The following is a 57,671-nucleotide window of genomic DNA, read 5'->3' as shown; positions in this document are numbered from 1 at the left end:
CTGTTAGGAACCTTGGCAACTTAGTTGTCACGGCAACCCTCTCAATGGCCGCATGGAAAGAAAAACTTTCGCACAGCCAGTGGCTCGGGGTCATTCTTTCGCTTATTGCTATTTGGCTAATTTATTAGAAGCCAATGACTAGTAGTTACTCCAGAACCCCTGCTGCGCCTTCCACCCCAGCACCAGAAGCACCTACAATTTGACTGCCATCTATTCGTATGCATGAGGCAAGGCCTGCAAGTGTTTCGCGCTCCTCCAGCATATGCCCACGTGCCTTCATCGCCTCCCTCGCAGTCTCCGGCAGATGCTTCTCAACAAGCATTCCTGCAAGATGAGTGTGTATCCTTGGGCGATTAAGTGTTTCAGCAGGTGTCATGTCAAAGTCAATGATATTTACTGCAAACTGAGCCACCATGTTGGGTATCATGCGGCCCCCTGGAAGCCCAAAAGCTGCAACCGGGTTACCGTTGCTAGTAACGATTAGCGGCGACATGTTATGCATCACGGCCTTCCCTGGGCCAACAGAGTTTGGAAAGCCCGGCCTCGGATCAAAACGCGACATTCCATGGTTTAAAACAATACCAAGGCCAGGAACGCCAACCTTCGCGCCCCATCCACCGCCATGAGTCTGCGTTAGGGCAACCATATTGTGCTCGGAATCACAAGCCACCAGGCTTACCGTGCAGCCCACTGTTTCAGATTTGCGGAGTCGGCGAGCAACCGGCCCTTTTTTAATCCTTCTAGCAAGCTTGCCAGCATGTTTACTGGAAATCAACCATCGAATTTTTCGCTCAATGCCAGGAACATCGCCGATATATTTGAACCGATCTCTCCAAGCTAGGACTAGCGTATCTGCGAGATCTGCCCAATATTTTGAATCGTCCGCCGAGTATGGCTCTGGGCTCAACACATTGAGCACTGACAGAATCTCAAGTGCAGTTGGACTACCTGACAGTGCCGGACAAGCGTGAACTTGTTTTCCTCTGTATTCAAGAACTAATGGCTTGCAGATCTGTGCCTTGTATTCTGCCATATCACTTAAAGTGAGTATACCACCCAATGATTGAACGCGGTTTGCAATTTTTTCTGCAATTTCTCCAACATAGAAAGAACGAGGGTCGGCGGCTAGCGTCTCCAATAGGCGAGCCAAATCCGATTGCACCCAGATTTCGCCCTCCTGTGGTATGCTGCCATCGGGAAACATTGTTGCTATCGAATCTTCATCTGCACCATTCTTCAGCCATTCGAGCTGCGCAGCCAACCCTGGATAAACTGGGAACCCATCAGCCGCAAGGCGGATAATCGGCTCCATAACTTTACCCCACCCAAGGCGGCCAAATTTCTCAGCTGCCAAGGAAAGACCTGCTACAGTTCCGGGAACAGATACGGCAAGAGGACCTACGAAATTAGCATTGTTAACAACGGGGGCAAACTCTCCTAAACCATACTTTTTTGTATTATCCTCAATTTCAAACATACCTTCGGTTGCCGCCTTCGGAGCACGAGTATTGTAGTCAATAGTGACAACTCGTCTTTTACTCGAAAGATAAATAACCATCTGCCCCCCATAACCACCGATTCCATTAGACGCAGGTTTTACCACGCAAAGCGCTAGAGCGGTCGCAACCGCTGCGTCTACGGCATTCCCGCCTGCCTGAAGTATATCGCGCCCAACCTGAGAAGCCAGCGCATTGTCTGAAGCAACCATGCCAAACTTACTAACAACATCAACAGCCTTGCCCATTTCACCCTCCAAAATGCCCTCTGGGAATATTAAAAACGGCGGCTCATGTACTAACCTTAGATAATTGCTCCCTGAGCTAGTAGGTAATCTCTTAGGAGTTTATAGTCCAGCTTCCGAGGAGTCACACCTTCCCTAACACAAAGCGCAGCAGCTATACCAGCCGCCTGGCCAAGTGCCATGCAATTCGGCATTATTCGAACAGCTCCCTGACCCTCGTGGGTTGCAGAAAGACATCGGCCTGCAACGAGAAGATTTTCAATTTCACGCGGCACCAAACACCGATAGGGAACCTCATACCAATCACCAGGAGGAGGAGCATTTGTTGGCTTTCCATCATCCGCACGCGAATAACCAATGCCAGTAGGACGATGGATATCCACTGGATACGCAGACCTCAACACAGGGTCAGGGAATTTTCTTCCAGCTACTACGTCTTCTGCTGTAAAGATATACTCGCCTAAAATACGACGTGTCTCCCTTACGCCAATTTGGGTTGCGGTTTGAACTAAGTAAGCATTCTCAAAACCTGGCACATAATTCCGGAAGAATTTCATCAAAGCCATCGTCTGCCGCCGCCCCTCTATCTCAGCTTGCGTTAAATCTTCCGAACGAGTACCATCCAACCCTCCAATGTGCGTCGTGTTCACCACGACGTGACCAGGCGTTGGTAATGCTATGAAGAAAACCATATCTTGCGGAAGTGGAAACTCGCCTTTACTACGTGCTTCGTCAACTTCCTTATAAAAGCCCGCAACTCCAACGGACGTTTTCAGCAGACGCTCTACATCCGCATCGGTTTGCGGCTTTGGAAAGCGCATTTGATCTGGGTTGTCCTTGGCATACATTAGCGCTTTGCGAATATCAACACCACCGATTGTGAACATAAGAGTCATCGCCTGAGTCATTCCATGTTCCGGGCTTCCCATCTCAAATGGTGCGCCTGCCATTGCCGAAACATCACCATCTCCAGTAGCATCAATTGTAACTGCGCCATCGAGGTTAATCGTCCCGCTTTTTGTTAAAATCTCAACGCCGATGACCCTTCTCCCAACAACGCGAACCCCTGTTATCCAAGAATGGAGAAGGAGGTGCCCGCCCGATTCGAGCAGCATTTCCTGTGCGACAAACTTCATCGCCTCTGGGTCGAATGCTCTTCCAAACATACCGCCCATATCTGCCATTCGGTCGCAAATTTCTTTAAAGAAACCTCCGACAAGCTGTTCACCCTTTGAAGTGCAGGAGCTCATAAAAGGATTAACCAGCCCAGCTGTCCCAAGACCGCCCAAAAATCCATAGCGTTCAATTAGGAGCGTCTTGACTCCAATTCTTGACGAACAAACGGCAGCGGCAATACCTGCAACGCCACCACCTGCCACAATAACATCGAAATTATTGTCAATATTCAATTTTCCACCTCTTGTTAAGCCAATTTTGCAGGGTAAAGAATTGCTATCCGACCGACATTATAACAAAAAAGCCTTTGCTAACATTAATAGGTTTTATTTTTTCTAGATGCCCGTATTAAAAATTAATAGGTTACTGGTAAAAATACCTGTTGACAAAGAAAATTCGCACCGATATACTGAGTGCCGATACATAGCGCACGCTGTACAAGCAATCACGCACCAACGTGCTATGGCTATGTGCTAAACAATTTAAGAGTCAATAATTGCAAAATCTCCACCTACAGATTTTTGTCAAGGTGGAAAAAGTAAGGAGGAACGCGCAAAAGTCTAATGGCTATAGAAATCGGAAGCACCGTCGACGGAGTAGTTGTAAAGGTAACTGAGTATGGTGCTATCGTCAGGATGCAAGGTGGAAAGACCGGCTTAATCCACATTTCCGAGATTGCGGATACGTTTGTCAGGGATGTCAAAGATTATTTCAAAGAGCACGATCGAGTTAGAGTAAGGGTCTTGAGCGTCAACAGCAAAGGGCGCTATGAACTCTCAACCAAGCAAGTTGAGCAGCCTCCTCAGGAGCCTCCGGAACCTCGCGAGCGTGAAAAATCTGTTGAGCGCCCTCCAGAAGAAATCAATCTCGGCCCTGAACCAGAAAGCGAACCTGAAACAACACCAGTAGCCCAAAGCTTCGAGGAAAGGCTATCACGTTTTGTTAAAGAAAGCGAAGAACGGCTGCTTCAGTTGAAACGCAATATCGAAAGCAAGCGTGGCAATAATAGAAGGCGCTAATTTCCACTGTTATCATCAGTGGACTCCTGAGGAGATGGTTTCAATTATTAATTTAATTGCTACTCTAAAAAGGTGAGTCCCTCTTTTAGACTAGCAAACTTAGCTGGGAAGTTCGCCTGATTATTTCCAGAACATATGTTTGAAACTCCGCTTCGATATAATATGAAACTTTTGGCAATAGACTTACGTCTATAATATTAAAAAGAGACTAAAAACTGACCCTATTCGTAAAAGCAAACGAACCTTCCCATGAAAGGGGTGACCGAAATGGTCATAAAAGTTAGACAGCTCCTCGCAATTACCATTCTTGCAGTATTTACTTTCGCACTCCTGGCACTCGCAATGGAAAATGCTTCCTATGCAAAAGGAGTAACCAAGACCGAAAAATCAAGTCCTAATTTTTGGGGCTCGGCGAATTCTCGTGCGAATATTCCACGGCCTACTAGTAATAGGCCTAGTATTAGTACTGGCTGGAATAGTAATAGATTCGAAAACAGCAGGTTGAGCTCATCATACAGGGGCACTGCATCTTGGGGTGGAACATCCTTCAACTCATCTTCAACAAAGCCCTTTTCGCCCGGAAACCCTGTATTCAAAAAGCCTTCCTCATCAACACCAAAAGACAGTGGTTGGTCGCCCCTAAGCATTAGTGGACGGTGGGAATTGCGAAGCTCAACCACACAACGTGATAAGCAAAGTGTTAATTTTAGTTCAAACAATTCTTCCAATGGCTCAACAAGAAAGGAGTATTCGAGCATAGGAAAAATCTGGTCCAGTCGCACGGAAAAACGGGACACGTCACTTGACCGGGAGAGGAAACGGGAGCGCACAGAAACGCACAAATACAAACGAGATGATTATAACCCCTACATTATTTCTTATTCAACTCGGCGCTTCTTTTACCCAAACTACTGTTATACCTATAGGAAAGATTACTGCTGGCCGTCAATATACTTCTACTATGGAACTCTTCCACCATATATCTTCGGGCCACGCATCGTTTTTATCCCAACGTTTGCAAACCGACACATCTGCGTTCAAATCCCAATCGCTATCAACTGGAATGATGACTATTATCTTTGTGACACCTACGGCCGCAGATTGCGCGAAGCACTAAATCGCATACAGCGCGCATGGGAAAGAGGCGATGAATATCTCATAAGAGACTACCTCAGGTTCAACTCACGCATCGCGGTTTATTTGAACGGCAAATACGCTTATTCCATTGACGCCGAAGATTATTATGATATGACGCGCGACGCCATGAGAAATATAAGGACGCGCAGTTTTATATTTGACAGGATTCACAAGCGTTCTTCCGATTGTGTTGTTGCATTTGGAACTCATATTTACGTTGATGAAGATAGCGGCTTTGTGAAAACCGTATACGTCTCTTATACGCTTGAACGATTTGGAAGCGATTGGTATATAACAGAGGTCGGATGTTCAACTTCTTACCCATGGTAATGGCGATAAAACGCAAGAAGAGAGTTTGAAAAATGAGAGCAAAACTCTCCATAAGGTTTTTCTGCGCGGTTCTTCTAATAACATTTGTCATGACCGCTATTTATATCAATGCACCACCCTTCTGCAAACCCGCAGTCGCCAAAGGTGTTACCAAGACTAAGCCAAATACTGATTCGTCTGAAACTTCAAGCGAGGAAAAGGAAAACAAAACCGAACCGCAAGAAAGTCCGAAGCCTTCTCCACCTCCCCCTCCGCCAGTAGAAAAGAAGTCCGAGCGAAGGGATGAATCAAGACCCTCCGAACAACCGAATGACGAGCTTTACCGTAGAAATGAGGAACAGAGAGACATCCCCTATCCTTCACCAGCCCACAGAGGACCTGGAACGCGCAACCTTGGCAGTCAAATTCAAAAACGAAGCGAACAGCGCGACCCTCTTTACGAATTCCGCCGGCATTTTCATGACGATTTTTTCTATCCTTATGATAAGCATTGTTATAGGTTTTACCCCCACTATGACATCGGAGCGATTGTGATAATCAATGACTATTGGGAGCGTAAGCATAAACCTTGGCGACGAATTTACGAATATCGGGAGCCACCCCCAGGGTCACTTGAGGAAGCACTTGTAGATATTCAGGCAACTTGGTGGGAAAAAGACCCCGAGTTCTTAATGTGGCATGTTGACCCCCATGGAGAAATAAGCATTTACTATAAAGGCAGGTACTCCCATACTCTTACCCCACGCCAAATATTTAAGCTTACTGCCGAAGCTTTAGACCAAATAGACACGACTGAGTTCAGGTTCACCACCGTTGAATTTCATGGGGATGAAGCAATTGCAAGGGCTAAGCACGTCTTTGTTGGTCCTGATCATCGAACACGCACCGCCTATTTGGCCTATTATCTCACCAAGACGCGTAATAGATGGGTAATTGAACAAATAGATTTTCGAAAGACGGACTTTGGCGCTCCACAATGCTTTATTGCCACGGCTGCATATGGAACACCAATGGCAAAAGAGGTGGTAATACTCCGAAAGTTCAGGGATGATTATCTCCTCACGAATTTACCAGGAAGAGCTATCATAGCCGTGTATTATAAAATAAGCCCGCCAATTGCAAGGTTTATAGCCAACCACGAGAATGCCCGTACTATAGTGAGGAAATCGCTCAAACCCTTAGTTCAGGCATGCAAATTGGCGGTCTCAGATGCGGCAGATAAATGAACCGATTCTTCGGCTAGTCGAGTATTCCTAAGTCTATCCGCGTATTTGACAATCCTAATAGTAGTACCTTCATCACCACGGATTAGCTCAACATTATCTGCAAGCTCCAAAAGCTTATCCCATTCCAATACCTGCAGATACTCATTTTGGCACCCGTTGTCAGAACATATCGGGTCAATAGCTTTGGAAGGGTCGGTTACCTCCACCGCCATGCATGTGCCATAAACAGCCAATTTGATGAAAAGGTTTTCCTCACATTTTCCATCTGCTCTGTCTATGGATATTGAGCATATTTCGCTTACCGCATCCTCGGTATCTGCAATATCTTTCCAACTCATCCCCAGCTTTGCGGCAAGACAGGCAACTATTTTGCGTAGTTGCGGCAGGTAGCGACGGCTTTTTCTTATTTGAACTTCCGTGGTCATGCTTCTTACTCTCCATCCATGTGCATTGTCAGAAATTGCAAAGATCTTGTCGTGAGGAAAACAAGCCTGTCATTGCCGATTCCGCCACTAGACAATGCTAAAATCGGCATTGGTTTATAGGTACAGCAGAAAATTTACCATGGGGCTACCAGGGCGTCAATGAAATTTGAAGGGTCAGAAATGTTATTTTTCGGCCATAAATTTGGCATGCAGAAAAGCTAAAAGTACACGTTAAATCTAGGAAAATCAAGAGTTTTCTCAATGCGGTTTGTTACGACATAGTCATATAATTCAGAGAGATTTCCCCGCGGTGCTCAAAAATTGGACATAATTGCGAAATGCATAATCCTACTAAACTTTAGCCCTAGAGTTCTTTATTTTAGTTCTTGCCCTGCCTTTACAACAAGCAACGCTAGGTCATCGTGGAGAACGCCCTTTGCATATTCACGGATGCGTAAATCCAGCTGGTCTACTATATACAGGGCATCCTCATGAGCGAACTGGCAGAACATTTCCTCAAGCCCTTCTATGCCCAAGAATTGGCCATTACGCCGGGCTTCTGTTGCACCATCCGTATATAAGAGAAGGACGTCCCCAGGCTCAAACTTGATGCTTTTTGAAGTAAATGGAAAACTTTCAACAATCCCAAGCGCTGTGCCCGTAGTAGCCAGCGACATACACAGCTTACGTCGGCTGCTATTGAGAAGTGGCAATTCATGACCAGCATTCACATATTCAAGCACGCCAGAAACCGTATCAAGCACACCATAGAAGCAAGTAATGAAAACTTGGCCACCAATAAACTTATATACCGCTTTGTTTAATTTTGTAATAAGGCCTATTGGATCGAGACCCTCAATTGCATATGCACGAACAGTATATTTTATCAGAGCCGTATGAATTGCTGCGCTCAGCCCTTTTCCTGATACATCAGCCATAACCAAAGCTACCTTATCAGGAGAAATTTCTATGACATCATAGAAATCACCGCCGATTTGTGCCTCCGCCAAAGCCGCCTCGTATCTATCAGCAAACTGGAAGCTACCAATTACCTGCGGCACATCAGGCAAGAAGGACCTCTGAAGCGTCTCTGATATCCGACGTTCTCGCTCATAAGCGCGCGCATTTTCTATCGCCACCGCACCTTGTGCAGCTACGGCTTGTGCAAGCCTTACCTGGCGCCGCGTGAATCTTCGCAATTCATCCTGAGTAAAAGTTATTCCATACCCTATCACATTTTCATGGAACACAAGGGGAACCGCAAGAAGCGACCGCAATTTGAGCTTTTCGGCGAATTCGGGCGGCACACGAGGATCATTTGCCGCATCGTGTATAACAATTGGTTTCCGTCTTTCCACAGCCTCCTTTACCATTTGAGCAGCCGCTGAAAGAGGCAAGCTCCAGCTCGCATGAAACTCTTTTTCTTCGGCAGATAAACCATGAGAAATTGCAGGTTTCAAGTATCCGTTCTCTACTAGCCAAAGTGCGGCTTTGCTTGCATCACACACATCAGCAAGGTTTCTGGCTACAACCATCAGCCGGTGTTCAAGGTCCATGGAAAACACCAATGACTGGGATACCCTAAACAATATGTTGGCTTCTCTTGCAGCCTTAACGGCTCGGTCATGCTCTTCCTCAAGTTGGCGTCTAGAGACCTCTAAGTTTTCCGCCATTCGATTCAGAGCGTCTGCAAGGTCTTCTAATTCATCTCTCGTTCGAACATTAATGCGCCAAGAAAGATTTCCAGCGCCTATAGCTTCGGCTCCCTCCTTGAGCTTCGATATGGGGATGGTTACTCGCCGAACCAAATACAACCCAAATAAACCAAAAAGAACGGCAAATAAAAATGCCCAAGCCAATGCTATTGCAAATGTTCCAGCCTGAGATCCAAAAGCTTCGCTTACTGGAACTTGAACAACTACAACCCAGCCAAGATCGGGAATCCGGTGAAAAACTCCTGCAACTTCCCTCCCTGATGGATCTGTAAAAATATCTTCTCGCGTAAGAGCAGTATCAGTTTTTCCTTCAAGAGCTTGTCGCACAGGGCCAAGCCGCGAGAAATCGGCACCTATTAAGTGCATGCGTTCTAGAGGATGGGCAATAACTCGCCCCTTTTTATCGACAACGAAAACATATCCCCCCCGCCCCATGCGAATTTTGCTTATAATATCTTTCGGGGTCTCAAGGCTGACAACACCAAAAAGCACCTCTGACGGAGGCTCTCCTGGCTGACCAATTGGCACAGCAACAAGAACCAAAGGGTAGTGAGGCATGACAAACTGAACATCACTAGTATAATTTCGCCCTGCCATTGCTTCTTTTATCGCCGCTCTTGTTAGAACTTGTGGGGGTTGCCAAGTGGCGCCCTTTTGTCGGACTATAACTTGGACAATCCCTGAAAAATCATAGATTGCCAATTGTTTAAAAAAGGGAAACTTCTTTTGCAAATCGGTCAGGGCTTGTCGCCTAGAAACCCAGTAAGCATGAGAAAGGCTAGCCGTTACCAAGATCGATTGCACATTGCCCATAAACTCACTAATGTCGTCTGAAACCGCTTCCGCAACCGCCTGCATCTCAGCAAAGATTCGGCGTTGCTCTCTTTCGGCACCCGTGCGCACTAGAATTCCTGCAATCACTACCGAAGGGATAATCACAGCAGCAAGGAGTACAACCAATAGCCTGATTTTTAAACTTATCTTTCTGTCAGTTGAAGGCATAATGCTACCTATTATCTGCAACCAATTATCTCTAAAATTATTATGACACTTTTGCCTTGAATAAAAACTGCAATTGACTGGCCCTTGGGAAGCTATTACTGCGGCAAGTATTTCATTTCCAAACTATTAATTAGGTGAAGCTAGAAGCGAACGCACGTAGGCAATGCTTTTTGAAACAGCAGCGGAAGGATCTTCATCGCCTTCGTATTCAATACTAAGATAGCCTTTGTAGCCTGTTTCTCTTAACACCTTCAAGCACTCCTGGATATCTGCATCGCCCTCACCAAGTACTGTCCCCATATATTTCCTGCCATCTGCGGCAATGCAAGCATTTCCCTGGTAACCAATAGGAACTTCTTTGTAATCCTTCAAATGTACGGAGATAATCCAAGGAGCCAACCTTCTAATTGCGTCTGCAGGGGATTGGTTTACAAGAAGAAAATTGCCTGTATCAACATTTACACGCAGTATAGGTGAGCCCACAGTCTTAATTACATCCTCGATTTGCTCAGCCTTACTAACCAAAAATCCATGGTTTTCAATAGCAAGCACCACCCCATGTGGTGCCGCGTATTTAACTGCTTCCACCAACCCTGTAACTATCCAATCAAGAGCAGTCTGAAACAAAACACCATTGGCAACAGTACCCAATAAAACCCTAACTACACCGCAGTTTAGGTTCACTGCTTCTTCAATGCCATTGTAGATACTATTTAGGGCTTCCTCACGCTGAACAAGATCAGGATTCACAAAGTTATTCCATACAGCCCATGTGCACACAGGCATTTTGGCTTCCTTTAATGCAGATTTGACTTTTCCAATTTCTGCGTTTCGGTCTCGCCAATAAAAACTGCTGAGCTCTACAGCATCTGCACCCAACTCTTTTGCCTTCCATATAAATTTCTCAAGGTCCATTTCACCTCGATAGAAATCCAGAGCAAAACTTCGAACACTCACTGCGACCTTCATTGCTTGCCTCCTCAGACGCGGAACTCATTCTTTCCAAAGCTGAAAAGAAAAACGGCACCCACCGACGGAACCATCCCTGGATGCCGTTCACGCAATTTTAATCTTTTAAAAAACTCAGTCCTCTACAATCGCTCCTGTCGGGCACACAGCCTGGCATGAGCCACAGTCGGTGCAAATATCAGGGTCAATTACGTATTTGGGGTCACCCTCTTTAATTGCTTCAAATGGGCATTCCTCAATGCAGGTTCCGCACATGGTGCATTCATCAGTAATCTTGTAAGCCACTAATGTTTCTCCTTTCTTATTTTAATCGCTATGAGTTGTGGGCTTAGCCCTACTTAAACATTTTCAAAACACAACAATCTAGATTTTAACGCATTTTTCATGTCTTGACTAGCCCCAATTATAAATCAACCTTACACTAAGATGCCCGAAGCATAAGCAAATAACATTTTGTTAGGCTAGATTGTGCACAATTGCAAATCAAGCGCTGGGTATGCTTGTTTCTGCTGAGTTTAGAACTATCGCACCCATGGGTAGGCATTTTGTAGCCGGATATCGTGCTTTTGAAGATATAATACAGGAATCGCAAAACTTCATAAAACGTAGATCTCATTCAACGCACTATAGTTGCTTTATAAGCTACCAAACATCCCAAAAAATAGAAGTAGGAGAGGTTTTGAAAATGACTGTCGCAGATGAAGCTTTATCAAACAGAGTTAGGAATGCACTTGCATCTGACAAACGAATAAGCGGACTGCCAATAGAGGTGCGTGTCTCTGCAGGGAATGTTTTCCTCAAAGGGTATGTGGAAAACCTCGAGCAAAGAGACGTCGCGCAGTTTATTGTTAGCGGGGTACCGGGGGTCAGGCATGTTAACGTTGACGAACTTTTGGTAAGGGGGTTGGATCAATGAGTAAATACGGTGATTTCTCGCTTGATGGGAAAGAGTATATCATGTATAGACCGGATACCCCTCGGCCTTGGATTAACTACCTCTCAAATGAAAAGTATTGTGCTCTTTGCTCACAAACAGGCGGAGGGTATTCATTTTATGAAACTTCAGGTTACAATCGAATCACCAAAGAATACCCTCCGTTTGTTGTGTACCGCGATTGTCCAGGCCGATTTGTATACCTTCGTGACATGGAAACTGGGGAGTACTGGAATATCAATTGGCAGCCGGTCCAAAAGCCATATGTAAATTGGGAATCCAGACATGGCCTAGGATACACAAAACTTAAATCGGAGTATAGCGAAATCGCAGGCGAGATTACATATTTTGTTCCAAGGCGCGATGATTGCGAAATCTGGATGGTAAAGGTTAAAAACGTCGGTGACAAACCTAGGAAGCTTGCGTCATTCTCAGCAATCGAGTGGTCGCTAGCAAACTATGCATTCAATTTAATTGAGGCGTCTTTCGCCCAACTTTTCAATGAGGTATATTTTGAAAATGACACAATCGTTGTTACCACACGGTTCTGGAACGTTGCGCCAATTGGCACCGGCAATCCAAATCTTCGGTGGGATAAGTATGCCTTTTTTACATCAAACATCAAGCCTGCCGGCTTTGATTGCCTGGAGGAAAACTTCCTAGGAGTTTACCGAGGCTGGGAACGTCCTATAGTAGTCGAACAAGGGCAATGCACAAATAGCTTAGGAAATGGAAGAGAAATCGTTGGTGTTCTTCAACATAACTTTGAGCTCCAACCAGGAGAAGAAAAGCGTTTTCTCATAATCTTAGGAGTAGCATCCCGCAAAGAGGATGCCTTTACTATGAAAGAACGATATGATAAGTGGGAAGAAGCAGAACATGCTCTCGAAGAGGTTAAAAAATATTGGGAAGGTTATATATCACACACTTGGTGTTTCACACCCGACCCGGATTTCTGCCTTTCTTTCAATATCTGGAACAAATACCAGTCCTGGATTACTTCACGGTGGTCAAGGATGGATTCCTATTACATCGGCGGCGCCTCAATAGTAGGTTTCCGCGACAGCTGGCAGGATATGCTGGGCGTCTTACCGAATAACCCCGAATGGGCACGCCAGCGAGCTCTTTATATTATTGAGCACCAGTTCCCCGATGGAAGCACACTGCACAATTGGGATCCGCTAACAAACATTGGAGTAAAAACCGGACACAGCGATGACCCCCTATGGCTTGTAATGGGTATCGTTGAATACATAAAAGAAACTGGTGATTTATCATTTCTTGATGAGCTAGCCCCTTACTATGACGGTGGAGCAGAGACTGTTCGCCAGCACCTAATCCATGCATTAGACTATAGTTTATCAAGGCTAAGCCCACGACGCATATCCTTGATGGAGGCTGCCGACTGGAATGATGGCCTCGACCATGTAGGCCGCCAAGGGCGAGGCGAAAGCACAATGGTCTCAGAGCACTTAGTTTGGATGCTGAAAGAATCATCTGTGATTCTCCGAGCTGCAGGTATGGAACAATTGGCTGAAAAATATGAAAAAGCTGCCGATGAAATTGCCGACGCAGTAAACGAACATCTTTGGGATGGTGAATGGTATGTTCGAGGCACGCGCGACGATGGCCAAGTCTTCGGGAGTTCAAAAAATCCTGAAGGCAAAATTTTCTTAAATGCCCAAAGCTGGGCGGTAATGAGCGGCATCGCCAAAGGCGAACGCGCGTTAACATGCATGCAAGCAGTCGAAAAGCATCTCGAAACCCAATACGGCCCAGTGCTATTCCTTCCGGCATACTCCGAGCCGAACCCCAAGATAGGAATAATCACCCGGTTTGCGCCCGGTACTAAGGAAAATGGAACAATTTTCAACCATCCTGTAGCATGGGCGGTCATGGCAGAATGCATACTGGGAAGAGGAGACCGCGCATACGACATTTGGAAAAGGAGTTCATTTATCACAAGGGGCAAGAACCCTGATGTTTACAAAGCTGAGCCATACGTTTATGCTGAGTATGTTCACGGCCCAGATTCGCAAGATTTTGGCCTTGGCGAGTTTACATGGATGACTGGAACAGCGGCGTGGATGTGGAAGGTCTCGCTCGAATGGATAATGGGCGTCAGACCTGAATTGGAAGGACTAAGAATAGATCCATGCATCCCAAGCTCATGGGATAGGTATTCGATAAAACGAACTTTTAGGAACGCTATTTATGAAATACACGTAGAAAATCCAGAGCACGTAAATAAAGGCGTTAAGAAGGTGGTTGTAGACGGAAAAGAGTATCCTTCAAACCTAATTCCAGCGTTCCAGGATGGAGCTGTGCACCAAGTTTATGTGACGATGGGGAAGTAATCTGTGCAAGATTCTTACAAGATTAAAGAATAGCTTAAGTGAGGTACGTCTGTAAATGTTCAAAGACTACGAAGACTTAATCAGACAAATGGAATTGGAAATGCAACGTTGTTCCGCTGAGGCTATGCGCCGACTACTCGAGCTTCCAGCCGAGGAACCCGAGTTTTGGGTTCCAAAAGCCGATACATATGAAACACCAGGCGAGCTAGTCGTGCGAGTCGAAATTGCTGGTGTGCCAAGAGAATCGTTGTCCGTTACATTGTCGGCAGACGGACGCATTCTCAACGTTCAAGGCAACAGGTCCGAAGCCTATGTAGATAACAGGCGCAAAGAACGCTACTATCAATTAGAATGTTATTTCGGGCATTTTGAGCGTGACATACCTCTTCCTCCTGGTATTTCGATTGACCGAAACCGAATTAGCGCCAAATATAAGGAAGGTTTTCTAATCGTAACTCTTCCCAAGCTTGAACACATACCAACTTCGCGCAAAGTACCAATTGAAGGACACACAGAGGAGGAGAAAAAGTCCGATAAGCATTAACTACAAAGACATTAAATCTACGGAGCAATTTGCATATGGAAGACGTATCATCTGAAATAATGGAAAACGTTGTAAACTCTGCAGAAGACCGAACGAAGATGCCAATTCCAGAGGAGCTTCGTTTGCTACCGCTGCGCGACACTGTCCTCTTCCCACTTGTCGTTAGCCCGCTTTCGGTGGGAAGAGAAAGTTCTATAAAGTTAATAGACGACGCTGTAACAAGTGGCGAGCGAATCATTGCTGTAGCCACACTGCGTGATCCCCAAATAGAACACCCAAAGCAGGAAGATATATATCCAGTTGGAACAGCCGTTGTCATACATACAATGATGCGCCTGCCCGATAACATCCGATTAATCGTGCAGGGCATCCAGCGAATAAGAATCCGAGAAGTTACTCAGCTTGAGCCTTACCTTCGCGCGAAGGTTGAGGTCCTTCCAGAGAAAACCGACTACACATCTGAGGAAACAATCGAGATTGAAGCACTTAGGCGAAATGTTGGCAACCTTTTCCAGCGCGTGGTCGCTCTATCGCCGAACATTCCTGACGAACTTCAAGCGTTGCCCAATACTGTAACTAAGCCAGGTTTTTTGGCGGACGCGATAGCCAATAATCTGCCCATCCCAACCCCCCAAAAGCAAGAACTCCTTGAGGCAGTAGATGTTCGCGAACGTCTTTCAAAACTCTTGGCAATTCTCTCTCGTGAAGTAGAAGTTCTTGAAATAGGTAGTCGAATCCAATCGCAAATCCAAAGCGAAATGACAAAAACCCAGCGCGAGTACTATTTGCGCGAGCAACTAAAGGCAATACAAAAGGAGCTCGGCGAAATAGACGAACGCACAATGGAGATTAATGAGCTTAAAGAAAAAATAGCAAAGGCAAAAATGCCTCCCGAAGCTGAGAAGGCAGCTAATCGGGAGCTTGACCGTCTTCAAAGAATGCCGCCTGGAGCTCCTGAGTATTCAATGTCTCGCACTTATTTAGATTGGCTCATTTCGCTACCTTGGAGCATAAGCACAGAAGATAATCTAGACATCCTACACGTTAAAAAGATACTCGACGAGGACCACTATGGCCTCGATAAGATCAAAGAACGAATTCTCGAATACCTTTCGGTAAGAAAATTCAAGGCATCCGGCGAGGTACGGCAACCGATTCTATGCTTTGTCGGGCCACCTGGCGTGGGAAAAACATCGCTTGGGATGTCAATTGCACGCGCTTTGGGTAGAAAGTTCGTGCGCATGTCGCTTGGCGGCATTCGCGATGAAGCCGAAATACGTGGACACCGCCGAACATACATTGGAGCATTGCCAGGCCAGATTATTCAAGGTATCCGGCGCGCAGGTTCAAACAATCCTGTCTTCATGATGGACGAAATTGACAAAGTCGGAGCAGACTTTAGAGGTGATCCCTCTGCGGCTCTTCTCGAGGCGCTTGATCCAGAACAGAATAGGGAATTTCGTGACCACTATATCGAGGTTCCATTTGACTTGTCCCGTACGCTGTTCATTACAACTGCAAATATGCTGGACCCAATCCTACCGCCGCTAAAAGACCGCATGGAGGTTCTTGAAATTGCTGGCTATACCGAAGAAGAAAAGTTGATGATTGCCAAGCATCACCTTATTCCAAAACAACTAGCAGAGCATGGCTTAAAAGAAGAAAACCTCATTTGGACTGACGATGCCATCTACACTCTAATTAGAGGATATACGCGCGAAGCCGGTGTCAGAAACCTCGAACGTGAGATTGCCGCAGTATGTCGCAAGGTAACCAGACAATTCGCCGAGGGCAGAACCGAAAGTGTCCACCTTGATCCTGACAAGCTAGTGGAATATTTGGGTGCACCTAGGTTCCAACATGAAGAAGTCTTGCAAAGAGTGCGAGTACCTGGGGTGGCAACGGCACTCGCATGGACTCCGATTGGCGGCGAGGTAATGTTTGTTGAGGCTGCCAAAATGCCGGGCCAAAGGGAACTTACAATGACAGGCATGTTAGGCGACGTAATGAAGGAATCTGCTCAAGCCGCTCTTTCCTATATTCGCTCTCATGCATCTGAACTAAATATTGACCCAGAGTTCTTTGCAAAAAGCGACATTCACCTGCACGTTCCGGCGGGGGCAATACCAAAAGACGGTCCATCAGCAGGCATAACCATAGCAACTGCGCTGGCATCTCTCCTCACGGGCAGGATTGTCAAGCCTGACGTAGCGATGACTGGCGAGATTACGCTTACTGGCAGAGTGTTGCCCGTTGGAGGAATTAAGGAAAAGGTTTTAGCAGCACGCCGTGCGGGAATTAAAACAGTGATACTACCAGCAGACAACCGAAAGGACGTCGAGGAAAACATCCCCGAAGACGTGCGTAAAGAAATGAACTTTGAGTTCGTTGAGAGCATTGATGAAGTATTCAAAATTGCACTTGATTCTCAAAAACCCTAGAGCAATAGGCTTTCGTAAAAGAAAGCTAAGTGTTCAATAAGATGATGAAAACATGGGCAGAGCAGCAAGTTCTGCCCTTCCCATTTCAATTGCTGACTACTAAAGAAGGAGGACAAGGTGAAGGTTCGTAGTGATGACGAAATTACTGGAGATATAATAGCCGCCTTTGGCGCATCGCCATATGTTAAAGAAACTAACATTATAGTAGAGACCCAGGATGGTAAAGTAATATTGTCAGGCGTGGTAGACACCCTTGAGGAAAAAGAAATTGCTGGAGAGATTGCCAAAAGTATCAAAGGAGTCAAGGCCGTAGAAAATGACATCACTGTTAGCAGCGATGGCGAACATCCCGACATTGAGATTGAAAAAGAATTAAGCGAAAAGTTTGCTAGCGAACCGGACCTAATATCTGTTGGTGCAAGATCCTATCATGGAACTGTCGTGCTAATGGGCAAGGTTCCAAGCCTGGCTGTTAAAAAACATGCCATTGAAATAGCCGAATCTGTAAAAGGAGTTAGGGAGGTTATCTGCGATATCCATATAGCACCGGGTAAACCAATTGATGATGTTACGATAGCCAATGACGTTGCAGAAGCAATTTCTGACGACCCACGGCTTACAGTTCTAAACCTAGACGTACAGTCTCACGATGGGGTAGTGCGCATTTACGGCGAAGTGACAAATGAAAAGCAACGAGACTTGGCAAAAGAAATTGCCTCAGCAGTTCCAGGCGTTCAGCAAGTTGAAAATCATCTGATAGTCAAAAAAGCCGAGGAAGAATATTCTTATGAATAAAAACCAGACTAATAAACTTTATGACATATATCAACCATTATTTAACCAATATGGCCCCAAGGCCGGAATCGAGCGTTCTGACGAAGAAATAAGAGGAGACATAATCCAAGCGTTTGAATCAAGCACCCAACTCGACCCTCGTGAAATCATTGTTGAAGTAAAAAATGGCGTAGTCACGCTTTCCGGCGTCGTGAACTCCGAAGAAGAACGTCTGGTAGCAGAAAATTATGCGCAAAATACAATTGGCGTAGTAGACGTTCATAATGAGCTTCAAACAAGACAAAACAACCAAATCATTTAACCGCATTAAATTCACCAATTCTGGTTTCAAATCCCATCGATTAGGAAAATAAAAATATTGCATCAATGCTACAAAAGGAGGTGTTAGTATTGGCAAACGGTTTCGCAATATGTCCTTGTTGTGGGAACCCACAAACCGGATGGCAAGGTGCTCCAATGTGGCCAGCACCAGCATGGGGAGCTGGCCCTGGATGGTGGGCTCAAGGATGGACAGCGCCAATGCAAAGCCCTGCTTGGAGACATTCTCCTTGGGCAGCTCCTTCATGGGGGTATGCTCCACCTTATACACCTGCCTACTACGGTGGACTGCCCACAGACTCCGAGATTGAAGAGATGATCTATGACGCAATTGACGCAGACCCGCTTATCCCGTTTGACGCCAATATTGACGTCACCGTAGAGGCGGGAACTGTTTACCTCCGTGGTGAGGTTCCAAGCAAGCGAATCAAACATGCTGCAGGAGATGATGCTTGGTGGATACCAGGCGTCGTAGATGTTCACAATGAAATAAAAGTTGTACCAAGACGTGCACGCCGGCCTGCAGAGGAAGAAGCAAAAGCTGAGGAGGCAAAAGTCGCGTAACATCACATTAAAAGCTGGGTGGTAATACCACCCAGCTTTTAACTAAATAGTGGACTCACAATATCTTTCTGCTTCAATTACCTTGTTGCCCCAACAGCAAAGCACTCTAACCGCCAACTCAAAAATACTCCCATCTTACGTTGCAAAATCATTAATATATTTAGTATACTATGAGGTAAGTTGAAGATGCCTGATGGCAAAATTTTGGGCTCTATAATGCAGGAAATTGCATAAAGGCGTTTAACCTTTTATCAGTATTATCATTTGGTTTTCATACTCAGGGACCGGGAAGGGGTTTGACGAAGTGATTGTTGTTCAGAAATATGGAGGAAGTTCGGTAGCTACAACAGAAAAGATTTGCTTAGTAGCCGACCGAATAAAAAAGGTTGCCAACGAATCAAATAAAGTTGTGGTGGTTGTGTCTGCAATGGGTGACACTACAGATGACCTTATTGCAATGGCAAAAGCCATCACCCAACACCCTGATGAACGCGAGCTTGACAAGCTTTTGTCAACCGGCGAACAAGCTAGCAGTGCACTTTTGACGATGGCACTTCACGAAATCGGTGTCCCTGCGGTTTCTCTTACAGGAGGCCAAGCAGGCATCATAACAGAGAAGGTACCGGGGAAAGCTCGAATTGCAAGTATTGATCCTACCCGTGTCCGTCAAGAACTCGAATCAGGAAAGGTTGTTGTAGTCGCAGGATTCCAAGGTATCACAGATAACGCAACTTGGGCTGATATTACTACACTTGGCCGAGGTGGCTCGGACACCACAGCAGTGGCCCTTGCTGCTGCCTTAAATGCAGATAAATGCGAGGTCTATACCGACGTGGACGGGGTCTTCACCGCTGACCCAAGGCTTGTACCACAAGCTAGGAAACTCGACCGAATATCCTATGAAGAAATGCTGGAAATGGCGGGACAAGGAGCTCGCGTTATGCATTCAAGGGCGGTTGAGTTAGCCGAACTTTACGGAATAGACGTATACGTAGCCCACAGCGCTAAGGACATAATAGGAACATTAATTACTAAGGAGGATGAGAGCATGGAATTAAGAAATCCCGTCCGAGGGATCGCACACGACACCGATGTTGCAAGGATTACTGTTTGTTCGGTGCCCGATCGCCCTGGGATTGCATATCAGATTTTCCACGCCCTAGCTGAGGCAAACATCAACGTGGACGTGATTGTCCAAAACGTTAGCAGTCATGGAGTAACCGACCTGTCATTTACCGTTAATCTTGCAGACCTAGCAAAAGCTGAGAAGGTGCTAGAACCTGTAATCAAAAAAGTTGGTGCAAAAGAAATGATAAGCTCCTCCGATTTAGCCAAAGTTTCGATTGTCGGTACGGGGATACGAAGCCATCCTGGCTATGCCGACAAAATGTTTGGCGCATTGGCGGCGGAGGGGATAAATATAGTCTCAATTACAACAAGCGAAATACGCATCACTTGTTTAATCCCCAAGGCTGATGTGCAGAAAGCTGTACAAGTGCTCCACTCGGCTTTCGAACTTGAAAAGGCAGATCCATCAACCGTAAAAATTGATTAACTGATAAACCACCCCTAATAACATTCGGCTTGCAGAAAACTTCCAATTCATTCTGCAAGCCGAATCCATTTTACTTTATTAGCTACAAATATTGCGCCTACCGGATGTTTTCCGCTTATAAGATTAATTTACTCCTAAGTATGCCTACTATTCGCATGTGCAAACAGACCCCTACCAGCGTATCGTTATATTTTTCCTAATTCTTTCTATGGCTTCGGCGACACGTTCGCCATCGGAATCACCGCTCACAGTAAGGGAAAACCTCACGAAACCCTCACCGTATTCGCCATAACCAACACCAGGTACTACGAGAACACCAGCTTTCTCAATCAGTGTGTTCCTAAATTCAACAGACGTATAACCTGGCGGCACTGGCACCCAAACATATAACGTTGCCTTTGTCTTTGGCAAGCTCCACCCAAGACTATTTAATCCATCTATAAGAATATCCCGCCGCTTTTTATACAAGGCTAAAGTGTCAGGAACACCGTTCAAATGATTAAGTGCATATGCTGCCGCACGGTCAATCGCCCCAAACTGTTTCGAATCAACATATGATTTCAGCTTACTTAGGCCCTTTATTATATCTGGATTGCCAGCTGCCCAACCGATTCTCCAACCCGTCATGTTGTAGGTCTTCGAAAGCGAATGTATTTCAATTCCTACATCCTTTGCACCAGGCGCTTGCAAGAAACTTGGCGCGCGATAGCCATCGTAAGTAACCTCTGAATATGCGGCATCATGGCAAACAATAATATCGTAACTCTTCGCAAAAGCCACCACATCGGCGAAAAATTCAAGAGTAGCGGTTGCGCTTGTTGGGTTATTTGGATAATTGATATAAAGCAGTTTCGCCTTCCGCGCTACGTCTGATGGTATGGCAGAAAAATCAGGAAGAAAGCCATTCTCAGCCAGGAGCGGCATTGTGTAAGGCGCCCCACCGGCAAGAGCAATATTTATCTTGTATACCGTATATCCAGGGTCAGGAACTAATCCTATATCTCCTGGGTCAATAAATGCCCATGCCAGGTGAGCGAGTCCTTCCTTTGACCCAATAAGTAATAGTACTTCACCCTTATCTGCGTCGAGACCCACGCCAAACCTTCGTCCGTACCACCCTGCAACCGCATTTATAAATTCGGGTAATCCATAGTCCGTTTCATCGTATCTATGGGTAGTAGAGTCCATAGCAGCTTTGGCTAATTCTTCAATAATAGGACTCGGAGTCGGCTGATCAGGGTCTCCTATCCCAAAATCTATAATATCCCCCCATTTTTCGAGAGCTTGCGCCTTCAATTTCGCAACCTCTCCAAATAGATAGGGTGGTATGCTTTGAAGTCTCTTTGCGAACTCTACCATTGCCTGTTTGTCCCACTTTCCAATGCCGATTTAATACATATATTTGCCCACAAAAACTTCCTCGGCGGGGCCTGTCATAAATATTTCGTCATTTTCCTGCCAATCAATGAATAAGTTTCCGCCAGGCAAATGCACTGTAGCCCGCCGTTCACACAATCCGTTCAGCACCCCCGCCACAACTGAAGAACAAGCACCGGTTCCACATGCCATCGTCATACCCGCACCGCGCTCCCAAACACGCATTTTCAGCTCTGTCGGACCTATTACTTCCACAAACTCGACGTTAGTACCCTGCGGGAACACGGGATGCTTTTCAATCTTAGGGCCAAGCGTTTCAACAGGAACCTCGTCTGTTGATTGCACAAAGACAACGCAGTGTGGGTTGCCCATCGAGACACATGTAATTTGCAAACTTTCGCCTTCGACATCAAGCCGCCGGTTGACAACTTCACCTTCATAGCCGATGACAGGAATATCCTCTGCCCGAAGGCGCGGCTTGCCCATTCCGACTGTTGCCCCAATTGCTTTCCCATTTTTTACTTCAAGCTGGATTGTTTTAATACCCGCAAGGGTCTCTATTTCCGCCGTTTCGCCTACCATACCACGGTCATAAAGATATTTTGCGAAAACACGAATTCCATTGCCGCACATCTCAGCCTCGCTTCCATCGCGATTAATGAGACGCATTCGATAGTCGGCAATCTCTGAAGGCAGGACAAGTAAAAGCCCATCCGCACCTACGCCAAAATTCCTATCGCAAATGCGAATGGCAAGGTCTTTTAGGTCAACATCGGGTATGCCATTTGTAACGGAATCGGCAAGAACAAAGTCATTGCCGATTCCGTGCATTTTTACAAACTCAAGCTTCCGCATCCTGTTCTTCAGACGTTTCCTTTTGGGACTCTTGTTGTATGGTTACCTGCCTTGAAGGTACTACCGAAGCAATTGCATGCTTATATACAAGCTGTGTGGGTTTGCCAGGACTGTCCAGCATTATAGTAAAGGCATCAAAGCCGCGCACAACCCCCTTAAGTTGCACGCCACCAATCAAATAAATGGTTACTGGAACGTTTTCTTTGCGCACCTGGTTGAGAAACAAATCCTGCAGGTTTACCGGTCCCTTGTTCATCACGTTTATCCTCCGTACCTAAATGGGGCTCCCCCTAGCATTACACGTAGACTAGACTTTTGCCTTTAGCAGGCCAATAACCTTCTCGGCAACTTGCGATGGACTGAGTCCTTCAACATCTATCCAATGTATGCTTTTATCCGCACGAAACCAGGTAAATTGCCTTTTTGCAAATCGCCTAGTATCTCGCTTCAGCAGCTTAATAGCGGTTTCTAAATCATATTCGCCGCGCAAATATCCTGCAACTTGCTTATACCCCAAACCTTTCATCGAGGGTAGATCAGGACTATAATTCTTCTCCAAAAGTGATCGGACTTCCTCTATAAGTCCAGCTCTGATTTGCTCTTCAACTCTTTCTTCAATACGAGCATAGAGGGTAGGCCTGCTCAAGGTAAGGCCAAATAGCTTAAAATCATAAAGCGCTTTGTACTCACTAGCAATCCCATGAAAATGCGATATTGGCATTCCAGAAATTACATAAACTTCGAGTGCCCGAATTATTCTTTTAAGGTCATTTGGATGCAGTCGGCTTGCCGTAATCGGATCAATTGCTCGAAGACGTTCAAGTAAGTATTCATTTCCATACTGTGCCGCTTCAGCTTTTAACTGCTCCCGAAGCATCCGGTCGGGTCCTATGCTTGGAATGCTTAAACCACCTGTGAGCGCTTTTATGTAAAGCCCAGTGCCGCCAACAACCAAAGGCATTTTTCCTCGTGACAGAATATCTGCAATTGCTTCCTCTGCCAACCGCTTGAACTCTGCAACACTGAATTCCTCATCTGGCCAAACAACGTCAACTAGGTGAATCCGAACTCCGCCAAGTTCCTCTGGTGTCGGCTTCGCAGTCCCAATATTCATTAACTTGTAGACTGCCATCGAATCAGCGGAGATAATCTCCCCATCCAAGCGCTTTGCAAGCTCAATCCCGACGGCAGTTTTTCCCGTTGCCGTGGGACCAACGATTCCAACCACCAAACCATGCTTCACAATTGCCCCTCCGGCAACCTGTCGTATACAAGCCTAGTATACCCGCACAGTATAACATAAAAAGCCCGCTTCCGCAATCGCATCGTATTAGCAGCTAGTAATTGAAAACAACTACGCTAAATAGAAACGGTCTGTCGGAAAGTTAACCCAAGGGATAAATACATATACAAACCTGCATCTCGAGCTTTAATCGTACTTTATTTCGCAACACGCCTTACTAATTTTCCCAAAAACAAAGAATTTCAGAAGCTTAGGCTTAGAATTCGAACTAGGGCTCTACGGTATGCCAATACCAAATCAGCGCTGGCTGCTGAATGTTAGTAGAGCATATCATCTTTCTTGCTTTTTAATCCCAATGAAAGAAGGAGGGCAATTAGCGCAGCCAGCGCTGTCAAAACAAATGCAGCACAGTATGATAATTCCTGAGCTATTACGCCGCCGAGAAGGGGATACAGCATTGCCGGTGTATTCGCAGTGTTCATCAACCCAATTAACCCCCGCCGTTCCTTAGGTTCGGAAATCTCGAGAAGGAAGTTCGTTATACCAATCCACGAGCTTCCCAAGAGTCCACCAACCACTAGGAAAACGAATCCAAACGCCCATGCCTGTGCGCCACCAACCACAAGAGCCATGGCAGGCGCTGAAATACCTAGTACAAGGGTCAATATTATTGCGATCTTTGGCCCTCTATGGTCGCTGAGATAACCTGTTACCAATGCAGCTAGAATACTTCCTATCGTCTGCACCAGAAGAAAAATACCAACCATTTCCCCAGTGACTTTGGATGTTTCTTTCGCATATAGTATATAAAATGGAAGCGAAAGCCCACTTAGCCCTGCTAGCATTTGCACTGCAATCAGCCGCTTAAGCTGGCTATGTTCCTTGAGGGTATTGCCCAGCTTGCCGATATACTCAAGAAAGCCGCCGTCATAATCATCGGTGGGCCCTTCCGGCTCACGAACAGCAGAAAGACTAGCTAAACTCATCCAGAAGAAAAAAGCCGATACAGCCACTAGGACAGCAAAATTTGTTGGATAATCTGGTCCTTTTTCCGAAAGCATTCGGCTCACGAAAACACCAACCAGTACTCCTAATATGCCTCCGACTACCTGCATCAATCCGAACAATCGCCCACGCAACCGTTCGGGAATCGTCTTAGCAACCAAGTCGGTCCAAGAAACCCCCACCCCACCCTCTGAAAACCAAAACGCCGTATACATTGCAACAAAAGCCCAGAGCATGAGTACTTTATCTCCACTGTTTGCAAAGAAAAGAATTATTGCAAAGAAAGTTACGGCAATTCTCGAAATTGAGGCAACCTTAATAAGGAAACCTTTGTGGCGCGTCCGCTTCCGAAGATAGTGAGCACTCCAGAGCTGGGGGATGAAAACACCCGCAGGGCGAATAGCCATCAATGCGCCAATCAGCATAGGGGACTTCGTAAGTGTCGCCAAGAAAGTGGGAAGAACGGTTTGAGAATCAATTAACGCAAGACCACAAAAATAGAAAATGGCATCCATCGAGAGAAGGCAAAAACTTCTCCTGACCTCTCGCTGGTCATGCTCAAACCCAATGTTTTTTGTTGCTGCTGTCCTTTCATACATTTGGGCGCTTAATATTTGGCGCTCAACATTTTAAAATTAAACATCAAGATTACATGCTTCTCAAGCGGCGAATGCGTTCCTCAATTGGCGGATGTGTGCTGAAAAGATTGTTTAGCCATCCTCCATAGTCGCGCAGAGGATTGTAGATATACATATGGGCAGTTGCTTTATTTGCTGCCTCGAGTGGTTCTGTATCTGATGCGATTTTTTCAAGAGCGCTTGCCAAACCTTCTGGATATCGAGTAAGCAATGCCCCCTGAGCATCGGCAAGAAACTCCCGCCTCCTTGAAATAGCAAGCTGCATCAAAAGAGCGATTAGAGGTGCAAGTAAAGCGGCAATCAGCGCAATTGCCAACACCAAAGGATTCCCACCCGATCCGCGGTTTCTATTACGGCGAATAAAGCCGAACCGCATGCTCCGAAGCAACCAATCGGATATTAAGACAACCGTGCCAGCAAGAACCGCGACCAGCGCCATTAGGCGAATATCGAATCCTTTTATATGTGCCATCTCGTGGCTAATAACTCCCTCTAGTTCAATACGGTTCAGTTTTTGCATCAAACCTGTTGTCACACAAATTACTGCGTGTTCAGGGTCTCTGCCGGTCGCAAATGCGTTTGGTGCGGTGTCATCAATGACATAGATCTTTGGGACAGGAATTCCGGCTGCAATCGCAAGACCTTCAACGGAGTTAATTAGAAAGGCATGTTCCTCTTTAGTCGCTGGCCGCGCATTAGACATCGCAAGCACAATCTTGTCACTATAGTAGTAACTACCTATGCTGCTCACGATGGCAAAAACAAGCGCAAGTGGGAGAATCTCAGGATAGCCAGTGGTCTCTGAGAATAAATACCCCAGCCCGCAAATCAATAAGATGAAGGCGAATATTAGTAAGTATGACCTGCGTATATTCGAAGCAATTTGCTCATACATGGGACAATAATTAGTAATGGATAAGCCTTTATTTAAGCAACACTCCTCGCCTTCTATCAAAACTTGACTTGAACGGGCTCACGTGCGGCTTCTTCCATAGGGAAGTATTCTCTTTCGGTGAAACCAAATGCCTTTGCAAAAAGATTGGCCGGAAACGACTGGATGAGCGTGTTGTAAGCCATCACAGTATCGTTGTAGAATTGGCGGGCATACGCAATCTTGCTCTCTGTCCCCGACAACTCCTCCTGTAACATCATAAAGTTCTGGTTCGCTTTAAGATCTGGATACGCCTCAGCAACCGCAAAAAGAGATTTGAGAGCCTGGGTAATCATATTTTGCGCCTGCCCTTGTTCTGCGATAGTTTGCGCTGAAGCCATTGCGGCCCGAGCTTCGGTTACTTTTGTGAAAACCTCCTTCTCATGTGCCGCATAGCCTTTCACAGTCTCGACGAGATTTGGGATTAAATCATATCTCCGACGAAGCTGGACGTCAATTTGCGACCAGGCATTGTTAATCCTATTTCGCAAAACAACTAATCGGTTGTATAGATACACCAGCCAAAGAATTATTAGGCCGGCTACGCCCAATACTGCGATGATCACTATCGTTGCCGCTGAAATCATCATGTGCTTAGCTCCTTCTAGCAGGCCATTGTGCACCCGCTCGCACAATTATACCCATCTATGGTCGAGGATGCAAGCTACTGAGTGGTGCCGATAATTTCGACAAGCATAAAAAGCGTTCGTGAATGCCAACCATTGCCACCGTGCAATTGTTAAAGCTACTTTGCCTAAGCAAGGAGATTTGCCCAATAATCTAATGACTTTCTGCAGGCGGGAATAATTTCCTCGGCCTGCATTCCACACCAAGCCGGCACTAACTCGATGGTGGAAACGCCATTGAAGCCTATTTCTCGCAGTACTTTGGCAGCAGTCGCAAGGTCGGCATTGGGCGCATAAGGCGGAGCATGTTGGTCCTTTGTTCCATCGTTGCTGTGAACGTGCAACTCCGCTATTTCATATGGGATACCTTTGAGATATTCCTCGACCGCCCCTGCTTTGAGTGGTTGTGGGTTATGTCTTGGCTCCCGTAGGCGAATATTCATATGGCCAAGATCCACTAAAATGGCAAGATGAACGTGTTTTTCAGCTAATTCTTTCATGCGCTCTGCTTGCCAAGGGAAAATCGGGCAGTCTTCTAATAGAACGCGCACCCCAGTTCCCGAAAAGATTGAGAGAACCATGTCCAGGATGCCTAGTATGGGCTGGGGGTCGGCACGGTAAATTCCCTCAGCAATTGCTACATGTGGAGTATCATATGATGCACATTTGATTCGGCCGGTGCGCTTTTGCCATTTCACCATTCTCTCGGCATGGGCAACAATCGTGGATTCATCGGCAACTTTGGACACCAAGCTGCCGTGAAACGTTAACAAAAGGTCATGCTCATCGGCGATCTTGCTTATCTCTCCTTCTTCTTCCTCAGTTAGAAAATCGAGGTCCCTATTGTTTATGCTTACTGCGTTATAGCCCATTTCTGCGAAAGTTCGCACCCTTTCGCAAAGTGTGCCCTCGCCAAAGTTCCACGTTGCTATGCCAATTCTCGACATCAAAGCTCTCCAAAAATTCACGCGCCTATCCGTGAAATTCCCCACAGAATACCCAAAACAATAAGTGAAAATGCAAGCGCCACAAAGAATCCGCCAATGTTTACCAATCGCGGATGCTTGAGCTCCCACGGATGCCCTTCGCTGTGTCCTGCGTATACGACCTCAACGCCTGCTTTTCGCAATTCTTCTTCTCGTCCAACCGGCGTTTTAAGAAGAAGATAGAATTCTTCCAACTTTCGTTTATCTTGGTGGCTGGGGAAAACCATTCCAACCAACAAAGCAAGTATTGCAGCACACAAACAATTGGTCATCATGAGAGCAACCTTATTGAAATCCATAAACGTTCCAAAACCAAGCTTTAGAGGGAAAACGATTGCCCAGGAAATTGCAACCATGCCAAACCAAATGAGTGCGGGCAATCTGCTTCTTGTTCTGTCAGCAACAATACTTCCGATAATTAATGCAACTATACCTGCGGGCAGAAAAGACAATCCCAAGTTTTGGAGCATACTCTTATCTGCGTAAATGCCTACAACCGCAGGTGCAGAAGGCCAAAAGTTTTTAATCGCGCCGCCAGCTGGACCAAGAACCAACCAAATTACAGCCATGACGGCAAAAGATACCCATGTGCCAGTAGCATTAGTTCTCCGCCACAATACCCCAAACCACATAAATATGCCAGTAAGCGTTGATACAGCCCAGTTTATCACTAAAGCCTGAGCCACACCTGATACGCATAGCGCAAAAATGACGCCGATTGCAACAACTATCAAACCTATCCAACGCGCCAAACACAGAAGCTGCCGGTCGTCGGCATTTGGATTGATGTGCTCTTTGTAAATATTCCGCGCCAGCAGAGCCGACGACGCCACCATAAACGCACTCAATGTTGACATCTGTGCCGCCAGAATTGCGGCAAACATCAGCCCTGTAAACCCAGCAGGCAGGAGCACCCGAATCGCTGTTCCAAAGGCCGCCTCTCTTTCCGCCCCGAGCGGCGGGATGCCGTGCGGCATTGTCACCAAGCCAAGCACTATGACGCCTGTAAGCGCCCACCCTATAGCGCAAAACCGCTTTACAAAGTTGCCATATGTGAATCCTACACGCCCCTCAAATTCCGTCTTACCCGTCGAGCAAACCTCCATAATATGAGGCTGAGAAACAATGCCAATTAACATCATAATCGAGCCCGTAATAATCCAAGGTATTGTAAGCTCGGTTGGTGCATGAAGACTGAACTTATCTGCGCTAAGAAGTTCATGAAGGCGTGAAAATCCTCCAACTTTAACCAAACCAAATGGGACGAGAAGCAAAGACATTACGACAATCAGCAGTCCTTGGATTGATTCCGTCACAACCGTTGCAACTAACCCACCTGCGAGCCCGTATGAAACGAATACCGCCGTCATAGCGGCAATTGCAACCCACTCCGGCACTGCGCCTTGGGTGACAGCATGTGCAAGGGTACCAGTTGCTTTAAGCATCATCCCCGTGTAAAGCGCAAAGGTAATAACGCCCATTACCGAATATAAGAGCGCCATTTTTCTTCCAAAACGCACCTTAAAAAAGTCTGCAGTAGTTATAAACCGCGAGCGCCTAAAAAACGGCGCAATAATCCAATAAAAGGGCGTGACAAATAAATAAACGAAAGTATACCAAATTCCTGAGAGGCCGTGCTTGTATGCCGCACCGGTGACAACAACTGGGTCATCTGCATGCGTCCCAGTTCCAAGAGCGTGCATCATCATCAGCCATTTGCTGAACTTCCTGCCTCCTGCAAAGTAGTCGCCTGAACTCTTTATCTTTACGGCTTGGTAAATTCCGATGCCGCCTATGCCAATAAGATAAGCAAGCACTACTATGAGGTCGAATATGGTGAAGTTTTCCACTTATTCCTCCTGAACTTTGATTTCCTGGTAAATCCTTTCTTGCTTCAGTATCGTCCATACTCCATGTACGCATGGAGGAGTGCAAGGACATTCTCCACTGGCGTATCTGCTTGGATGTTGTGCGCCGTACAAAGAATATAACCTCCACCAGGCGCAAGTGCCTCGATTCTGTCCTTGACTTCCCTCCTTACGTCCCCAGGCGTACCAAAGGGGAGCGTTCTTTGAACAGAAATTCCTCCGTGAAATGCCAGTTGGTTCCCGAACTCAGACTTCAGTGTTCTTGGGTCCATATCTGCCGCTTCCGGCTGGAGCGATTGAAGCACGTCGAGGCCGCGCTCAATCATTAGGGGTATTATTTGCCGAACAGAGCCACAAGTATGATGAATTACACGGAGACCATATGCTTTTGCAAGCGAAATATATTTAGAAAAACCCTTGCCAAGAAACTGTGCCCACATCTCCGGCGAAACCAACGGTCCATTCTGTGAGCCAAAGTCGTCGCCCATAAGAAGAATGTCTATTTTGCCTTTTGCCGCTTCGAATATTCTTTCCGCATATTCGCAATAGAAATCGCAAATCCTTGCGAAGATTGCTTCAGCTATTTCAGGAGAAACACCCATGTCAATAAAAATTTCCTCGACTCCGCGGAGGTACATCGCAGGCTTGAGCTGTGCCAAACGATTCATGCGGTCTCCCATAAATACGACCACTCGTCCTTCATTGCGAATCTCATCGCATTGTTTTTCGATTTTGCTATAATCAAACCAATCAGGCGAAGGCCAGTGGTCATAGGCATAAACATCTTCGACAGAATTAGCAAAGGCAAGAGGAGACCAGGCAACCTCCTTATATGTTTCCTGTCCACCAGGCGTTGGTACAGTTACTGTTGAACGCCGAACACCCCAGATGTCTTCATCTGTGCCATCGGAGAATGTTCTAAGCGGTGGGCCAATATATCGAGGTCCTTCGATGTACCGCAAGTCAATATTGTATGAGTCAAGAAATGCCTTTTCGTCTATCCTAAGATAGCTGAGGATTTTTTTCTTGAAACCGCTAGACATCCAAAAGTCAATCGGCACTCTGTCCGGTTGCTCAAAATTCAATGCGCGAAATACGCGCTCTCGCGAATCCATTTTCATTTCAAATCGCTATTCTTCCTTTGCTGGAACGGCATTCCACTTGGGCAGCAAGAGTGCGCCTGCAACAAAAGAACACGCTGCCAGGCTATAAAATAACGCCCCCCAACCAAATTTTTCAGAAATTAACCCAGGTAACGAGCCGCCCAGTACGGCCCCCGCGGACCCAAAGCCATTGATTAAGCCAACGGCTGTAGAAGCACCTCTCTTGGTTCCAAAATCCACAGCGGCAGTCGCCACGAGAATGGAGTCTGGGCCAAACAAAAGAAAGCCGATTGCGAAAAGCATTAGCCCCATTACAAAGGGACTTCCACTATGCGTAAGAACATCAAAAAGACAGGTGATAATAGCGAGAATTACGAGGCTTATTACACAAATTGGTATCCGCCTAGCGTTGAAAAGCTTGTCTGATGCATAACCAGCAAACAACACTCCTAGAGGACCCGCTGCCATAAATAAAGCACTTATCAAAGCCGACTCGCCCATTCCCTTTCCGAGTTTCTCTTTTACCATGAGAGGTCCCCAAAGAAGAAGTGCATAGCGTGCCGGCTTCAAAAGAAAATAAACCACCGCAAGGCGAAGAACCATTAGGTTCTTAAAAGCATTGCATATACCTTTCCAGGCGCTTTCCTTGTCTTCGACATTTTCTTTTGGTGTGGCCAAACCTGTTGAGCATTCGCAATGATATTCCTCAATTCCCACTAAGCCAACGTCCTCTGGCTTGTTTCTTTGGAAAGCCAAAGCCAAAAACCATATAAGAAGGAAAGTTGCTGCCGGGATAAAAAATGCGTAACGCCAATTTGTGAAGTGTTCAGCCATATATCCCGCAAAAGGTGTGGCAACCATTGGACCAATAGAGTAATTCGAACACCACCACCCATAAATTCGGCCACGCTCTTTCTGCGAGAACCAGCATCCGATATTTTTCGTTAGCGGCGCCCATCCCGAAGCTTGGGCAATCCCCTGCGCAAATGAAAATATGCCAAAAAGCAAGATAACCGATGACACACCCATCGCAAATCCAGCCACGATGGAAAGCAGGATACCAGTAAGTACAACCTTACGACAACCAAACCTATCGCCTGCTACTCCCCAAATGAACTGACCAATGGCATAAGCAATCAGATACGCAGCATCAACCATGCCAAGCATGCTCTTGCTGACATGTACAAGCGGATCTTCTAGTATTCCAGCTTTGGCGGCAGAAAACGACTGCCGAGTTAGGTAAAAACCTGCGTATGTGATCCAGGTAACCGCGAACGTTGTATAACGCCACCGCTCGTACCGCGAATTTTTTGATTGTGTCGCTTTTACAAACGGCTCTAATGGAGTCTCGACAGTACTACCTTCTTTATTTGCGGTCATTCTCCGACCTCTATTTTGGGTGGATTAGCATATGCGGAGTATGCGGCAGCAACGCCAGCGGAGTCAGGATCGCCTTTGTGAATAAAAATGCGGTATCGAAATGTAATTTCACCACCCGCTGGAATAGTATGGCTGCCATCTAGCTTTTTGTCATTTTTAAAATCGCGTAAGCCGAAGGGATTGGCGGCGAACAGGCCATAGGTCCTCACGTGCCAATAGGTTGGATGTCGGAAGCTAGATGGATGGTCAAAAACCGCTATCCCAACAGTTTTTCCATTGACTGGACCGTAATAATCACACCACTCCGCCTGCTTGCCCCAGGCACTACCATCTCTTTCTCCGCGCGAATTGAGAATGTGACCTTGCCCCTTATCAACATCCATGGAGGAGGCAACCCGAATACCCATTGTGCCTTCCTTTGTATCCCCAAACTTTACAGGACCTTCGGTAGCGCGAATTGTTATCTCAAAATCCATAAGCCTTCCGATAGAGGTATTGTAAAATCTGAGCTCGCGTCTGTCCTCACAGACTTTCTTTCCATCAGGACCTACCCAATCATTCAGGGAGCATATCTTTGCAAAGACAGGGCCGCTTTCCAGCGCCTCGAACTTTCGATGAACAATCTTGCCAGCTTCGGGCTTTTCGGACCAAAAGTCAACACCATTCACATCACCATGTGTAAACCAAAATGAGCGGTGATGAGGATGATCTGTCGTCTCTCCAGGCACAACCTGCATCGGGTAGTTGCGTGTAATTCGCCCACCGCTTGGACCAATTATTGGGTAGCAATATGGCTTGGGCGCACCCGTGTATATATAGCTAGTGAAGAGCGAACCACCTATCAACACTGCAACAGACCCTTCGGTATCCCTTAGGCTCACAAGCTTCCCTGGTACTGCAAACCTATCATCGACTTGGACCACTGTATAGGTTCGCCCTTCGCCTTTCTTGAGGTTGCGAACAATCCAAGTAATCCGCAAGCCCTCAGGAACGACTTCCGACTGGCAAGGGACAAGCTCCCCTTTGCTTGTTTTTAGTACTATAACTCCAGATATCTTGCCGGGATTTGGAATAAGCGCAGTGACAGGCACTTCGCTGTAATCCGTCTTTTCTGCCACGACAGATATTGTCTGCTTGCCAAATCCAGGTATTTCAAATGCAATTGTGAAACCTAATAATAGTAGGAATATGCTAGGTCTCATAGATTTTCTGCTCCTTTGGATCAAAGGTTACGCGTTTGCCTGTTCTGAGCGACCGAGCAGCCATGATTGCACAAACTGAATGTGCGTATCCATGAAATATACTCGCATTGGGAGTCTGCCGACTTCTAATACACTCGAGGAAGTTCTTCATATGGTTCACTCCGCCACTTGTTTGAATTACTATCTCTTCTTTGATTTTGTCTTTCCCGCTGCCGCCATCACCGGTGGCTTTCCAAGTAACCGTGTCAAATGTACCGTTTGTTCCATAGAAGTAGCACCCATTGCCCGACGTGTTGCCAAGACCTGTGCAATATCGAAGTATGAACCCCTTGGGGTACTCGAATAACGCATATATAGTATCCTCATGCTCCCTGCCATCCTTCCAGACGTAGTTTCCGCCATGGCACACGCAACTCGTAGGCAGGTAGTCATCCATAAACCAATGGACAACGTCAATCATGTGACTTCCTAGCAAGCCAACTGGTCCCAACGTGTAATCCCGGTAAAGCTGCCATTCTCGGAAGCGACTTGCATTGAAAGGACGCTTTTTGGCGCACATGAGAAACCTCTTCCAGTCCACGTCTTCGGGCTTGCAATTTGATACATCACCTTTTCGCCACCTAGGCGCGCAGTCGTTCCATGCCGCCTCCACGCGGCTAATTTTGCCAAGAGCGCCCGAACGAATAAACCTGGCTGCAGCAGCGTGTCGCCCATCGCTCCGCCGCTGAGTACCTACCTGCACAACGCGGCCTGTCTCTTTTTGCACTCGAAGAGATTCATTCGCCTGGTCAAGGAACATAGCCATGGGCTTCTCGACAAAAACGTCCTTCCCGGCTTTCATTGCGTCAATTAACATGCGGCAGTGCAAATGGTCGGGTGTTGCAATTAGGACAGCGTCAACGTCATCAAGTGCGAGCAAATCTTCGTAACCAGTAAACGCACGGGGCTTTCTGCCGTATTGTTTTTCAACGGCAGCCACGGCAGATTCGAGGTTTACCTTCCAAACGTCGCAGACTGCTGTAATCTCAAGGTTTAGTTCATCCGAATATCGCATTGCCTGCGCCATGTTGTCGCGTCCCTTGCCACCAGCGCCAATTACACCAATGGAAAGACGGTCATTTGCACCTATTGCCCTCGAATCCGCAAGCATAGTGCCCAATGCTAACCCGGCAATTCCTGATGCGGATTTTACGAGGAATTCTCGCCTCCCAATTTTACTATCGCTCATAAATTCCTCCTTAATATAATAAACTCATGATTGTTTCTATGTTTTGCCTGCCTAAAACGCTTCTTTATTCGCAGTCGCTGTATATTTTCACTCCCTTTGTATAGGCTTCAAATGCTTCCTTTGCATTCCCTGAAAGAGCATCGCCTTTGTGGACCCAAAGGCGGTAGCGGTACGTAATCGTTTTGCCAGAATCTATTGTTACTGGGCCCAAACCGGTAAAGCTAGGATTCAGGAATCCATAATACCGATTGCTCCATGCCGTTGGATACACTGGGTTCGATGGATTATCGATAATTGTAACACCGGAGAGCTCAGACGCATCGCCAAATTTGGCAGAAAGGTCGCTCCATTCAAACTGTACGCGGTCAACGTCCCCCTTCTCCTGCCCTTTTGGCGTATAAACAATCGTATCTTTCCTCGGCGCAAAACGCATGCTAAATCCGCCATATCCTCTCTCAGATGAATCTAACGTTATCGGCTTGGAAACCGGCGTCCACTCTAGTTCTATGTCAACCACTCTGCCTACGGCGGTTGTGCGATATGCGGTAACGGTAACAACCTCGTACATAATCTTTGTGCCATCATCGGTATACCATCCGTTTCGCACACTAAACTTGCCGTAGACTGGGCCAAGGTCGACTGAAAGCAGCTTTTCAAAGCGCTGGCGAATACCCACTATTGACCATAGACTGTAGGTTTTGTTTTCTATTTTTACGCTAGGCCAAGCCCAAAAAATGCCACGGTGATGATAATGGTCTTTAGGGAAGTCATCGCTCAGCAACTCACCATTCGGACCATAAACCGGATGAATATAGCATGACCTGCGCCGGTCTTCTGGCACTCCTTCGGCAAGAATCATACCGTAGTTGAATGCGAGAACTGGTTTATTATTCTCTTTGAGGACGATCTGCTTGGCCTTTACATTTTCTAGCGAGAAGCCAACGTGTGTTGAGGAACGACCTTGTATCAGTTTGAAACGTTTTTTAATTACTTTGTCTGATTTTGGCGTTTCAACAATGAAGTATAAAACACCGTTTGTTCGGTCTAGCTGGCATGGAACTTCGCTACCTGAAGGATATTCTTCTAATCTCCAGTCACCCATGTTAACGTTCAGAGCTACTGGTATCGCTACTCCGGTCTGGCTGGAAGGAATATCAATGCTAATGAGCTTGCCACCACTGCTCGCCCCCAACAACACGGATGGCAACACTAGAATAGTTAGGACCAAGAACCCTTTCTTCATGTCATGTCCCTTTCAATCCTGAGGAATTAACGGCTGCGATTCTACACTACGTGAATCTCCATCTCTTTGGGGTCATAAATGACTTTACGCCCCGTCCAAAGAGCCCGAGCCGCCATAATCGAAGCTACCGAATGCGAATAACCGGCCTCGACGCTTGCGTTTGGTGTCTTGCGACTTCTCATGCAGTCGAGCCAATTTTTCATGTGATTTTCGTCCGGTTGCTTTTTAATTTTGATTTCTTCCTTCCATTTCTTGTCGCCGCCGCCACCTTCTCCAGTAACCGTCCAAGTCCTGCAGTCAAGTGTGCCGTTCGTCCCGTAGAATTTGAATGTGTCGGGGCTCGAATTCCCGAACATTGTGGAATAGCTCACCAAGAAGCCCTTTGGATATTCTAGGAGTGCGTGGAAGGTGTCAGCATTCTCACGACCATCTTTCCAAACATAGACACCACCGTGAGCAACTACGCTCGTGGGATAGCTCTCCCCAGTAAGCCAGTGAACAACATCAATCATGTGGCTCAACCACTGGTCAGGAATGCCGCTCGAGAAATCCCTAAAGAGGCGCCATTCCATATACTGGTGTGGGTCCCAAGGGCGGTATTTCTTTCCCATCAAGAACCGTTTCCAGTCCGTATCCTCTTTCCTTACCTCATTCACATCGTCTCGCCGCCAGCGCGGACCAAAGTAGTTCCACGAAACGTCAATCTTGCTGAGAGTGCCGAGGCCACCTCCTTGAATAAACCTAGCGGCAGCTGGATAGATGCCTTCGCTTCGACGCTGTGTGCCAATTTGAACAACACATTTGCTTTCTCGGTATGCCTTAAGCACATTCCTTGCATCTTTCATATCATTTGCCATAGGCTTTTCACAGTAGACGTCCTTGCCTGCTTTGATTGCTTGCAACAGCATCTTTGCGTGCTGGAAGTCGGCGGTCGCAATGATGACGCCGTCAAGATCATCAAGCGCCAGGATGTCTTCAATATAGCGGAACTTGCGCGGTTCATTGCCCCACCATTCCTTTACTTTTGCCGCCCCTCGCTCCAGGTTCAGCGTCCAAATATCGCACACGGCAGTAATTTCCGCATTGCATTCCTTAGATACCTTATACAAATCGTTTGCAAGACTTCGACACCGCTGACCATAGCCTATGATGCCAATTGAGAGGCGATCATTAGCCCCGAGAATTCTTGATGAAGACAACAATCCTGTGCTTGCCAACGCAAGCCCTGTTGCACCTGCAGCAGCTTTGCCAATGAACTCCCTACGTGTGATTTTGTTAGACATAATCAACCTCCAAGATTTTTGGATTAAAATATGCATCCACTATTGAGTTTTAGGCAACCTTATCTTTTGCTAATTAATCACTAATCAGCATGCTGATTCATCTGGCATCATGCCTTGAACATATCGGGCGTGAAAACCAGCTTCTTGCCTTTATCCATTGCTTCGTTTGCAAGAAGGCATGTGACTGTAGCGCGCAGTCCTTCTTCGGCATTGCACGCCGGTTGCTTGCCCTCGCGTATGCACGAAATGAACGATTCCATCTCACTTAGGTAGTCGTCCTTCTTCGCCTCGCTGCCGCTTATTTCCTCACCTTTCTTAGCGGCCTGCTCGTCTAATTTTTTCGTAGCACCGGCATCTAGAAGGATTGCCTCCTTGCCGTCAACTTTTTCCTTGTGTGCAAAATCGCTCCATGCAAGCTTTTCTGCCTTAGGCTCGGGATAAAGCAGTGCCTTGCTTCCCAAAACCAGAGTGCCCTTGTCGCCCATAAACTGCTCGTAGCAGCCATCAAATTGATTTGTGGTCAAAGACTGGAAGTATACTTTGACGCCGCCCGGGTATTCCCAAATGACGTTTACATTATCGTAAACTTCCCGGCCATCCTTCCAATAGTCTATGCCTCCCATACCCATCACAGAAAGAGGCGTCGCCTCAAGAAACCAATTCGTTACATGTAGTAGATGACTGCCCAACTCAGCCATAAGGCCCTGCGAATACTCGCGATACAAACGCCAGTTTAGCAACCTTTCATACTTAGGCTCTGGAACTGCACGACGCCAACTCCCATTTCTGTTCCACATTAGGCGCACATGTGTTATCTTGCCTAAAACGCCTTGCTTCACCAAATCATAAGCGTGATGATACATCGGACTATATCTGCGCTGATGGCCGACCTGCAAGATTTTGCCAGTCTCGCGTGCTGTCTTCACCATTGCCTTTGCCTGGTCAATCGAGTATGCCATCATTTTCTCTGTGAAGACATGCTTTCCGGCTTGCATTGCATCGATTGCCATCTGAGCGTGAAGATAAAGGGGCGTCGCAATGCAAATCACCTGAATATCCTTTCGATCAAGCATCCACCGATAATCTGTATATCCCCTGAGCGTCTGCGCTATCTCCATCCCTTTTTTCAGATGCGGTGGATAGATATCGCATACCGCCGCGACTTTCACCCCGCTAACGCGCATGAGCCGCCCTAAGTCAAGCTGCCCCTGGCTGCCAGTGCCGATGAAACCGCAAACCACTGGTTCTACATCGCTAGCTTTTGCCTTCGATTGGGCCGCTCCAAAGACTCCTACCGACATTGCTGCAACAGCAGCAGCCGAACCCTTAAGGAAATCTCTTCTGCTTAATGAATCCTGTTCTGTCATTTTTACCTCCTGATGAGTACTTTACTTAAAGATTAATAATCAACAGCATTCATCTAAGATGAATGAGTAATCTGTAGATAGCTTCCATCTTTCTGCGCCAAAACTGCGCTTACGTCCGAATGCCTTTTGCAATAGTCACGCGTACCCTCAACACCAAGTACAAAAAAAGCCGTTGAGAGAGCATCGCTTAAGGTAGCTGAGCTAGTTATTGCGCTGGCGCTGAGTAATCCCTCAGCTGGAAAACCTGTTCGTGGGTCTATTATATGACTATATCTCAAACCGTCCAACTCGATGTATTGCTCATATCCGCCAGATGTTGAGAGTGCCTGATTTTTCAAGGTTACGGTTGCTATTACTTCAGACGAATCACTTCCTGAACGGATGCCAATTTTCCAGCCTTCTTCGCCGGGTGGGCATCCAAGCGCATAAATGGTGCTCGTTCCAGCATGTATCAAGCCGCTAGTAACCCCACGCTCTATGAGAAAGGAAGCAATTTCGTCAATAGCATAGCCTTTTCCTATTCCCCCTAAATTGAACTCCATGCCCTCCCTTAGAAACTTCACAGTACACCATTCATCGTCAAATAGGACGTATCTAAAACCCATGCATTTCAGCGCGTCCCGAATGTCCTTGTCCAAAGGAATATGCGATTGCCTACCCCCGCCGGCAAATCCCCACAACCTAACCAAAGGGCCGGATGTAATATCAAAAGCTCCTTCCGTTTCTTCACTTAAACGAGCCGAAAGTTTGAGCAGTTTGTAAAGCCTAGCCTCTACTCTAACTGGTTCCCTCCAAGCGCAGGCATTTAGATAGCAAATCTCGCTATCGGGGATGAAGACGCTCAGCTGGCGCTCCAAAGGCTCTAAAATATCAAGTGCTTCAGCCCCAGCAGCCGTCAAATAATCTTCATCATGCCCCGCAAGTGCAAGCTCAAATAGGCATCCCATTGCACGACGGCGCAAGCGAACAAGGATTTGTCCTTCTGCTTTTGGTTTTTCAAAAGTCGTGTTCATCTGTTTTCTAAACTACTTTTTCCTTTTCGGAATCGAATCGCATGACCTTCTCCTTGCGATAGGATTCAACGCCAAGAGCAATTGCTACCATAACTTTGTAGGCGGTATCGGCGTCGAGATGAGGCTTGTTCCTAGTCCTGATACAATCAAGCCAATTATCCATATGGCTGGGCCGCTCATTGAGAGCAACCCTAATCTCTTGCTTTAAATCCTTGAATTCATTCTCCGGCCGAATAACTACTCCTGGCTCCTCGAAGTACATCGTTGCTTCGTGACCCCTAATCATTTCGGTTATGCCTTGTCTATTCGCCATGGAGGAACAAAGCACGATGGAATGATCACTAGGATAGTCAATAATCATGTGGAAAGTATCAGGCACATCGCGGTCGTGCTGGATATAAATCCCACCACCAGCTGAGACGCGCTTTGGGAACTCAGGACCAAGGGCAATTTGAAGATGCGAAAGTGTGTGATAGAAAAGATCGGTTGCAATCCCGCCTGAGTAATCCCAATATTTCCTCCATCTGAAGTACCGCTCTTTGTCGAACTCCCTCTTTGGAGCAGGGCCAAGCCATGCGTTCCAATCAAGGTTGTCCGGGCTCGCATCTTCATCAATTGGATAGTTCCATTCGCCATTTATGGAGTTTCGGCAGAAGCTCGCGGAAGTCCAAAGCACTTTGCCAATCGCTCCTTCTTTTATCAGCTTGTTTGCCTGCCACCACCTGTCATCAGAACAGGATTGTGCGCCCACCTGAAGGACACGATTTGTCTCTTTGGCAACCTGCGCCACCTTTTTTGCTTCCTCCCACGTGTACGTCATCGGTTTCTCAAGGTACACATCTTTTCCTGCCTGCATGGCATCAATCGCCATGGGCGCATGCCAATGATCCGGTGTTGCGATAACAACGGCATCTATGTCCTTTCTCTCAAGAAGCTTCCGATAGTCGTGATATACTTCTGCGCCAGAGATTTCCTTTGCACGCTGCTTTCGGCGCTCGTAGATGTCGCATACCGCAACAACCGCAACCTTCCCTCCGTTTTTTGACTTCTGAACCAAACTTCTAAGATGACTCGTCCCCTTGTTTCCACAGCCGATAATTCCGACCAGAATGCGGTCGTTCGCACCAATTACCTTAGGTTCAGCAAGTGCGGTATTACTGCTATAAACGCCCAAGCCCAAAGCGGCACCAGCAGCCGCTGAGCCTTTTAGAAAATCACGCCTACTCAATTTATAATCCTCAACCATGTTATCACTCTTTTCTAATTGGCAATGCAAATATTGCCAAGCTAATTGTTTTTTAGTTTAATTTTAATGTTCGCTAAATTTACCGCTCTACCCTTCAGCGACTATTCATATTGCATACATGCAAAATATGATGGCAGGCGAACATTGTGGGTAGAATTGCATTGCAGAAATTCAACGGAGACGAGGAAAATGCGTCCAAGAAATTGCGGCATGTCGCCATTAGGACCTTTATTCACAGACCTTTACGAATTAACAATGATGGCAGGCTATTACTACCATCATAAGCAAAATGAGCCCGCTGTCTTTGAGTATTTCTTCCGCAAACTGCCCAACGACACAGGATTCGCAATCTTCGCTGGACTCGATGACCTGCTTGACGACTTAAGCGATTTTCGCTTTTCCGACGATGACTTAGATTATCTCCGGAGCCTTGGCCTTTTCCCAAAAGACTTTCTGGAGGCAATGAAACATTTTAAATTCGAGGGTGACCTGTGGGCGCCTCCCGAAGGTACACCAATTTTTCCGCATGAACCAGTAGTCAGAGTACAGGCCCCCCTTGCACAGGCACAACTCATTGAAACGCTACTTCTCTGCCGGCTCAACTATCAAACCCTAATAGCTACAAAAGCCGCAAGGGTAAAGTACGCCGCAGAAAACGACCCCGTCCTCGAGTTTGGCCTTCGTAGAGCGCAAGGACCGGATGGCGGAATGAGCGGAACTCGCGCTGCAATAATCGGCGGTTGCGACTCCACATCTAACACCCAAGCGGCAAAATGCTTTGGCGTCCAAGCCGTCGGGACTCAAGCGCACAGCTGGATAATGTCTTTCCCATCGGAGATTGAAGCTTTCCGAGCCTATGCGGAGGTATTTCCCAAGAATCTAATCTTGCTCGTGGATACATATGACACCCTATCAAGTGGCGTGCCCAACGCAATTAAAGTCTTCAAAGAGCTTCGCGCTAAAGGCTGGACGGGCAGGCCAGGAATTCGCATAGACTCAGGTGATTTAGCAAAATTAAGCAAAGAAGCCTACAAAATGCTCGCCGAAGCCGGCTTTGAGGATGCCCTAATTGTGGCATCAAGCGAGCTTGATGAAATGCTAATCGCCGATATCAAACGCCAAGGTGCAAAGGTAAACGCTTGGGGTGTTGGCACCAAGCTCATGACTGGAGGCACAGAACCCGCTCTCGGTGGAGTCTACAAACTTGCGGCAATCTATGAAAACGGCCGCTGGGAGCCAAAGTTTAAGATTACGGATAACCCCGAGAAAATGACAGACCCAGGAATTAAGATGCCAATCAGATTCTACGACAAAAACGGCTTTATCGTAGGGGACGTGATGTTCCAAGATGATGACGAATCTTGGAAGATGGGCGAGGTTGTCTCACACGACCGCATGGTGTTCGAACAAATACTTAGGTTTTCTAGCCACTGTGAGAGGCATCCCCTCCTCCAACCTGTCATGCGCCAAGGAAAGAGACTCGTCCCCCCAAAACCAGTCCCAGAAATTCGAGCTTTCGCCCAGGAGCAAATCAAGCACATCCCGGCGGAAATGCGGCGCCTGGTTAATCCTCAGACCTATTGGGTTGGATTGAGCGACCGCCTTGCCAGAGAAAAGCGCCGTGCCATCGAGGAATTCTGGCAAGCACACGGAAGGAAGTAAACCTAAAAGATTCTTGCTTTTGGAAAATTCGAGCTACTCAGCCTGGCCTCCATTTGTCGAATCCTTGTCAGACTGCCCAGGCACCGACGCAGGGTGCTCGGGCGGAGGCGGAAGCTTCAAGTTTGTCATTTGTTCGGAAATTGCCGGCAAGTATTTTTCCAATGTTCTGCTAATTGCTACAAAGTCAAGCTTGCCGCTGGTCCTGCTTGCAATTACGCGGTCAAACTGCACAATCAATACAAAGATACCCTCAATACCCGGCTTGGCATAGACTCGGCACATGCAAAGCGGTGAATCAACTCGAATAATGCTCCTCCATCCCTTGGTCAAGCCAAGCTTTTGCATGTAGAAGTTGGCAATCTGCTCTCGCTTTACAGCGTTATCTATTCGGTAGGTTACCACCGAAAATTGCTTGAGGCCGGCAGTAGCAGCCTGGAGCTCTTTTGCAATCTCCGAGCTAATTTTCATATATGTCTTTGGGTCAACTGGATGAGCCCCCGGCGCCCCATCTTTTGCTGGCTCAGAAGTTGGAAAATTCTCTGCCATCTTGCCTGCGAATATTGGAACTGCTAAAAGGAAGTGACGAAATGCTGGCAGGAAGTCATCCTCAGCAATGTTGAGCTCAAAATCTACCTTCCCGCCCGGATAGACCGGCAGCGAAGAAAGCATCTCTTCTGCAGGGAAAAGAGGACTAACCATTGTCAAAACAATGAGAGCTGTGCAAGCAAAAGCTGTTCTCGGACTCACGTTAAAAACCTCCTCCTCTAAGAAGCGCTGAAAGCAGTCAGATTTTTCAAACTTTTATGCATCTTTAAATTCGCTTCACAGATACTCCTTTGCGTTTGAAGAATCATCAAAAAAATTATTATTGACAAACCGCTCAAATGCTATTATCTTAAATTTAAGTTCCCATAGCACACTACCCTCTAAGAAAGAAAGGAGGTGAATAGTTTGCTTAGGCGAACTGCTTTAGTGGTAATTGCAGCGGCTTTGATGGCAGTCGTGTTTAGCCCCCATCTGATAGCCCAGACTTCCCCAGTTCCAGAAGCCAGCGTCAAGGGTTCAGGCGCCATCTTGGTTAACCAAACAACCTATGGCGTTTTTGATATCAACGTTGCAAGGTCGGGGAATGTGCTTTTTGGCGGCTTCAAGTATCAAGAGCTTCCCTCAAATTCCTCAATACGTCCATGCGTGATTTATTCACGGTCTGTCACGGGATTGAGGATTGAGGGCAATCACGCCTGGATTCACGCTGTCGGCTGGTGGAACGGAATGGCGGCGAATCTGATGGTGGAAGTCATTGACGATTTGAATCAAGACTGGTTCCACATAGTCGCCAGGCCGCTAAACAGCCCGCTGCCCATCATCTACGACGAGGCAGGCGGTGTAATCAAGGGGGATATTGTCGTTTACTCTGCCCCTCCGATTCCTAATCTGTTCACCAAGGGCCAAGGGACAATAGCCGTAGGAAAGAATATTGGCAAGTTCACCTTTGAGGCATCAAAAATCAACGGAGTGGTAAAAGGCAGTTTGTATTATGTGGAGTACAACCCCTTGATTCCAGCCGTTTCAATCCGTCCTCCCGTTAGAATCTACCTGCCAGCCGTAGAAAACCTCCAAGTATCAGAAAACGTGGCGGTGATGGTCGGCAAGGGCACATTTAACGGACGGCCTGCCTTGATTGAAGTCAAGGCAATAGACAACGCTGCGCCGGATGACCCAAGCGCTACGCTGAGGGATGAATTCTACATCAGGGCATTCCCTCTCACAAGTGACTCGCTGTCGAAGATAGCATATTCGGCAGGCGGTCCATTGACCTCCGGCGACATCGTAGTAATTGTCTATAGAACACCTTGATAACTAAGGGCCGGCGGAGCGAATACTCCCCGGCCCCCATTTTATACAACAATGAATAAAAAGGCTTCGGTTTTTCTAACTATTGTAGCAATAGCATCTTTGACTGCTCTACCTTCGTACGCCGCATTCTGGGATGTTGAGCAGGTCTACAGCGGTGGATTCGCTAATGGCGACTGTTCCATCGCAATTGGCCCTGAAAACATCCCTTCGATAAGCTACACAGCGGCTGGGGATCTTTACTTAGCTTCAAAAGTCCTCGGAGGGTGGGATTCAACACGCGTTACAGCCGCAGGATCCGCAGGGGGATACTCATCGCTTGCCTTTACCCCAGATGGTCAGCCGTGTATTGCCTATATTGAATGCCCTGACTACTTCGGAGTTTTGCTTCGATTCGCTTATAAACAATATGGAAACTGGAATTTTGAGACTGTGCAAGATATCGGCTGGCTTCCGAGCAATATTTCTCTAGGATTCAACTCTTCGGGGAAGCCTTGTATAGCTTTCTGCCGCGCAGTTGGCGAATTATTCAGAGTTAGTTTCGCACGTCGAATTGATTCGGGCGTTTGGTTTACTGAGGATATTGCCCAAATCGGGGATGTAACGAAACCAGCCATGGTCATCAACGGCAATGACATATATATTGCTTTTGTAGACCCGTCCTCATCTGAGTTGAAGCTGGCAACAAGCAAAGGCGATGGCCAGTGGAATGTCAAAACCCTTGATGGGAGTTCTTCATCCCCAGTTTTCGGACAGTCGGCCATTGCTTTAGGTCCCGATGGCACCCCTTGCGTAGCTTACTTCCAATTGTCGCTCGATAGGGCGGAGCTTAAGTTCCTGAGAATAGCGGCATCCTTCGTGCCGGAAACAGTGGCAACGTTCTCGATGGGGTTTTTCTACAACTGTGCCCTTTCTATAACGCAGGGCGGCATACCCATGATTGGCTACTTCGACCCCTCCACAGGAAAGTTAATGAATGCGTGGAAATTCGGGGGCAGGTGGTTCACCGAAGAAATTGACCCGCTTCCACCACCAGGCGGGCACTTGAGCTACGCACTAGATTCTTTGGGCAACGTTAACGCCGCCTACTTTGACTGCCAGGACTACAACGTTAAGTTCGCTTCGGCGCTGGCGCCTGTAACTATCGCTGAGGCGAAGCGCCTGCCCGACAACAGCTTAGTCCAAATCTCAGGCGCCGTTGCATCCACCGCCAAAGATGAAATCGGCAATTGCATATATGTGCAAAATGCTGACCGAGGCTGTGGAATCCAACTTTATTTTTCGGATGTTCCGCCCGTAGCTCGCGGAATGGTGCTCGACATCCAAGGTATGATGGCAACGGTTAATGGCGAGAGGGCTATTCTCGACCCAGACTTAGTTGAAATTAGCGCGCCCATCTCTCTCAAGCCCGTCGGGCTGAAGAATTCCGACATAGGAGGCTCCGACTTCCATTACTCCGTGGGCCCGCCTGCTGTTGGGCAAAAAGGCGTACTTGGGGGAACTGGCTTGAACAACATTGGCCTCCTCGTCCGAACTTGGGGGCATGTCGAATCCGTGGGAACAGATTGGTTTGTAATCAACGACGGCTCAAATGCCCACCTAAAATGCTACGCTCCAAACCTCACACTGCCCGGGTTGAACAGCCTTGTTATGGTAACGGGGATTAGTTCTTGCGAGGAAAGCAGCTCCAATCTCCTCCGCCTGCTCAAGGTCCGCTCACAAAACGATATAGTTATTCTCTTTCAGCCCTAGATTCACAAACCGCAATGCCTGCACTTCAACCCTTTGGGTTATGAATGGACTGCGGCGGGATGAAGGAGAATAAACCCCAAAGAAATTAAGAACCAAATTAGCCAGCCAAATTCGATTAGCCAACTGCAGTGCCTAGCTGTCATACTCCACTCCCCCTGAACAATCCCTTGTTTCCAACAGATTGCTCTACTAGGAGTACGCTTCTTTGGGGCTATCTGGTTCCCAGGGCAAACAAGCCTACCAAATTAACCCGGTGGAGGAGGAGGGAGATCGCTGTCTACAAATATATTTGCAGTTCCGCTCTTTGTAGGGTCTGCTTTGCTTGTGCCGATAACGTGATAATCGCCATTTCTCGAGGGAGCAGTGTATTCTGCCGAAGTCTCACTCAAAGGAACAATGGTGCCGCCGTTGGTTTCCTGTACCCTCCAGTTAACAGGTACGTTTGAATAGAACGTTACCTTCCCACCTGGCCTAAGTGCGACACTGCTTGGGTCTATGATAACGCTAGTCCCATTGGCGGCAACGAATACCGTCGCAATTGCCACCTTAGTAGGGTTTGCCTTGCTTGTCGCAACAATATGATAAGTCCCAGCCACGTTCGGAGCGGTGTAAACTCCGCCTGTTGTTATAGTACCCCCATTAAGCTCAGCTACCCGCCAGTCAACAGGCTCGCTTGCTGTGAATGTTTTCGTCCCCCCAACGTTGAGGGTAACGGAGCTAGGGCTAATTGTGAGGGACGAACCGCCTCCACCGCCGCCGCCTCCGCATCCGGCAATCATTAATCCAAATGCTAGAATTATTGCTAGAGAGGTGTATCTTGCCATTTGTGTTACTCCGCATTAGTTTTGATTGTGGAAAGTTGTAAATATTGGCGAATCGAAGGACTTTCTCTTGCTCCAATTTGCTCGGTTTTCTCAGATGAAAATTTAAATATTGATTGGGTATTTTCCCCATTTGAGCGTTGCTTCCACCATTGCGCGGAAGTTCTCGGAAGGAACGTAGTAAGGCACGGTGTTGCTAGAACCAACGCAGTACCCACCGCCCGGCGCAATATCGCGTATTCTTTCCTTAACCTCTTCTTCTACCTCCTCGGGCGTGCCTCTGGTGAGCGTGTATCCTAGGTCAATGTTTCCAATCAAGCAAACGCGGTCACCAATCTTCTCCTTAAGCTCTTTTATGTCCATCGCCTTCGGCTCAATCGGATGCAGGGCGCTGAATCCGATGTCGTCTATCAGGTCATCCATTACCTGCCAAAGGTCGCCGTCAGAGTGATACATATATGGGACGTCTATCTTGCGCGCTAGGTTCCCAATGCGCTTGAACCACGGGAATATGTGCTTCCTTAGGAACGACGGCGAAACCATTAAGCCTTCCGTGTATGCGATGTCGTCGGAAAGCCAAAGAGCCCCGATGTTTTCCTGCTCGGATATTACTTCGAAGATTTCGTAGATTATCTCCCCGCACTTGTGGCACATGGCTTCGATTAACTCTGGTTCTTCAACCATCGCATAGGAGAATGTCTCAAATCCCATCAAACACCAAGCGTTGGTGAAGATGTCGCCTTGGTGGCCTATTATCTGCATGCCATCCGGGAGTATCTTGTTCGCTTGGTCAAAGATGCTAAAATCAACATCCTCAACGTCCATCCAAGGGTAGGTCTCGAAATCTTCCAGGGTTGTAATTATTCCCTCGCCTTCTGGAGCATACTGAATGCTCACTTCGGTATCTGTGTCTGCGGCTTTGCCAGCTCCCTTGCGAACGCCCTCCTTTGGCACTCTGCCCTCGGGATTCCAGTTATAAATTGGGGTTACCTTCAGGTAGTCATAGCCCGCCTTCGCGTAAAATTCTGCGTAGTCCTCGAGAGTTTTTGCCTCTCGTCCGATAAATTGCGGCATAACTGTCGGACTAATGCCCAATTCGCACAGCGGAACTCTGTCGGGTTCTCCATCGCAGGTTAAAGCCTTGCGAAGGCGCTCAAAGTCGGGGATTGGTTCAAACAACGATTATTCCTCCTATCCTCAGCTTGCATATTCTATCACGTCGAGCTGAGAGGGTCAATATACGTACCTCGAATTGCCGCCGATGAACTGGACCTTTTGTTTGCTTTGTAGATTTTTAGCTTACCATTGCTGATTAAATATGCTCTCCGAGCCTGGATTGGATGCGCCTTAGATGGCAAGCGCAACCAAGGAATTATCCTTTGTTGCAAAGCGATGGTACACAATAACCATCGGATGGTACACAAGTACCAAGCGATGGTACACAAGAACCATCCGATGGTACACAATAACCATCCGATGGTATAAAGCAACCATTGGATGGTACACGACAACCATCCGATGGTACCCAAGCACCAAGCGATGGTAACAAGGTAAATATTGGCTATTTAAGCTTGCAATGGATTCGCTGGATGCGGCAATCTTCTTGGAAAAAGCTACAAGCCTCTTGTTTCTCAAGCTCAATAACGTAGCTCTTGCACTGAGCGAAACTGGGATTGGGAAAAAGCGCCGTGGATATTAGTTTTTATTTTATCTTGGTCTTTTATGCACGGGCTTCTGGGACTTTAGGTTGGGATATTCAGCACAGCTTTTTTTGATTATTTATGCATTTGGTAATTTTCCTTATGCCCGCATTTGGGCGGGTTTATTTTGCGGCAGGGAATTTGGAGATGCGCAGGCGGCGGAAGGTTGAATATCTTGGAAAACTGCAGTCACTTAATGGAATGGCGGAGGGGGCGAGATTCGAACTCGCGCTGGCTCATCACCAGGACGGTTTTCAAGACCGCTCCGATAAACCACTCCGGCACCCCTCCGCTCGTTTTTATTATAGCAGAATTGGGGCGAATCGTGAAGAGATGGAAAATTTTTGCAGGCTGAATTGGATGTTTAGGCTTCGGCTTGTTAGAAGCTAACGCCAGCTCCGAAATCTGCGTATCCGGGAACGCTTACGGGGAGGCGGCCGCTTGGCCTTACCTTGCCAAATATCAAATCTGCGGTGGCTTGCACGGTTGCCGCAGGGTATCCGTAAGTTGCTATGCACGTCCTCGAATCGGGGAAATGCCGCAGGTCGTATGGTTCCCTTACGGTTACAATCACGGCGGGAGTTTTGGAATTCAGCATGCGGCTAACAAATTCGGCTTGGATTTTTTCTTTAATAAAGCCTCTCGTCCATGGCTCCGAAGGACAAGTTGTTAGAAGCGCAACTTTCGACTGCTTCATTAATTGGTTTATCTGAGAAATTTCTTCAGGGCTGGGCGAAGCACTTACGCGAATATGCTTTGTATTTTTGTGATATTTCTTTATTGCTTGGGCGAATGACTCGGTCGCTGGGTGCATCCCCAGCACAAGTATTTGGTCATTTTCGCCAAGCTTGAGCGGCAGTATTTTGTCTTTGTTCCTAAGCACGGTTACGGCTTTGTGTGCTATTTCGAGTTCGAGATTGCGGTGGTCATCTGCGCCGATGACCGTTCGAAGCTTTTCCACCTTAACAAAGCGTTTTGACTCGATGTCGAATTTTTTCTTTGCGGCGAGTATCCTTTCGACAGCCTCATCCACTCTCTGCTCTGGTACTTCGCCTGATTCAACTGCTCGGATTAACGCATCTCGGATTTCTGCCTGAACTTCGAGAGTGTGGCAAGCGAGCAGGATATCTACGCCGGCGTTTAAGGCGAGAATTGCGGCTTCGGCGGTGCCGAAGTTGTCGGCGATGGCTTTCATTTCTAGACAGTCGGTAACGATAAGGCCGTCGAATCCCATTTCTTCTCTGAGGAGATTGGTGAGAATGCTTTTTGAAAGGGTTGCTGGCAGTTTGCCATCGAGTGCGGCAAAGGCAATGTGGCTTGTCATGATTGACGCCACGCCGGCTTTTATTGCCTCGGCGAAGGGTTTTAGTTCGACTGCGTTCAGGCGCTCGCGGTCATACGGGATAACAGGCAGTGAAAGGTGAGTATCAACCGAAGTATCGCCGTGTCCGGGGAAATGCTTGGCACAAGCAAGGATTCCACCGGATTGGTAGCCTTTTATGGCGGCAACTCCCAGCTCTGCGACAAGTTCAGGTGATTCGCCGTACGACCGTACGCCGATGATGGGGTTATCTGGATTGATGTTTACGTCAACGCATGGTGCGAAGTTAAAATTAACGCCGACCGCTAACAGCTCCTCAGCACTTGTATTCGCTGCTTTATAGCAGTAATCCGGCGATCTTGTAGCTCCGAGAGCCATGTTCCCTGGAAAGATGGTGAATGGATCCTTAAGGCGCGTAACTAGCCCGCCTTCTTGGTCAGCCGCTATAAAAAGAGGGAGCTTCGAAAGGCTTTGAAGCTCGTTTAGGGTATTTGCAACCTGCTCCGGACTTTGAACGTTCCTTCCAAGAAGGATAATTCCGCCTACTTTGAATTCTTCAACGAGCGCACGAGCGTGAGCGGACACTTTCAGGTTTTCTTCGGCCGTTTCGCCCTGCCAGCCGAACATTAGGAGCTGTCCGATTTTCTCTTTTAGATTCATATCTACCATTTGTGATAATTCGACTTTCTGGTTAATTGAGCAAACAGCGTTGGCTCTACATTATCCAAATAGTTTTTTTACCCATTATGCGGCTGTTCCCGCCAAGTCCAACATTGTTAGAAATCCACGATAAAGATTGTGGAAGTCTTCTGACTCGTAGCCGACTGTTACGGCATCCAACCTCCTTGAGCCAGGCATGATTTCTGCGCGGTCCGCACAGCCAGCGTGTGTAAAGGATATCGCTAATCGGATGGGGGGTTCCAATGTAAATGGTTCCAGCTCCGATAGCCGCTCGACGGCTGACTTTGCGGCGGCTTTAATCCGCTCACATGCAATTTCGGGATGCAAGCTTTTGGCTGAAGCCCTCGTTATGGGCTCTTTTACTGCTACCGTTTCAACTGCGCCGAGGATAGACAACGCTTCGTTGCAGACAGCGGAATCTCCGGTCACAAGGGCGACGGGGACTCCGAAGTATCCTGCGACTGCCGCATTTATCATAACCTCGCCGGCAGGCTGTCCATTTAATCTAACCTCGGCTACATAATCGGTGTACGTGTGGGAACACACTGCCTGCGTTCCAGCGCCGCCGTGGTAGCCCACAAAGAAAGCCCCGTCGAATGATTCATCAATCCCTTGCATCATCGAAAGGGGCTTGGTATTCCCTAGGATTAGCCTAGCTCTTTTATCCAATTCCAACGGTATAAGGTTTTTTTGGGTTCCATGGGCATCATTCACCAATACCTCGGTTGCGCCGCCTTCGAACGCTCCTGCCACTGCGGCGTTTGCTTCGCGCGTCATCTGCAGTCTCATATCGTACTGCTGGCCGCTTTCTGCCGAATATTGGTGAAAGTGTACCAGTCCCGTTATCCCTTCAATATCTACTGAGATATAAATCTTCAACGGGTGGTCTCCATAATGCAAACAGCCCGCTTTTTCTTTATTATAACTACGCTTGCTCAGGTAGTCAACCAGTTTCAGAGAAAAAATGATAACGTTTTCATAATTTTATCTGCAAGCCCCAACAACTCCTTCGTTTCTGTAGACATTTTTCTCCGAGCGGCGCACCAAATGATATGGTTTGCAATTTTCTTTTAGGTATCGTTACACCAACTTTTTGTTTTGGACTCTCGCTCAAGAATTTGCTGACCTTTTGCGGCGGAGGGAGGATTCCAGAAGGCAAATGAAGTTGAAAATTTTGAAGGTAGAAGGAAGAGAAACCCTGGAAATATGCTCCCACAGGAGGTGCAGATTTTTTAAATTAGTGATTTATCGTATTCGTAGTTTTACTTTGGCTTTTGGCTAAAGGTTTGCGGTTGTAGGCGTTGGCGACAAATTTGATGCAGAAGGTGCTTCACTTCGCTTTTGGCTGGGATTAGCAATCTCCATTCCAAGAGCGGCTAGCTCTTTTAGACGCGCGATTTCCTTGTCAATGTCAATCTCATCAATTCTGCGATCGTCAAGTGCGTTGATTATGCGTTCTGCAAGTCGGATTGCGCCGAGAACAAGGATTTCGTTTTCGTAGTCAACGTACACATGGAAGCGGCCTCTAGGATCTATTCGCCAGTTCCATTGTGTCTCGCCTTTAAGAATCTTAGTTTTTTGAACTTGACCCTGCAATTCGATAATAAGATGCTCGAAAAGGTGTGGAATCTCGGTATTTCGGCATTCTTTCTTGAATGTGTATCCGTTGTCATTGTCGCATCTGTGTCGGGCTAAATGCGGAAATAGCTTAAAGAGCAAGCGAGGGATATGCGGAGCATGTTCTGTCGAGTATCGAGTCGGGTCAGACATCTCGACGACCAATTTGACCCTGTTTTGGTCATAGAAAAGTATCTCCACGACTCTCAAGGGCGACGAGTACCTCTACATTAATTTGAAGGCTATATGCCCGTTAGAACAGTGGTCGCGAGGACTGTGTGTACCACGAGAACACTTTCGTTGAATCGGATGAGGTTGAATAGCATGGCTATTCAACTTGGAACGTGCCTTCTGCGCATAAGTGTATCACATGTCTTTGTTGTTGTAAAGGGAGAAATAAAAATCTTTTAGAAATCTTTGCAGGTTTTTTGCAGACCTTTCGTTGCAGAAATGCAACATACTCTACATTCCTAGTCAACTTTTTCCGATAAAAGAAAGCGCCCCTATCCAATATAGGAAGAGACGCTGGTAGTTAATCTTTTTAAGTATTCTCTTTATTTCCCTTTAAGGATTTTGGCTTGGCGTGCCCATTTGACGAGGCGTCCTTTGTGAATTGTTTGGGCTCATTGGGGGCATCATTCCGCCCGGTGTTGCTGGCACCGCAGGTGAAATGGTCGTCTCCTTGACCTTTTTGAGAGTATCAGCGGTAAACTGATAAATCGTGCCGCCCATTACTACATACACATACTTTTCATTGGCGGCGATTGACATACCACCTAGACCCATCATGGGCCGACGCATCATATTCATGTCGCCCATGGGTGGTTGGCTTGGAGGTTGGGCTGGTGCAGGCCGCTCATCAAGACCAGGCGGCACTTGAGCAAGCGCATGTCTGGGATTGCTCGCCAGGATTGCGATTATGCTGACTAGCACCACCAGCACTAACACTGCGATTAAGACCTTTCCTTGCTTGCTTGAAAACATTTTGTTTTCCTCCTCTTGTGTGGGATAGGCGCGAATTGCGCTCGCATTTAAGCAATCATGCGCTATTCAATTAGACTATTCCAAATCCAATAATGTTTTAAAAGCAGCTGACAAAACCAGCAACAAAAAGAGCGGAGACTTCTGCAAGAGTCTCCGCTCTCTTTGGATTATCTTACGCCAGAGCCAGGCGGAACTTCTTTATCGGGTTGTAATAACACCGCAGTGCCGCCAACGTCTGCCGCCAAAAGCATACCCTTTGATTCCACGCCGCGGATTTTTGCGGGAGCCAGGTTAGCTACTACAACAATTTCACGCCCCACCAATTCCTCAGGCGAATACCATTGAGCTATTCCTGCAACAATTTGTCTTTGCTCTGTTCCTAAATCAACCTTAAGCTGGAGGAGCTTGTCAGCCCCAGCAACTTTATCGGCGGCAACAATCCTTCCGATACGCAGGTCAATTTTCTTGAATTCTTCAAACGAAATTTGCTCCACTTGCTTATCCTCCTTGCGTTCTTCCACCACCGCCGGTGCGGGGCGTTTACTTTCGTCAGCCTGAGTTAAAGCAATCTTTTTGGTCTCTATTCGCGGAAATATCGGCTTAGGTTCGGCTGTGCGTGTTCCAGGCTTCAATTTTCCCCAAGCTGCTGCATCATCCCAAGACTGCTTTGAAAGCGGCTCGGGTATGCCAAGCTGGCTCCAAATAGCTTGCGAAACCGTAGGCATAAAAGGTTGTATGACAATTGCAATTGCACGAACTGTTTCGAGCACTGTATACAGTATGGTATCCAAGCGCAAGCCGTTTGTTTCATCTTTTGCAAGTCGCCAAGGCGCTTGTTCTTCCAGATACTTGTTTGTGCGCGCGATTACACCCCAAATCGAACTAAGCGCCTCGCTGAACTGCAGGCGGTCAATGCATTCCGCAACCTCTTCGACCATTTTCAAGACCATGTCAGCAAGGTTTCTGCTTTGCTCATCGTCAGCCGCCGGTTTGGGCACGACACCACCCCGATAGCGGTGTAGAAGCGGCAGAGTTCGATTCAGGAGGTTTCCAAGGTCGTTTGCTAAATCTGAGTTAAATCGCCCAATCAAACCAGCACGTGAAAAATCGCCATCTAACCCAAAAGTTACTTCACGCATAAGGTAGTAGCGCACCGCATCTATGGCGATATCCACGTCTGCTCCCGACATGGCGGCAATTTCTTCTGCGAGCTGCACCGGCGCGACAACATTCCCCTTTGATTTCGACATCTTCTCACCCTCGGCGGTCCAGAACCCATGCGCATATATACGCTTAGGAAGCGGCAAATCTAAGCCCATTAGCATGGCAGGCCACAACGTGGAATGGAACCTTACGAAGATATCCTTTGCCATAAGTTGAACATCGGGTGGCCATACTTCGGCAAACTTCCGTTCATCTGACAAATATCCTGCCATGGTGAGATAATTAAGAAGGGCGTCGAACCAAACGTAGATGACTTTCTCTGGATCGCCGGGGACTGGGATGCCCCACCCATAGGAAGCTCGCGTTACACAAGCGTCTCTTAGACCAGCTTTGATAAAGCTGATCACCTCGTTCTTTCTGAATTCTGGGCCAAGAAAATCTGGATGCGATTCAATATATTTAAGCAGGCGATCGCCGTATGCCGAGAGTCGGAAGAAATAATTCTCTTCTTCTACCCAGCGAACTGGCCTTCTGCACTCAGGATTGGGGCACAAGCCATCGACGACTTCGGATTCTCGGAAAAAGGTTTCATCGTAGATGCAGTACCATCCTTTATAGAAGTCCTTGTAAATATCCCCGCTTTTAAGCAGTTTTTCGAACACTGCTTCTACAACTCGACGGTGTCTTTCCTCGGTTGTGCGGATGAAGTCATCGTAAGCAATGTGCATGCGCTTCCAAGTCTCAAGATATTCGGAGACGATTTCATTCACAAACTCTTGAGGTGTCTGCCCCTTTGCCTCAGCAGCCTCTGCAACTTTCGGCGCATTTTCATCGGTGCCTGTGCCAAACAGCACTCGGAATCCTTGCAGACGCTTGAACCGCGCTAGGACATCCGCGGCAGTAGTGGTGTACGTATGGCCAATATGTGGCACATCATTCACATAGTAAATAGGTGTTGTGATGTAGAATACTTTGTCAATTTTTCCACACACGAAAGAAACCCCTTCTTAATTAACAAACTTCCAATTGAGGCTTATTACGCTTTCGCGGGCAACTTTTATTTGCAACCCGCGCAGCTTGATTTTTGACAGCTTGCACAGCTGGATGAGCCTGAACTCGAAGATGAGCTGCTACCACGCGAGTAAAATGCAGATATTAGACGGCGCACTTCGGAAGCCCCGCAGTTGGGACACTCTATGCCGCTTGCTGCAGAGTTAATATTGCAGAGTTTCTCAAACCGCGTTTTACAATTTTGGCACTCAAACTCATAGATTGGCATTGTCTAATCTTCTACTGCTCCTTCTGCGTTTTGTAGTCGCTAGGAATCTCTTGGAATCGCTCATCCCTGGGCTCAAAATCGCCCTCTTCTTGGTTTATCAAATGCGCAGAACAATTTTCTGCAGGACATTTGCACGTTGGAGGCGGTTGAAATTCGGCTCCCCTTTGCTCGTCTTCCACTCCGTCATTTCCTTCTTTGGATAAGGTACAAACTACTTTAACCTCGGAAGCGGGATAGTGGCCAATGATTCCCTCGCCGAAGTCAATTGTAAGCATCTCTTTAATAATGTTTACCTCTGTTACTTTGCCCGGACCTCTTGGCGTCATTACCGTGGAGCCAACTGCTGGAAGCCTTGACTTTGCCTCCTTATAGATTGGATATTCGAATTTCAAACAGCACATTAACTTGCCACATATGCCGGAAAACTTGATGGGATTGAGGAAAAGGCTTTGCTCTTTTGCCATTTTCATGGAGACTGGTTCGAAATCCTTTAGAAAGGTTGCGCAGCACAACGCTCGCCCGCACATCCCCAAGCCGCCAAAGAACTTGGCTTCATCGCGCACGCCGACTTGGTGAAGCTGAACCTTTATTCGCAAAGTGCTTGCCAAGTCCTTTACAAGCTCGCGAAAATCAACCCGTGTTTCGGCGGCAAAATAAAATGTCACCTGAGAACCGTCAAATGAGTAATCCGCTTCGATTAGCTTCATTGGCAGGTTGTGTTTTTGGATTTTTTCAGCACAAACTTGAAAAGCGTACTCTTCTTTCTGTCTGTTGCTCTCCTCACGTTCGAAATCCTCAGGCGTCGCCTTACGGAGAATACTTCTCAAAGGCGGCACTATTTCTTCCTCGGGAACCTCGCGGATTTCGGTCATTACCTGGCCTAATTCGGTGCCGCGCGCAGTCTCGGCAATGACGAAATCACCTTCCTGCAAGTCAAGCCCGGCAGGATCAAAATAGTAAATCTTCCCAACCTTTTTAAAGCACACTCCAACAACTAATGGCATTCTTTATGTTTCCTCAATGGGCTATTGACACTCAATAGCCCACTTGGATGTGTAAGAATTAAAGTTCTGCGCCCAGTGCCACCGGGTGCTTCCAAGGAGATACATTTTCTTATAGCTTAATTATTAACCCCTGTGGCTTCGTATTTGCGAGAGCAAAGCGATGCTCGCAAATGACAAAGTATTCTAACATAGCAAAGTTAAGATTATCAAGCATTCTAGATACCTTCGCAAAGTGTTTGCCAATTAAGCACACCGCCTTGCATATTTCTTTCCATTGTCAAAAAGTTTGAGCACGGCATTCTAGGGTAAATGAAATCAGGAAATATTTAAAGATAGGAGGGGTGATGCTGATGACTGAAATATCGATGGAAGAACCGGGTACCCACGAGCCATTGATTTTAGAAAAGCTCAGCGACCTTGAAGATCAAGAAGATTATCTCAATCATTATCCCGACATCCGTGGCCATGCGGTAGTCAATCCTCTTGGCGAGGAAGTTGGAATTGTTGAAGACCTTTATGTGAATCCGCGCAACCGTCAAGTAGAAATGGCGGCAATCGAGTTCAACGGCATGGTTGGGGTGGGCGGAAAACACGTCCTAGTTCCGGTTGAAGAGCTAGAAATTCTCGATGATGCGGTTCGTATCCTGACTCACGTAGAGAAAATTCGCTTGGCACCGGAGTTTCATGAGGGGGCCCCCGCATTTGAGCCCTACTACGAATATTGGTCCAGCCAGGCGGTTGGGCCAAGCGAGGAACCTGGCAGCGGGTATGTGAGGCCACCAGGGCGTCTCACGCTTGCCGGCGAACAAGAAGAAGTGGAGATAGAAGAGGAGGAAGAGATAGAGGAAGAAGAGGAAGAAGATGAAGAGGAAGAAGAGGTCGTCGGCGCCGCCAAGGATAAGAAGAAAGGCAAGAAAAAGAAGAAGAAACACGTCCAGGTCGAGTACGATCCCGATCGCGACACGGTCATCGTTCGCCGCAAGCACCGCC

At 47.1% G+C, this 57,671-nt stretch carries 52 protein-coding genes and 1 tRNA gene (1 of these 53 running past the window's edge); 17 read left to right on the top strand and 36 right to left on the bottom strand.

Features of this window, described 5'->3' with window-relative positions; all coding sequences use genetic code 11:
- Window positions 1–128: the final stretch of an EamA family transporter gene (locus QHH26_11840; GenBank protein ID MDH7482647.1), read on the top strand. Its footprint begins 280 nt before the window's first position; only the last 128 of its 408 coding nucleotides appear in the window; its start codon lies beyond the left edge, outside the window; its stop codon occupies window positions 126–128.
- Window positions 129–145: 17 nt separating this feature from the next.
- On the opposite strand, the gene QHH26_11835 is transcribed toward QHH26_11840, so the two are convergent.
- Both QHH26_11835 and QHH26_11830 read right to left on the bottom strand, forming a co-directional pair.
- Window positions 146–1,744, bottom strand: a complete 1,599-nt coding sequence (locus QHH26_11835; GenBank protein MDH7482646.1) for a gamma-glutamyltransferase family protein — start codon at window positions 1,742–1,744, stop codon at window positions 146–148.
- Window positions 1,745–1,800: 56 nt separating this feature from the next.
- On the bottom strand, window positions 1,801–3,150 hold the full coding sequence (locus tag QHH26_11830; protein ID MDH7482645.1) for an FAD-dependent oxidoreductase: 1,350 nt from the start codon (window positions 3,148–3,150) through the stop codon (window positions 1,801–1,803).
- A gap of 330 nt (window positions 3,151–3,480) precedes the next feature.
- On the opposite strand from QHH26_11830, the gene QHH26_11825 reads away from it, so the two are divergent.
- A complete protein-coding gene (locus tag QHH26_11825; protein MDH7482644.1) occupies window positions 3,481–3,936 on the top strand; it encodes a S1 RNA-binding domain-containing protein in 456 nt (151 codons plus the stop codon).
- A 356-nt stretch (window positions 3,937–4,292) separates the two neighbouring features.
- On the opposite strand, the gene QHH26_11820 is transcribed toward QHH26_11825, so the two are convergent.
- On the bottom strand, window positions 4,293–4,532 hold the full coding sequence (locus tag QHH26_11820) for a hypothetical protein (protein ID MDH7482643.1): 240 nt from the start codon (window positions 4,530–4,532) through the stop codon (window positions 4,293–4,295).
- Window positions 4,533–4,599: 67 nt separating this feature from the next.
- Between QHH26_11820 and QHH26_11815 the strand changes: the two genes are divergently transcribed.
- On the top strand, window positions 4,600–5,403 hold the full coding sequence (locus QHH26_11815) for a hypothetical protein (GenBank protein ID MDH7482642.1): 804 nt from the start codon (window positions 4,600–4,602) through the stop codon (window positions 5,401–5,403).
- Between the two features lie 32 nt (window positions 5,404–5,435).
- Entirely contained in the window at window positions 5,436–6,629 is a 1,194-nt protein-coding gene (locus tag QHH26_11810) for a hypothetical protein (protein ID MDH7482641.1), read from the top strand.
- On the opposite strand, the gene QHH26_11805 is transcribed toward QHH26_11810, so the two are convergent.
- From QHH26_11805 to QHH26_11790, 4 genes are all read right to left on the bottom strand, one after another.
- Window positions 6,587–7,054 carry a hypothetical protein gene (locus QHH26_11805; GenBank protein MDH7482640.1) on the bottom strand — a complete coding sequence of 156 codons (468 nt, stop codon included), beginning with the start codon at window positions 7,052–7,054 and terminating at the stop codon, window positions 6,587–6,589. The genes QHH26_11810 and QHH26_11805 overlap by 43 nt on opposite strands.
- A 374-nt stretch (window positions 7,055–7,428) precedes the next feature.
- Window positions 7,429–9,771, bottom strand: a complete 2,343-nt coding sequence (locus tag QHH26_11800) for a SpoIIE family protein phosphatase (GenBank protein MDH7482639.1) — start codon at window positions 9,769–9,771, stop codon at window positions 7,429–7,431.
- 126 nt (window positions 9,772–9,897) lie between these two features.
- On the bottom strand, window positions 9,898–10,740 hold the full coding sequence (locus QHH26_11795) for a sugar phosphate isomerase/epimerase family protein (GenBank protein ID MDH7482638.1): 843 nt from the start codon (window positions 10,738–10,740) through the stop codon (window positions 9,898–9,900).
- Between the two features lie 114 nt (window positions 10,741–10,854).
- Window positions 10,855–11,025: a 4Fe-4S binding protein gene (locus QHH26_11790; protein ID MDH7482637.1), complete on the bottom strand. Its 171-nt coding sequence runs from the start codon at window positions 11,023–11,025 to the stop codon at window positions 10,855–10,857.
- Window positions 11,026–11,425: 400 nt separating this feature from the next.
- On the opposite strand from QHH26_11790, the gene QHH26_11785 reads away from it, so the two are divergent.
- The 8 genes from QHH26_11785 (at window position 11,426) to QHH26_11750 (ending at window position 20,248) form a co-directional block, all read left to right on the top strand.
- Window positions 11,426–11,656 (top strand): BON domain-containing protein, encoded by a 231-nt coding sequence (locus tag QHH26_11785; GenBank protein ID MDH7482636.1) that lies wholly within the window; start codon window positions 11,426–11,428, stop codon window positions 11,654–11,656.
- A complete protein-coding gene (locus tag QHH26_11780) occupies window positions 11,653–14,031 on the top strand; it encodes a glycosyl transferase family 36 (GenBank protein MDH7482635.1) in 2,379 nt (792 codons plus the stop codon). The genes QHH26_11785 and QHH26_11780 overlap by 4 nt, the downstream gene beginning before the upstream one ends.
- A gap of 55 nt (window positions 14,032–14,086) precedes the next feature.
- Window positions 14,087–14,575 carry an Hsp20/alpha crystallin family protein gene (locus tag QHH26_11775; GenBank protein ID MDH7482634.1) on the top strand — a complete coding sequence of 163 codons (489 nt, stop codon included), beginning with the start codon at window positions 14,087–14,089 and terminating at the stop codon, window positions 14,573–14,575.
- A 35-nt stretch (window positions 14,576–14,610) separates the two neighbouring features.
- Entirely contained in the window at window positions 14,611–17,016 is a 2,406-nt protein-coding gene (gene lon, locus QHH26_11770; protein ID MDH7482633.1) for an endopeptidase La, read from the top strand.
- 117 nt (window positions 17,017–17,133) lie between these two features.
- Window positions 17,134–17,811, top strand: coding sequence for a BON domain-containing protein (locus QHH26_11765; protein ID MDH7482632.1), 678 nt, complete (start codon window positions 17,134–17,136; stop codon window positions 17,809–17,811).
- Complete coding sequence (locus QHH26_11760) at window positions 17,804–18,112, top strand: BON domain-containing protein (GenBank protein MDH7482631.1); 309 nt, start codon at window positions 17,804–17,806, stop codon at window positions 18,110–18,112. The genes QHH26_11765 and QHH26_11760 overlap by 8 nt, the downstream gene beginning before the upstream one ends.
- 89 nt (window positions 18,113–18,201) lie before the next feature.
- Window positions 18,202–18,693, top strand: coding sequence for a BON domain-containing protein (locus tag QHH26_11755; protein ID MDH7482630.1), 492 nt, complete (start codon window positions 18,202–18,204; stop codon window positions 18,691–18,693).
- A 304-nt stretch (window positions 18,694–18,997) separates the two neighbouring features.
- Window positions 18,998–20,248: an aspartate kinase gene (locus QHH26_11750; GenBank protein ID MDH7482629.1), complete on the top strand. Its 1,251-nt coding sequence runs from the start codon at window positions 18,998–19,000 to the stop codon at window positions 20,246–20,248.
- A 171-nt stretch (window positions 20,249–20,419) separates the two neighbouring features.
- Here the strand turns inward: QHH26_11750 and QHH26_11745 are convergent, their stop codons facing one another.
- The 18 genes from QHH26_11745 to QHH26_11660 all read right to left on the bottom strand — a co-directional run bounded on the left by QHH26_11745 (window position 20,420) and on the right by QHH26_11660 (window position 40,824).
- On the bottom strand, window positions 20,420–21,607 hold the full coding sequence (locus QHH26_11745) for an LL-diaminopimelate aminotransferase (protein ID MDH7482628.1): 1,188 nt from the start codon (window positions 21,605–21,607) through the stop codon (window positions 20,420–20,422).
- Window positions 21,608–21,637: 30 nt separating this feature from the next.
- Entirely contained in the window at window positions 21,638–22,480 is an 843-nt protein-coding gene (gene dapF / locus QHH26_11740) for a diaminopimelate epimerase (protein MDH7482627.1), read from the bottom strand.
- Complete coding sequence (gene hfq / locus QHH26_11735) at window positions 22,467–22,736, bottom strand: RNA chaperone Hfq (GenBank protein MDH7482626.1); 270 nt, start codon at window positions 22,734–22,736, stop codon at window positions 22,467–22,469. The genes dapF and hfq overlap by 14 nt, the downstream gene beginning before the upstream one ends.
- 51 nt (window positions 22,737–22,787) lie before the next feature.
- Window positions 22,788–23,723: a tRNA (adenosine(37)-N6)-dimethylallyltransferase MiaA gene (gene miaA, locus QHH26_11730; GenBank protein ID MDH7482625.1), complete on the bottom strand. Its 936-nt coding sequence runs from the start codon at window positions 23,721–23,723 to the stop codon at window positions 22,788–22,790.
- A 317-nt stretch (window positions 23,724–24,040) separates the two neighbouring features.
- Window positions 24,041–25,327 carry an MFS transporter gene (locus tag QHH26_11725; GenBank protein ID MDH7482624.1) on the bottom strand — a complete coding sequence of 429 codons (1,287 nt, stop codon included), beginning with the start codon at window positions 25,325–25,327 and terminating at the stop codon, window positions 24,041–24,043.
- 49 nt (window positions 25,328–25,376) lie between these two features.
- Entirely contained in the window at window positions 25,377–26,261 is an 885-nt protein-coding gene (locus tag QHH26_11720; protein ID MDH7482623.1) for a M48 family metallopeptidase, read from the bottom strand.
- 56 nt (window positions 26,262–26,317) lie between these two features.
- Window positions 26,318–26,887: a LemA family protein gene (locus tag QHH26_11715; GenBank protein MDH7482622.1), complete on the bottom strand. Its 570-nt coding sequence runs from the start codon at window positions 26,885–26,887 to the stop codon at window positions 26,318–26,320.
- Between the two features lie 164 nt (window positions 26,888–27,051).
- A complete protein-coding gene (locus tag QHH26_11710) occupies window positions 27,052–27,870 on the bottom strand; it encodes a TIM barrel protein (GenBank protein ID MDH7482621.1) in 819 nt (272 codons plus the stop codon).
- 17 nt (window positions 27,871–27,887) lie between these two features.
- A complete protein-coding gene (locus tag QHH26_11705) occupies window positions 27,888–29,759 on the bottom strand; it encodes a sodium:solute symporter family protein (protein ID MDH7482620.1) in 1,872 nt (623 codons plus the stop codon).
- A 44-nt stretch (window positions 29,760–29,803) separates the two neighbouring features.
- Entirely contained in the window at window positions 29,804–30,898 is a 1,095-nt protein-coding gene (locus QHH26_11700; protein ID MDH7482619.1) for a uroporphyrinogen decarboxylase family protein, read from the bottom strand.
- A gap of 9 nt (window positions 30,899–30,907) precedes the next feature.
- The gene (locus tag QHH26_11695) at window positions 30,908–32,260 is read right to left on the bottom strand and encodes an MFS transporter (GenBank protein ID MDH7482618.1); all 1,353 of its coding nucleotides are present in this window, start codon (window positions 32,258–32,260) and stop codon (window positions 30,908–30,910) included.
- Window positions 32,257–33,462, bottom strand: a complete 1,206-nt coding sequence (locus QHH26_11690; protein MDH7482617.1) for a PmoA family protein — start codon at window positions 33,460–33,462, stop codon at window positions 32,257–32,259. Before QHH26_11690 ends, QHH26_11695 begins: the two co-directional genes overlap by 4 nt.
- Window positions 33,452–34,690 carry a Gfo/Idh/MocA family oxidoreductase gene (locus QHH26_11685; GenBank protein ID MDH7482616.1) on the bottom strand — a complete coding sequence of 413 codons (1,239 nt, stop codon included), beginning with the start codon at window positions 34,688–34,690 and terminating at the stop codon, window positions 33,452–33,454. Before QHH26_11685 ends, QHH26_11690 begins: the two co-directional genes overlap by 11 nt.
- Window positions 34,691–34,754: 64 nt before the next feature.
- A complete protein-coding gene (locus QHH26_11680; protein ID MDH7482615.1) occupies window positions 34,755–35,933 on the bottom strand; it encodes a PmoA family protein in 1,179 nt (392 codons plus the stop codon).
- A 41-nt stretch (window positions 35,934–35,974) separates the two neighbouring features.
- Window positions 35,975–37,216, bottom strand: a complete 1,242-nt coding sequence (locus QHH26_11675) for a Gfo/Idh/MocA family oxidoreductase (GenBank protein ID MDH7482614.1) — start codon at window positions 37,214–37,216, stop codon at window positions 35,975–35,977.
- Between the two features lie 107 nt (window positions 37,217–37,323).
- The gene (locus QHH26_11670; GenBank protein MDH7482613.1) at window positions 37,324–38,583 is read right to left on the bottom strand and encodes a Gfo/Idh/MocA family oxidoreductase; all 1,260 of its coding nucleotides are present in this window, start codon (window positions 38,581–38,583) and stop codon (window positions 37,324–37,326) included.
- Between the two features lie 53 nt (window positions 38,584–38,636).
- Window positions 38,637–39,596, bottom strand: a complete 960-nt coding sequence (locus QHH26_11665; protein MDH7482612.1) for an FAD:protein FMN transferase — start codon at window positions 39,594–39,596, stop codon at window positions 38,637–38,639.
- A gap of 7 nt (window positions 39,597–39,603) precedes the next feature.
- Window positions 39,604–40,824: a Gfo/Idh/MocA family oxidoreductase gene (locus QHH26_11660; protein ID MDH7482611.1), complete on the bottom strand. Its 1,221-nt coding sequence runs from the start codon at window positions 40,822–40,824 to the stop codon at window positions 39,604–39,606.
- Between the two features lie 207 nt (window positions 40,825–41,031).
- Here QHH26_11660 and QHH26_11655 point away from each other — a divergent pair, with 207 nt between their 5' ends.
- Window positions 41,032–42,504: a nicotinate phosphoribosyltransferase gene (locus QHH26_11655; GenBank protein MDH7482610.1), complete on the top strand. Its 1,473-nt coding sequence runs from the start codon at window positions 41,032–41,034 to the stop codon at window positions 42,502–42,504.
- A gap of 33 nt (window positions 42,505–42,537) precedes the next feature.
- Here QHH26_11655 and QHH26_11650 read toward each other — a convergent pair whose 3' ends face one another.
- Window positions 42,538–43,251 (bottom strand): hypothetical protein, encoded by a 714-nt coding sequence (locus tag QHH26_11650; GenBank protein ID MDH7482609.1) that lies wholly within the window; start codon window positions 43,249–43,251, stop codon window positions 42,538–42,540.
- Window positions 43,252–43,455: 204 nt separating this feature from the next.
- Between QHH26_11650 and QHH26_11645 the strand changes: the two genes are divergently transcribed.
- Together QHH26_11645 and QHH26_11640 are read left to right on the top strand one after the other, a co-directional pair.
- Complete coding sequence (locus QHH26_11645) at window positions 43,456–44,361, top strand: hypothetical protein (GenBank protein MDH7482608.1); 906 nt, start codon at window positions 43,456–43,458, stop codon at window positions 44,359–44,361.
- A gap of 51 nt (window positions 44,362–44,412) precedes the next feature.
- Window positions 44,413–46,110, top strand: coding sequence for a hypothetical protein (locus tag QHH26_11640; GenBank protein ID MDH7482607.1), 1,698 nt, complete (start codon window positions 44,413–44,415; stop codon window positions 46,108–46,110).
- A 245-nt stretch (window positions 46,111–46,355) separates the two neighbouring features.
- On the opposite strand, the gene QHH26_11635 is transcribed toward QHH26_11640, so the two are convergent.
- Together QHH26_11635 and QHH26_11630 are read right to left on the bottom strand one after the other, a co-directional pair.
- Entirely contained in the window at window positions 46,356–46,934 is a 579-nt protein-coding gene (locus QHH26_11635) for a hypothetical protein (GenBank protein MDH7482606.1), read from the bottom strand.
- A 102-nt stretch (window positions 46,935–47,036) separates the two neighbouring features.
- Window positions 47,037–48,110: a uroporphyrinogen decarboxylase family protein gene (locus QHH26_11630; GenBank protein MDH7482605.1), complete on the bottom strand. Its 1,074-nt coding sequence runs from the start codon at window positions 48,108–48,110 to the stop codon at window positions 47,037–47,039.
- Between the two features lie 172 nt (window positions 48,111–48,282).
- On the opposite strand from QHH26_11630, the gene QHH26_11625 reads away from it, so the two are divergent.
- On the top strand, window positions 48,283–48,477 hold the full coding sequence (locus QHH26_11625) for a hypothetical protein (protein MDH7482604.1): 195 nt from the start codon (window positions 48,283–48,285) through the stop codon (window positions 48,475–48,477).
- A gap of 356 nt (window positions 48,478–48,833) precedes the next feature.
- Here QHH26_11625 and QHH26_11620 read toward each other — a convergent pair.
- From QHH26_11620 to QHH26_11585, 8 genes are all read right to left on the bottom strand, one after another.
- Window positions 48,834–48,922 (bottom strand) — tRNA-Ser (locus QHH26_11620).
- An 88-nt stretch (window positions 48,923–49,010) separates the two neighbouring features.
- Complete coding sequence (gene nagZ, locus QHH26_11615; protein MDH7482603.1) at window positions 49,011–50,612, bottom strand: beta-N-acetylhexosaminidase; 1,602 nt, start codon at window positions 50,610–50,612, stop codon at window positions 49,011–49,013.
- Between the two features lie 84 nt (window positions 50,613–50,696).
- Complete coding sequence (locus QHH26_11610) at window positions 50,697–51,512, bottom strand: M55 family metallopeptidase (GenBank protein MDH7482602.1); 816 nt, start codon at window positions 51,510–51,512, stop codon at window positions 50,697–50,699.
- A gap of 399 nt (window positions 51,513–51,911) precedes the next feature.
- Complete coding sequence (locus QHH26_11605) at window positions 51,912–52,451, bottom strand: hypothetical protein (GenBank protein ID MDH7482601.1); 540 nt, start codon at window positions 52,449–52,451, stop codon at window positions 51,912–51,914.
- Between the two features lie 363 nt (window positions 52,452–52,814).
- Window positions 52,815–53,234 (bottom strand): hypothetical protein, encoded by a 420-nt coding sequence (locus tag QHH26_11600; protein ID MDH7482600.1) that lies wholly within the window; start codon window positions 53,232–53,234, stop codon window positions 52,815–52,817.
- Window positions 53,235–53,401: 167 nt separating this feature from the next.
- Window positions 53,402–55,378, bottom strand: coding sequence for a methionine--tRNA ligase (gene metG / locus QHH26_11595; GenBank protein ID MDH7482599.1), 1,977 nt, complete (start codon window positions 55,376–55,378; stop codon window positions 53,402–53,404).
- A 77-nt stretch (window positions 55,379–55,455) separates the two neighbouring features.
- Window positions 55,456–55,677 carry a zinc ribbon domain-containing protein gene (locus QHH26_11590; protein MDH7482598.1) on the bottom strand — a complete coding sequence of 74 codons (222 nt, stop codon included), beginning with the start codon at window positions 55,675–55,677 and terminating at the stop codon, window positions 55,456–55,458.
- Window positions 55,678–55,688: 11 nt separating this feature from the next.
- Window positions 55,689–56,681 (bottom strand): stage 0 sporulation family protein, encoded by a 993-nt coding sequence (locus QHH26_11585; protein ID MDH7482597.1) that lies wholly within the window; start codon window positions 56,679–56,681, stop codon window positions 55,689–55,691.
- A 350-nt stretch (window positions 56,682–57,031) separates the two neighbouring features.
- Here QHH26_11585 and QHH26_11580 point away from each other — a divergent pair.
- Window positions 57,032–57,671, top strand: a 640-nt coding sequence (locus QHH26_11580) for a PRC-barrel domain-containing protein (GenBank protein MDH7482596.1), incomplete at its 3' end; no start/stop codon positions are given.

It is taken from the genome of Armatimonadota bacterium (assembly GCA_029907255.1).
GTDB lineage: Bacteria > Armatimonadota > UBA5829 > DTJY01 > DTJY01 > JAIMAU01.
Note: the sequence above shows the minus strand (reverse complement) of the source record. Positions and strands in the feature narration are given on the sequence as shown.

Bases quoted from the DNA above. Each gene is read 5' to 3' on its own strand.
- nagZ (MDH7482603.1), bottom strand. From the start codon at position 50,612: ATGAATCTAAAAGAGAAAATCGGACAGCTCCTAATGTTCGGCTGGCAG.
- QHH26_11600 (MDH7482600.1), bottom strand. From the start codon at position 53,234: ATGTTTTCAAGCAAGCAAGGAAAGGTCTTAATCGCAGTGTTAGTGCTG.
- QHH26_11625 (MDH7482604.1), top strand. From the start codon at position 48,283: ATGGCAAGCGCAACCAAGGAATTATCCTTTGTTGCAAAGCGATGGTAC.
- QHH26_11675 (MDH7482614.1), bottom strand. From the start codon at position 37,216: ATGTCTAACAAAATCACACGTAGGGAGTTCATTGGCAAAGCTGCTGCA.
- QHH26_11760 (MDH7482631.1), top strand. From the start codon at position 17,804: ATGAATAAAAACCAGACTAATAAACTTTATGACATATATCAACCATTA.
- QHH26_11825 (MDH7482644.1), top strand. From the start codon at position 3,481: ATGGCTATAGAAATCGGAAGCACCGTCGACGGAGTAGTTGTAAAGGTA.
- QHH26_11835 (MDH7482646.1), bottom strand. From the start codon at position 1,744: ATGGGCAAGGCTGTTGATGTTGTTAGTAAGTTTGGCATGGTTGCTTCA.
- QHH26_11680 (MDH7482615.1), bottom strand. From the start codon at position 35,933: ATGAAGAAAGGGTTCTTGGTCCTAACTATTCTAGTGTTGCCATCCGTG.
- QHH26_11640 (MDH7482607.1), top strand. From the start codon at position 44,413: ATGAATAAAAAGGCTTCGGTTTTTCTAACTATTGTAGCAATAGCATCT.
- hfq (MDH7482626.1), bottom strand. From the start codon at position 22,736: ATGAACAAGGGACCGGTAAACCTGCAGGATTTGTTTCTCAACCAGGTG.
- QHH26_11585 (MDH7482597.1), bottom strand. From the start codon at position 56,681: ATGCCATTAGTTGTTGGAGTGTGCTTTAAAAAGGTTGGGAAGATTTAC.
- lon (MDH7482633.1), top strand. From the start codon at position 14,611: ATGGAAGACGTATCATCTGAAATAATGGAAAACGTTGTAAACTCTGCA.
- dapF (MDH7482627.1), bottom strand. From the start codon at position 22,480: ATGCGGAAGCTTGAGTTTGTAAAAATGCACGGAATCGGCAATGACTTT.
- QHH26_11800 (MDH7482639.1), bottom strand. From the start codon at position 9,771: ATGCCTTCAACTGACAGAAAGATAAGTTTAAAAATCAGGCTATTGGTT.
- QHH26_11700 (MDH7482619.1), bottom strand. From the start codon at position 30,898: ATGAAAATGGATTCGCGAGAGCGCGTATTTCGCGCATTGAATTTTGAG.
- QHH26_11725 (MDH7482624.1), bottom strand. From the start codon at position 25,327: ATGTATGAAAGGACAGCAGCAACAAAAAACATTGGGTTTGAGCATGAC.
- QHH26_11670 (MDH7482613.1), bottom strand. From the start codon at position 38,583: ATGACAGAACAGGATTCATTAAGCAGAAGAGATTTCCTTAAGGGTTCG.
- QHH26_11685 (MDH7482616.1), bottom strand. From the start codon at position 34,690: ATGAGCGATAGTAAAATTGGGAGGCGAGAATTCCTCGTAAAATCCGCA.
- QHH26_11695 (MDH7482618.1), bottom strand. From the start codon at position 32,260: ATGACCGCAAATAAAGAAGGTAGTACTGTCGAGACTCCATTAGAGCCG.
- QHH26_11810 (MDH7482641.1), top strand. From the start codon at position 5,436: ATGAGAGCAAAACTCTCCATAAGGTTTTTCTGCGCGGTTCTTCTAATA.
- QHH26_11655 (MDH7482610.1), top strand. From the start codon at position 41,032: ATGCGTCCAAGAAATTGCGGCATGTCGCCATTAGGACCTTTATTCACA.
- QHH26_11710 (MDH7482621.1), bottom strand. From the start codon at position 27,870: ATGTCGAGAATTGGCATAGCAACGTGGAACTTTGGCGAGGGCACACTT.
- QHH26_11590 (MDH7482598.1), bottom strand. From the start codon at position 55,677: ATGCCAATCTATGAGTTTGAGTGCCAAAATTGTAAAACGCGGTTTGAG.
- QHH26_11785 (MDH7482636.1), top strand. From the start codon at position 11,426: ATGACTGTCGCAGATGAAGCTTTATCAAACAGAGTTAGGAATGCACTT.
- QHH26_11795 (MDH7482638.1), bottom strand. From the start codon at position 10,740: ATGAAGGTCGCAGTGAGTGTTCGAAGTTTTGCTCTGGATTTCTATCGA.
- QHH26_11635 (MDH7482606.1), bottom strand. From the start codon at position 46,934: ATGGCAAGATACACCTCTCTAGCAATAATTCTAGCATTTGGATTAATG.
- QHH26_11780 (MDH7482635.1), top strand. From the start codon at position 11,653: ATGAGTAAATACGGTGATTTCTCGCTTGATGGGAAAGAGTATATCATG.
- QHH26_11720 (MDH7482623.1), bottom strand. From the start codon at position 26,261: ATGTATGAGCAAATTGCTTCGAATATACGCAGGTCATACTTACTAATA.
- QHH26_11690 (MDH7482617.1), bottom strand. From the start codon at position 33,462: ATGAGACCTAGCATATTCCTACTATTATTAGGTTTCACAATTGCATTT.
- QHH26_11665 (MDH7482612.1), bottom strand. From the start codon at position 39,596: ATGAACACGACTTTTGAAAAACCAAAAGCAGAAGGACAAATCCTTGTT.
- QHH26_11745 (MDH7482628.1), bottom strand. From the start codon at position 21,607: ATGGTAGAGTTCGCAAAGAGACTTCAAAGCATACCACCCTATCTATTT.
- QHH26_11775 (MDH7482634.1), top strand. From the start codon at position 14,087: ATGTTCAAAGACTACGAAGACTTAATCAGACAAATGGAATTGGAAATG.
- QHH26_11715 (MDH7482622.1), bottom strand. From the start codon at position 26,887: ATGATGATTTCAGCGGCAACGATAGTGATCATCGCAGTATTGGGCGTA.
- QHH26_11805 (MDH7482640.1), bottom strand. From the start codon at position 7,054: ATGACCACGGAAGTTCAAATAAGAAAAAGCCGTCGCTACCTGCCGCAA.